The sequence below is a fragment of the Pantoea sp. EEL5 genome (assembly GCF_049892805.1).
GTDB classification, from domain to species: Bacteria; Pseudomonadota; Gammaproteobacteria; order Enterobacterales; family Enterobacteriaceae; genus Pantoea; species Pantoea ananatis.
Genome location: NZ_JBNDNJ010000002.1, coordinates 513,572 through 569,700, shown reverse-complemented (window position 1 = coordinate 569,700; position 56,129 = coordinate 513,572). Strand labels below are relative to the sequence as shown.

At 53.8% G+C, this 56,129-nt stretch carries 57 protein-coding genes, 5 tRNA genes and 1 pseudogene (2 of these 63 running past the window's edge); 20 read left to right on the top strand and 43 right to left on the bottom strand.

Annotated features, from left to right (window positions below; genetic code table 11):
- On the bottom strand, positions 1 to 1,059 hold the 5' portion of the coding sequence (locus tag ACPXSQ_RS14275; RefSeq protein ID WP_014605181.1) for a 3-deoxy-7-phosphoheptulonate synthase. Its footprint begins 21 nt before the window's first position; only the first 1,059 of its 1,080 coding nucleotides appear in the window; its start codon is at positions 1,057 to 1,059; its stop codon lies off the left edge, out of view.
- A 285-nt stretch (positions 1,060 to 1,344) separates the two neighbouring features.
- On the opposite strand from ACPXSQ_RS14275, the gene ACPXSQ_RS14270 reads away from it, so the two are divergent.
- Positions 1,345 to 1,875: a GNAT family N-acetyltransferase gene (locus tag ACPXSQ_RS14270; protein ID WP_013026890.1), complete on the top strand. Its 531-nt coding sequence runs from the start codon at positions 1,345 to 1,347 to the stop codon at positions 1,873 to 1,875.
- 18 nt (positions 1,876 to 1,893) lie between these two features.
- Here the strand turns inward: ACPXSQ_RS14270 and ACPXSQ_RS14265 are convergent, their stop codons facing one another.
- The 6 genes from ACPXSQ_RS14265 to ffh all read right to left on the bottom strand — a co-directional run bounded on the left by ACPXSQ_RS14265 (position 1,894) and on the right by ffh (position 6,250).
- Positions 1,894 to 2,448: a hypothetical protein gene (locus ACPXSQ_RS14265; protein ID WP_019104712.1), complete on the bottom strand. Its 555-nt coding sequence runs from the start codon at positions 2,446 to 2,448 to the stop codon at positions 1,894 to 1,896.
- Positions 2,449 to 2,743: 295 nt separating this feature from the next.
- The gene (gene rplS / locus ACPXSQ_RS14260; RefSeq protein WP_013026892.1) at positions 2,744 to 3,091 is read right to left on the bottom strand and encodes a 50S ribosomal protein L19; all 348 of its coding nucleotides are present in this window, start codon (positions 3,089 to 3,091) and stop codon (positions 2,744 to 2,746) included.
- A gap of 42 nt (positions 3,092 to 3,133) precedes the next feature.
- Complete coding sequence (gene trmD, locus ACPXSQ_RS14255; protein WP_019104713.1) at positions 3,134 to 3,895, bottom strand: tRNA (guanosine(37)-N1)-methyltransferase TrmD; 762 nt, start codon at positions 3,893 to 3,895, stop codon at positions 3,134 to 3,136.
- A gap of 35 nt (positions 3,896 to 3,930) precedes the next feature.
- A complete protein-coding gene (gene rimM, locus ACPXSQ_RS14250) occupies positions 3,931 to 4,479 on the bottom strand; it encodes a ribosome maturation factor RimM (RefSeq protein WP_014594416.1) in 549 nt (182 codons plus the stop codon).
- 18 nt (positions 4,480 to 4,497) lie between these two features.
- Entirely contained in the window at positions 4,498 to 4,746 is a 249-nt protein-coding gene (gene rpsP / locus ACPXSQ_RS14245; protein ID WP_007893313.1) for a 30S ribosomal protein S16, read from the bottom strand.
- Between the two features lie 142 nt (positions 4,747 to 4,888).
- Entirely contained in the window at positions 4,889 to 6,250 is a 1,362-nt protein-coding gene (ffh, locus tag ACPXSQ_RS14240) for a signal recognition particle protein (RefSeq protein ID WP_013026896.1), read from the bottom strand.
- A 189-nt stretch (positions 6,251 to 6,439) separates the two neighbouring features.
- On the opposite strand from ffh, the gene ACPXSQ_RS14235 reads away from it, so the two are divergent.
- Both ACPXSQ_RS14235 and ACPXSQ_RS14230 read left to right on the top strand, forming a co-directional pair.
- A complete protein-coding gene (locus ACPXSQ_RS14235; protein ID WP_013026897.1) occupies positions 6,440 to 7,237 on the top strand; it encodes a cytochrome C assembly family protein in 798 nt (265 codons plus the stop codon).
- 17 nt (positions 7,238 to 7,254) lie between these two features.
- A complete protein-coding gene (locus ACPXSQ_RS14230; protein ID WP_013026898.1) occupies positions 7,255 to 8,541 on the top strand; it encodes an HlyC/CorC family transporter in 1,287 nt (428 codons plus the stop codon).
- Between the two features lie 182 nt (positions 8,542 to 8,723).
- On the opposite strand, the gene luxS is transcribed toward ACPXSQ_RS14230, so the two are convergent.
- The 17 genes from luxS to mltB all read right to left on the bottom strand — a co-directional run bounded on the left by luxS (position 8,724) and on the right by mltB (position 21,872).
- Entirely contained in the window at positions 8,724 to 9,239 is a 516-nt protein-coding gene (gene luxS, locus ACPXSQ_RS14225) for an S-ribosylhomocysteine lyase (protein ID WP_013026899.1), read from the bottom strand.
- 151 nt (positions 9,240 to 9,390) lie between these two features.
- The gene (gshA, locus tag ACPXSQ_RS14220; protein ID WP_014594418.1) at positions 9,391 to 10,995 is read right to left on the bottom strand and encodes a glutamate--cysteine ligase; all 1,605 of its coding nucleotides are present in this window, start codon (positions 10,993 to 10,995) and stop codon (positions 9,391 to 9,393) included.
- 31 nt (positions 10,996 to 11,026) lie between these two features.
- Entirely contained in the window at positions 11,027 to 11,455 is a 429-nt protein-coding gene (locus ACPXSQ_RS14215; RefSeq protein ID WP_013026901.1) for a YqaA family protein, read from the bottom strand.
- Entirely contained in the window at positions 11,452 to 12,018 is a 567-nt protein-coding gene (gene yqaB / locus ACPXSQ_RS14210; protein ID WP_024471530.1) for a fructose-1-phosphate/6-phosphogluconate phosphatase, read from the bottom strand. The genes ACPXSQ_RS14215 and yqaB overlap by 4 nt, the downstream gene beginning before the upstream one ends.
- Before the next feature lie 616 nt (positions 12,019 to 12,634).
- Positions 12,635 to 12,711: transfer RNA gene (locus ACPXSQ_RS14205), tRNA-Arg, on the bottom strand.
- A gap of 187 nt (positions 12,712 to 12,898) precedes the next feature.
- Positions 12,899 to 12,975, bottom strand: a tRNA-Arg gene (locus ACPXSQ_RS14200).
- Positions 12,976 to 13,164: 189 nt separating this feature from the next.
- Positions 13,165 to 13,241, bottom strand: a tRNA-Arg gene (locus ACPXSQ_RS14195).
- A gap of 134 nt (positions 13,242 to 13,375) precedes the next feature.
- Positions 13,376 to 13,452 (bottom strand) — tRNA-Arg (locus tag ACPXSQ_RS14190).
- Between the two features lie 8 nt (positions 13,453 to 13,460).
- Positions 13,461 to 13,553, bottom strand: a tRNA-Ser gene (locus ACPXSQ_RS14185).
- Positions 13,554 to 13,836: 283 nt separating this feature from the next.
- Positions 13,837 to 14,022, bottom strand: coding sequence for a carbon storage regulator CsrA (csrA, locus tag ACPXSQ_RS14180; protein WP_006120718.1), 186 nt, complete (start codon positions 14,020 to 14,022; stop codon positions 13,837 to 13,839).
- Between the two features lie 250 nt (positions 14,023 to 14,272).
- Complete coding sequence (gene alaS / locus ACPXSQ_RS14175) at positions 14,273 to 16,900, bottom strand: alanine--tRNA ligase (protein WP_022623092.1); 2,628 nt, start codon at positions 16,898 to 16,900, stop codon at positions 14,273 to 14,275.
- A 131-nt stretch (positions 16,901 to 17,031) separates the two neighbouring features.
- A complete protein-coding gene (locus tag ACPXSQ_RS14170) occupies positions 17,032 to 17,544 on the bottom strand; it encodes a regulatory protein RecX (protein ID WP_014594422.1) in 513 nt (170 codons plus the stop codon).
- Positions 17,545 to 17,657: 113 nt separating this feature from the next.
- On the bottom strand, positions 17,658 to 18,728 hold the full coding sequence (gene recA, locus ACPXSQ_RS14165) for a recombinase RecA (protein ID WP_013026905.1): 1,071 nt from the start codon (positions 18,726 to 18,728) through the stop codon (positions 17,658 to 17,660).
- Positions 18,729 to 18,823: 95 nt separating this feature from the next.
- Positions 18,824 to 19,318, bottom strand: a complete 495-nt coding sequence (pncC, locus tag ACPXSQ_RS14160; RefSeq protein ID WP_013026906.1) for a nicotinamide-nucleotide amidase — start codon at positions 19,316 to 19,318, stop codon at positions 18,824 to 18,826.
- Positions 19,319 to 19,418: 100 nt separating this feature from the next.
- Positions 19,419 to 20,195, bottom strand: a complete 777-nt coding sequence (gene tam / locus ACPXSQ_RS14155; RefSeq protein ID WP_014594424.1) for a trans-aconitate 2-methyltransferase — start codon at positions 20,193 to 20,195, stop codon at positions 19,419 to 19,421.
- 183 nt (positions 20,196 to 20,378) lie between these two features.
- Positions 20,379 to 20,714: a zinc ribbon domain-containing protein YjdM gene (locus tag ACPXSQ_RS14150; RefSeq protein WP_014605175.1), complete on the bottom strand. Its 336-nt coding sequence runs from the start codon at positions 20,712 to 20,714 to the stop codon at positions 20,379 to 20,381.
- 75 nt (positions 20,715 to 20,789) lie between these two features.
- Positions 20,790 to 21,872: a lytic murein transglycosylase B gene (gene mltB, locus ACPXSQ_RS14145; RefSeq protein ID WP_014594425.1), complete on the bottom strand. Its 1,083-nt coding sequence runs from the start codon at positions 21,870 to 21,872 to the stop codon at positions 20,790 to 20,792.
- 342 nt (positions 21,873 to 22,214) lie between these two features.
- Between mltB and mutS the strand changes: the two genes are divergently transcribed.
- The 3 genes and pseudogenes from mutS (at position 22,215) to ACPXSQ_RS14130 (ending at position 26,265) form a co-directional block, all read left to right on the top strand.
- Entirely contained in the window at positions 22,215 to 24,776 is a 2,562-nt protein-coding gene (mutS, locus tag ACPXSQ_RS14140; protein WP_029570596.1) for a DNA mismatch repair protein MutS, read from the top strand.
- A 225-nt stretch (positions 24,777 to 25,001) separates the two neighbouring features.
- Positions 25,002 to 25,479, top strand: a pseudogene (locus ACPXSQ_RS14135) (helix-turn-helix domain-containing protein).
- Between the two features lie 48 nt (positions 25,480 to 25,527).
- Positions 25,528 to 26,265, top strand: a complete 738-nt coding sequence (locus tag ACPXSQ_RS14130; protein WP_014594428.1) for a 2-phosphosulfolactate phosphatase — start codon at positions 25,528 to 25,530, stop codon at positions 26,263 to 26,265.
- Positions 26,266 to 26,328: 63 nt separating this feature from the next.
- Here ACPXSQ_RS14130 and rpoS read toward each other — a convergent pair whose 3' ends face one another.
- The 13 genes from rpoS to cysG all read right to left on the bottom strand — a co-directional run bounded on the left by rpoS (position 26,329) and on the right by cysG (position 37,798).
- Positions 26,329 to 27,321, bottom strand: a complete 993-nt coding sequence (gene rpoS, locus ACPXSQ_RS14125; protein WP_013026913.1) for an RNA polymerase sigma factor RpoS — start codon at positions 27,319 to 27,321, stop codon at positions 26,329 to 26,331.
- A 51-nt stretch (positions 27,322 to 27,372) separates the two neighbouring features.
- On the bottom strand, positions 27,373 to 28,488 hold the full coding sequence (gene nlpD, locus ACPXSQ_RS14120; RefSeq protein WP_015699635.1) for a murein hydrolase activator NlpD: 1,116 nt from the start codon (positions 28,486 to 28,488) through the stop codon (positions 27,373 to 27,375).
- 165 nt (positions 28,489 to 28,653) lie between these two features.
- Entirely contained in the window at positions 28,654 to 29,280 is a 627-nt protein-coding gene (locus ACPXSQ_RS14115) for a protein-L-isoaspartate(D-aspartate) O-methyltransferase (protein ID WP_014605172.1), read from the bottom strand.
- Positions 29,274 to 30,035 (bottom strand): 5'/3'-nucleotidase SurE, encoded by a 762-nt coding sequence (gene surE, locus ACPXSQ_RS14110; RefSeq protein WP_014594429.1) that lies wholly within the window; start codon positions 30,033 to 30,035, stop codon positions 29,274 to 29,276. Before surE ends, ACPXSQ_RS14115 begins: the two co-directional genes overlap by 7 nt.
- 282 nt (positions 30,036 to 30,317) lie before the next feature.
- Positions 30,318 to 31,358: a tRNA pseudouridine(13) synthase TruD gene (truD, locus tag ACPXSQ_RS14105; RefSeq protein ID WP_013026917.1), complete on the bottom strand. Its 1,041-nt coding sequence runs from the start codon at positions 31,356 to 31,358 to the stop codon at positions 30,318 to 30,320.
- The gene (gene ispF / locus ACPXSQ_RS14100; protein WP_013026918.1) at positions 31,355 to 31,837 is read right to left on the bottom strand and encodes a 2-C-methyl-D-erythritol 2,4-cyclodiphosphate synthase; all 483 of its coding nucleotides are present in this window, start codon (positions 31,835 to 31,837) and stop codon (positions 31,355 to 31,357) included. The genes truD and ispF overlap by 4 nt, the downstream gene beginning before the upstream one ends.
- A complete protein-coding gene (gene ispD / locus ACPXSQ_RS14095) occupies positions 31,837 to 32,553 on the bottom strand; it encodes a 2-C-methyl-D-erythritol 4-phosphate cytidylyltransferase (protein WP_042677884.1) in 717 nt (238 codons plus the stop codon). The genes ispF and ispD overlap by 1 nt, the downstream gene beginning before the upstream one ends.
- Positions 32,554 to 32,556: 3 nt before the next feature.
- Positions 32,557 to 32,874, bottom strand: a complete 318-nt coding sequence (gene ftsB / locus ACPXSQ_RS14090; RefSeq protein WP_024471451.1) for a cell division protein FtsB — start codon at positions 32,872 to 32,874, stop codon at positions 32,557 to 32,559.
- A 168-nt stretch (positions 32,875 to 33,042) separates the two neighbouring features.
- A complete protein-coding gene (locus tag ACPXSQ_RS14085) occupies positions 33,043 to 33,363 on the bottom strand; it encodes a DUF3561 family protein (RefSeq protein ID WP_013026921.1) in 321 nt (106 codons plus the stop codon).
- A gap of 55 nt (positions 33,364 to 33,418) precedes the next feature.
- On the bottom strand, positions 33,419 to 34,024 hold the full coding sequence (cysC, locus tag ACPXSQ_RS14080) for an adenylyl-sulfate kinase (RefSeq protein WP_013026922.1): 606 nt from the start codon (positions 34,022 to 34,024) through the stop codon (positions 33,419 to 33,421).
- Entirely contained in the window at positions 34,024 to 35,451 is a 1,428-nt protein-coding gene (gene cysN, locus ACPXSQ_RS14075) for a sulfate adenylyltransferase subunit CysN (RefSeq protein ID WP_013026923.1), read from the bottom strand. Before cysN ends, cysC begins: the two co-directional genes overlap by 1 nt.
- 11 nt (positions 35,452 to 35,462) lie before the next feature.
- Positions 35,463 to 36,371, bottom strand: coding sequence for a sulfate adenylyltransferase subunit CysD (gene cysD, locus ACPXSQ_RS14070; RefSeq protein WP_006120739.1), 909 nt, complete (start codon positions 36,369 to 36,371; stop codon positions 35,463 to 35,465).
- 11 nt (positions 36,372 to 36,382) lie between these two features.
- On the bottom strand, positions 36,383 to 37,798 hold the full coding sequence (cysG, locus tag ACPXSQ_RS14065; protein WP_013026925.1) for a siroheme synthase CysG: 1,416 nt from the start codon (positions 37,796 to 37,798) through the stop codon (positions 36,383 to 36,385).
- 252 nt (positions 37,799 to 38,050) lie between these two features.
- Between cysG and ACPXSQ_RS14060 the strand changes: the two genes are divergently transcribed.
- Positions 38,051 to 39,061: an aminopeptidase gene (locus ACPXSQ_RS14060; protein ID WP_014605170.1), complete on the top strand. Its 1,011-nt coding sequence runs from the start codon at positions 38,051 to 38,053 to the stop codon at positions 39,059 to 39,061.
- 9 nt (positions 39,062 to 39,070) lie between these two features.
- The gene (locus ACPXSQ_RS14055) at positions 39,071 to 39,355 is read left to right on the top strand and encodes a YciI family protein (protein WP_013026927.1); all 285 of its coding nucleotides are present in this window, start codon (positions 39,071 to 39,073) and stop codon (positions 39,353 to 39,355) included.
- Positions 39,356 to 39,422: 67 nt separating this feature from the next.
- Here ACPXSQ_RS14055 and ACPXSQ_RS14050 read toward each other — a convergent pair whose 3' ends face one another.
- Entirely contained in the window at positions 39,423 to 40,175 is a 753-nt protein-coding gene (locus tag ACPXSQ_RS14050; RefSeq protein WP_013026928.1) for an IclR family transcriptional regulator, read from the bottom strand.
- 362 nt (positions 40,176 to 40,537) lie between these two features.
- Here ACPXSQ_RS14050 and ACPXSQ_RS14045 point away from each other — a divergent pair, with 362 nt between their 5' ends.
- The 6 genes from ACPXSQ_RS14045 to ACPXSQ_RS14020 all read left to right on the top strand — a co-directional run bounded on the left by ACPXSQ_RS14045 (position 40,538) and on the right by ACPXSQ_RS14020 (position 45,338).
- Entirely contained in the window at positions 40,538 to 40,930 is a 393-nt protein-coding gene (locus ACPXSQ_RS14045; protein WP_013026929.1) for a RidA family protein, read from the top strand.
- 124 nt (positions 40,931 to 41,054) lie between these two features.
- Entirely contained in the window at positions 41,055 to 41,897 is an 843-nt protein-coding gene (locus tag ACPXSQ_RS14040) for a transporter substrate-binding domain-containing protein (RefSeq protein WP_426144113.1), read from the top strand.
- A 47-nt stretch (positions 41,898 to 41,944) separates the two neighbouring features.
- Positions 41,945 to 42,682, top strand: coding sequence for an amino acid ABC transporter permease (locus ACPXSQ_RS14035; RefSeq protein WP_426144111.1), 738 nt, complete (start codon positions 41,945 to 41,947; stop codon positions 42,680 to 42,682).
- Complete coding sequence (locus ACPXSQ_RS14030) at positions 42,679 to 43,323, top strand: amino acid ABC transporter permease (RefSeq protein ID WP_013026932.1); 645 nt, start codon at positions 42,679 to 42,681, stop codon at positions 43,321 to 43,323. Before ACPXSQ_RS14035 ends, ACPXSQ_RS14030 begins: the two co-directional genes overlap by 4 nt.
- Entirely contained in the window at positions 43,320 to 44,057 is a 738-nt protein-coding gene (locus ACPXSQ_RS14025; protein WP_013026933.1) for an amino acid ABC transporter ATP-binding protein, read from the top strand. The genes ACPXSQ_RS14030 and ACPXSQ_RS14025 overlap by 4 nt, the downstream gene beginning before the upstream one ends.
- A gap of 9 nt (positions 44,058 to 44,066) precedes the next feature.
- Complete coding sequence (locus tag ACPXSQ_RS14020) at positions 44,067 to 45,338, top strand: alanine racemase (RefSeq protein ID WP_426144108.1); 1,272 nt, start codon at positions 44,067 to 44,069, stop codon at positions 45,336 to 45,338.
- A gap of 95 nt (positions 45,339 to 45,433) precedes the next feature.
- Here ACPXSQ_RS14020 and ACPXSQ_RS14015 read toward each other — a convergent pair whose 3' ends face one another.
- From ACPXSQ_RS14015 to cysJ, 3 genes are read right to left on the bottom strand one after another with little or no spacing between them, the layout of a single operon-like run.
- Entirely contained in the window at positions 45,434 to 46,165 is a 732-nt protein-coding gene (locus ACPXSQ_RS14015; protein ID WP_014594441.1) for a phosphoadenylyl-sulfate reductase, read from the bottom strand.
- Positions 46,162 to 47,883: an assimilatory sulfite reductase (NADPH) hemoprotein subunit gene (gene cysI / locus ACPXSQ_RS14010; RefSeq protein WP_014594442.1), complete on the bottom strand. Its 1,722-nt coding sequence runs from the start codon at positions 47,881 to 47,883 to the stop codon at positions 46,162 to 46,164. The genes ACPXSQ_RS14015 and cysI overlap by 4 nt, the downstream gene beginning before the upstream one ends.
- Positions 47,883 to 49,685 (bottom strand): NADPH-dependent assimilatory sulfite reductase flavoprotein subunit, encoded by a 1,803-nt coding sequence (gene cysJ / locus ACPXSQ_RS14005; protein ID WP_013026937.1) that lies wholly within the window; start codon positions 49,683 to 49,685, stop codon positions 47,883 to 47,885. The genes cysI and cysJ overlap by 1 nt, the downstream gene beginning before the upstream one ends.
- A 273-nt stretch (positions 49,686 to 49,958) precedes the next feature.
- Between cysJ and ACPXSQ_RS14000 the strand changes: the two genes are divergently transcribed.
- The 3 genes from ACPXSQ_RS14000 to ACPXSQ_RS13990 all read left to right on the top strand — a co-directional run bounded on the left by ACPXSQ_RS14000 (position 49,959) and on the right by ACPXSQ_RS13990 (position 52,051).
- Positions 49,959 to 50,786, top strand: a complete 828-nt coding sequence (locus tag ACPXSQ_RS14000) for an arylamine N-acetyltransferase family protein (RefSeq protein WP_013026938.1) — start codon at positions 49,959 to 49,961, stop codon at positions 50,784 to 50,786.
- Positions 50,787 to 50,915: 129 nt separating this feature from the next.
- Positions 50,916 to 51,275 (top strand): 6-carboxytetrahydropterin synthase QueD, encoded by a 360-nt coding sequence (gene queD, locus ACPXSQ_RS13995; protein WP_013026939.1) that lies wholly within the window; start codon positions 50,916 to 50,918, stop codon positions 51,273 to 51,275.
- Between the two features lie 176 nt (positions 51,276 to 51,451).
- Positions 51,452 to 52,051: an inorganic diphosphatase gene (locus tag ACPXSQ_RS13990; protein WP_426144105.1), complete on the top strand. Its 600-nt coding sequence runs from the start codon at positions 51,452 to 51,454 to the stop codon at positions 52,049 to 52,051.
- Positions 52,052 to 52,083: 32 nt separating this feature from the next.
- Here the strand turns inward: ACPXSQ_RS13990 and queE are convergent, their stop codons facing one another.
- Positions 52,084 to 52,755, bottom strand: coding sequence for a 7-carboxy-7-deazaguanine synthase QueE (gene queE / locus ACPXSQ_RS13985; RefSeq protein WP_019104727.1), 672 nt, complete (start codon positions 52,753 to 52,755; stop codon positions 52,084 to 52,086).
- A 267-nt stretch (positions 52,756 to 53,022) separates the two neighbouring features.
- Here queE and ACPXSQ_RS13980 point away from each other — a divergent pair, with 267 nt between their 5' ends.
- From ACPXSQ_RS13980 to ACPXSQ_RS13970, 3 genes are read left to right on the top strand one after another with little or no spacing between them, the layout of a single operon-like run.
- Entirely contained in the window at positions 53,023 to 53,736 is a 714-nt protein-coding gene (locus tag ACPXSQ_RS13980) for a nucleoside recognition domain-containing protein (RefSeq protein WP_105078925.1), read from the top strand.
- Positions 53,729 to 54,196: a YjiG family protein gene (locus tag ACPXSQ_RS13975; RefSeq protein WP_072137125.1), complete on the top strand. Its 468-nt coding sequence runs from the start codon at positions 53,729 to 53,731 to the stop codon at positions 54,194 to 54,196. Before ACPXSQ_RS13980 ends, ACPXSQ_RS13975 begins: the two co-directional genes overlap by 8 nt.
- Before the next feature lie 3 nt (positions 54,197 to 54,199).
- Positions 54,200 to 55,312, top strand: coding sequence for a M20 family metallopeptidase (locus tag ACPXSQ_RS13970; protein WP_064374236.1), 1,113 nt, complete (start codon positions 54,200 to 54,202; stop codon positions 55,310 to 55,312).
- Positions 55,313 to 55,369: 57 nt separating this feature from the next.
- Here the strand turns inward: ACPXSQ_RS13970 and ACPXSQ_RS13965 are convergent, their stop codons facing one another.
- Positions 55,370 to 56,129: the 3' portion of an endonuclease/exonuclease/phosphatase family protein gene (locus tag ACPXSQ_RS13965; RefSeq protein WP_022623104.1), read on the bottom strand. The gene runs 356 nt beyond the window's last position; the window shows 760 of its 1,116 coding nt (coding positions 357-1,116); its start codon lies beyond the right edge, outside the window; its stop codon occupies positions 55,370 to 55,372.

The window sequence follows — 56,129 nt, the reverse complement described above, 5'->3', positions numbered from 1 at the left end:
CGCCGACAGAACCTCGTTTAGCTCATCATGCATTTCGCGCAGTAACGCCTCGGTGACGTTCCAGTTGATGCAGGCATCGGTAACAGAGACGCCGTACTTCATCTCACTGCGCGGCTGCTCGGAAGACTGATTGCCTTCACTAATGTGGCTTTCCAGCATCAGGCCAATAATCGAACGGTTGCCTTTCTTGATCTGATCGATGGCCGATTGCGCGACGCCAGGCTGACGGCGGTAGTCTTTATCAGAGTTACCGTGGCTGCAATCTATCATTAAGGCCGGGCGGAGTCCCGCTTTAAGCATGGCCGTTTCACATTGTGCCACGTCTTCCGGACTGTAGTTTGGTGCTTTGCCGCCGCGTAAAATAACGTGTCCGTCAGGATTTCCCTGTGTTTGCAACAGGCAAACCTGGCCTGACTGATTGATACCCACAAACCGATGAGGCATTGCCGCCGCGCGCATGGCATTTATCGCCGTACCCAGGCTGCCGTCGGTACCGTTTTTAAAGCCCACCGGCATTGACAGGCCTGAAGCCATTTCACGGTGGGTTTGTGATTCCGTCGTGCGTGCGCCAATCGCCGACCAGCTAAACAGATCGCCCAAATATTGCGGGCTGTTTGGATCCAGCGCTTCCGTCGCTAACGGCAAGCCCATATCGACAAGATTCACCAGCAACTCACGGGCAATGTGCAAACCCGCTTCCATATCAAATGAGTTATCCATGTAAGGATCGTTAATTAACCCCTTCCAGCCAACGGTCGTGCGGGGTTTCTCAAAGTAGACGCGCATAACAAGGTACAGGCGATCTTTCACCTGCTCAGAGAGGCTTTGCAGACGACGCGCATAATCCAGAGCCGCTTCTGTATCGTGAATTGAGCATGGGCCACAAACCACTAACAGGCGGGAATCACGGCCTGCAATGATATCCGCAATTGTCTGGCGCGAGGCGGCGATTTGCGCCTGCTGCGCATTGCTCAACGGGAATTTCGTTTTAAGCTCTTCGGGAGTAATCAACACCTGCTCATTGGCGATATGAACATTGTTTAACGCGTCTTTTTGCATCGTCCTGTCCTTTACACTCATTTATGCGGTCACGGGATCCTCATGGAGGAGAGATGAAACTGTATCATAATGAGTACACTCGACAATCCCTTATGTACACTTTATTTACCATCAAAAATAAAAAACCTGAAAAAATCAACAAAATACATTTAATATCAATGAATTAAAAAAATAAAAACACAATCAGTCAGGCTGCCATTGTGTAAATATAAATATACACAACATCTGTTCCACCACCGAAATCCCCCTGTTAATATTGATACGTTAACTGACAAGGACGAAAACATGATCCAGACCACCGCAGCCATTCGCCTGCGTCCTTTTGATCTAAGCGATATTGAGGCCTTCACCGTAGCCGTTAATGACTCTTTGGATACGTTATTGCCCTGGATGAGTTGGGCGCATCCGGATTATCAGCCGGATGAAGCCGAAAGCTGGATTCGCTTTACACACTTACAACGCGCACTTAAAGAAGCGGAAGAATTTGCCATCGTGGATGCCCAGAACCGCCTGTTAGGTGGTGCAGGCTTTCGCTTTGCTAAAAAACCGGGAGAGTTTTGCGCTTTGGGGTACTGGGTTCGCAGTGACGCGCAATGTCAGGGTGTTGCCACGCAAGCGGTAAAGCTGTTACTGGAATTTGGCTTTGCGCGCCCGGATGTACAGACAATAGAACTGCTGGCGGTGGAGAATAACTTCGCCAGCAGACGTGTAGCGGAAAAGAGTGGCGGGCGCTTTATCGATTACCGTTATGGTTTAATTGTTTTAGACAGCGGGCCGGTCAACGCGGCGATCTATCATTTCCAGCGCCCCTCATGAAAAGGCATGAGATCGTACTCAGCGGTCGTAGGCCTCAACATAAGCGACAAGCCAGCTGTTAACGTCTATGGTTTTCCCGGTATTACGCAGAATGATAATGCCGGATTCGATCCGGACCAGTTCGAATGCGCGCATCTCTCTGTGGAAATGACAATAGCCTTTGATAAACATCCCATCGCAGGACTCCACATCCACGCGCCGGTAAGCCACCTTACCCTCGTAGTCAAAATAGCTGAAGCCGATCTCTTTTAGACTCAGCCAGGGCATATCAACCTCGACCAGGGGCACATGCGCCGTCACCGCCGTGGACGTTTTGTTCTTACGTGCCAGTTCCTTTTTGTGTTCGCGGCCTGCCCAAACAAGGATCACGTTAGCCGCCACAAAGATAAGGGCCGGACCATACAACCCCAGCGCAAGAAAAAGGGGAAACAACACGAATCCCATGCTTACCCAGACTGCGGTCAGGCAGCGGCAAAGCCACTTATGCTTGTTGCCTTCAAGTGCATATCGGGCTGAATAGAATGAGGCGAGCGAAAATATAAAGCCGGAAACTAAAAAAACGACGTCTTTCAAAACCTGTCCTTAGGGCAATGAGATTGAATAAGAGAATAATCGGTTGTGTCCGATGACGAGCAGATTGCGTTACGCAGCATCCCGGCGGTTGGCATGCACAGCATCGCAAAGATACCTGTTCTGTTCCGACAGGTTTTCCTTTATGTGAGACAGCGCTTTGGTCTGGCACACTTTGCCTGCAGATGACGGCAAACATTCGGCGTAGGCATTTTGTAGGCACTGGCATAAAAAAGGGGCTGGCACATTGCCAACCCCTTGTTTGCTATTAACTTTTAGATGTCGCGTTAGCGATACCTTAGTTAAGACGCTCTTTGATACGAGCAGACTTACCAGTACGCTCACGCAGGTAGTACAGTTTGGCTTTACGCACAGCGCCACGACGTTTAACAGCGATGCTGTCAATTACCGGAGAGTGAGTCTGGAAGACACGCTCAACGCCTTCGCCGTTAGAAATTTTGCGAACAGTGAATGCAGAGTGCAGACCGCGGTTACGAATAGCGATAACCACGCCCTCGAATGCCTGCAGACGTTTTTTAGAACCTTCAACGACCCATACTTTCACTTCCACGGTATCACCCGGACGGAAGGAAGGTACGTCCTGTTTCATCTGCTCTTGTTCAATTTGCTTAATAATGTTGCTCATAATTAAATCTCTTATCCTGGGTAAACTGATAGTCAGGGAAGATCACTCTTCCGCATCATCGTTTTGTTGCTGGTGTTCCTGTTGGAACGCCTTAAGCAACCTTGCTTGCTCTTCAGTCAGAGCCAGGTTTTCCAGAAGTTCAGGTCTTCTTAGCCAGGTACGGCCTAGCGACTGTTTCAGGCGCCACTGGCGAATATCGGCATGGTTGCCCGACAGCAAAACTGGCGGAACGTCCATCCCTTCTAACACTTCAGGTCGGGTATAGTGCGGACAATCCAGCAATCCGTCAGAGAACGAATCCTCATCGGCTGACGCCTGTTTGCCGAGTACTCCCGGAATGAACCGGGCAACCGCGTCAATCATCGTCATTGCTGGCAGTTCCCCGCCGCTGAGAACGTAATCACCGATTGACCATTCTTCATCAATTTCGGTCTGGATTACGCGCTCATCAATCCCTTCATAGCGACCACAGACAAGGATGAGCTTGTCTCGTGATGCCAGTTCGCAAACGCCCTGTTGGTCAAGTTTGCGGCCCTGAGGTGAAAGATATATCACCCTGGCACCCTCTCCCGCCGCTGCTTTCGCTGCGGAGATGGCATCCCGTAAAGGTTGTACCATCATCAGCATTCCCGGTCCGCCACCATAAGGACGATCGTCCACAGTACGGTGCCGGTCGTGCGTGAAGTCACGTGGACTCCAGCTTTGAACGCTGAGCAGGCCATTTTTTACTGCCCGGCCAGTTACCCCGTAATCGGTAATAGCGCGAAACATTTCTGGAAACAGGCTAATTACACCAATCCACATTGTCTTCGCCGTTACGTTACCGTTTGATTCGGAGATCAAAAACCAGGATCCCAATCTACTTCAATAAGGCCAGTAGAGAGATCGACTTTCTTGATAACCTGTTCATCAAGAAACGGAATTAACCGCTCCTGTACACCAAACGCATCTTTCAGGTTTGCCTTCACGACGAGAACGTCGTTCGAACCGGTTTCCATCATATCGACGACTTTACCCAGTTCGTAGCCTTCAACGTTGACTACCTTGCAACCCATCAGGTCTTTCCAGTAGTACTCACCGTTATCCAGCGCAGGCAGCTGCGTCGAGTCGACCTGAATTTCGCAATTGGTCAACTGTGCCGCCGCATCCCGATCGTCAATGCCTTTGACTTTGATGATCAGGTCCTGATTGTGGTGCTTCCAACCATCCAGTTCCACCTGCTGCCATTTACCGGCGCGCTGGATAAACCAGGGTTGGTAGTCAAAGATACTTTCAGCGTCTTCAGTGGAGGAAAACACTTTGAGCCAGCCGCGAATGCCGTATGCCGCACCCATTTTCCCCAAAACAATCGGGTTAACAGGTGCCTGTGCGGCAAGTTGTCTGCTCATGCTCACCACCGTGACAGATTAAGCTGCTTTCTTTGCTTCTTTGATCAGCGCGTTAACGCGATCAGAAAGCGTTGCGCCCTGGCCAACCCAGTGCTCGATACGATCCAGATCCAGACGCAGACCTTCTGCCTGACCAGATGCGATCGGGTTGAAGAAACCTACGCGCTCGATGAAGCGACCGTTGCGTGCATTGCGGCTGTCAGTGACGACGACCTGATAGAACGGACGCTTTTTAGCGCCGTGACGTGCCAAACGAATTGTTACCATAACATCCTCTTCAGTTAATAAAACACCCGGCCCCCATCGAGGAACGGGGTCCGGGTGCTGTATAAAAAGCCCGAAAATTTTACTCATTTTGGCGCAAAAAGCAACCTAAACCGAGTAATCCCAGGCTTTTTTGTGGAACCCCTTAGCGTCCTGGGAAACCTGGCGGCATCATACCTTTCATGCCGCGCATCATTTTCGCCATTCCGCCCTTCTTCATTTTCTTCATCATCCGCTGCATGTCGTCGAACTGCTTTAATAAGCGGTTAACGTCCTGCACCTGCATGCCCGAGCCGGTAGCGATGCGGCGCTTGCGCGAACCTTTGATAATTTCTGGTTTTTCACGCTCTTTGCGTGTCATCGAATTGATGATGGCTTCCATGCGCACCAGCACTTTGTCATCCATCTGCGATTTCACGTTGTCTGGCAGTTGCCCCATGCCCGGCAGCTTGCCCATCAGGCTCGCCATACCGCCCATGTTACGCATCTGCTTTAACTGCTCAAGGAAGTCATTGAGATCAAAACCGTCGCCGGTTTTCAGTTTCTTCGCCAGTTTTTCCGCTTGCGCGCGGTCAACTTTACTTTCGATATCTTCAATAAGCGACAGCACGTCGCCCATGCCAAGAATACGCGAGGCAATGCGGTCAGGATAAAAAGCTTCCAGCGCATCGGTCTTCTCGCCCATCCCCATAAATTTGATCGGCTTGCCGGTGATATGGCGAATAGACAGGGCAGCACCACCACGTGCATCGCCATCCACCTTCGTCAGAATAACCCCTGTCAGCGGCAGCGCTTCATTAAAGGCTTTGGCGGTATTCGCCGCATCCTGACCGGTCATGGCATCCACGACAAACAGGGTTTCTACCGGATTAATTGCGGCGTGAACCTGTTTAATCTCGTCCATCATCGCTTCGTCTACGTGCAGACGACCCGCGGTATCGACCAGCAATACGTCATAAAACTTGAGTTTGGCTTCACGCAGCGCGTTGTTGACGATATCAACGGGCTTCTGGCTCAGATCCGAGGGGCAAAAATCCACACCGACCTGCTGTGCCAGTGTCTCAAGCTGTTTGATCGCCGCCGGGCGATAAACGTCAGCAGATACCACCAGCACTTTTTTCTTGTGCTTTTCACGCAGAAATTTACCCAGCTTACCGACACTGGTGGTTTTACCCGCACCCTGCAGACCGGCCATCAGCACAACGGCCGGCGGCTGTGCGGCAAGATCCAGCGCGTTGTTTTCTGCGCCCATCGCCGTAACCAGTTCGTTACGGACAATTTTGATAAATTCCTGGCCCGGCGTCAGGCTTTTGTTGACGTCGTGGCCTACCGCGCTCTCTTTGACGCGATTAATGAAGTCACGCACCACCGGCAGCGCAACGTCAGCTTCCAGCAGCGCCATGCGCACTTCGCGCAGCGTATCTTTAATGTTGTCTTCAGTCAGCCTTCCGCGGCCGCTGATATTGCGCAGAGTTTGCGACAAACGATCGGTTAAATTGTCAAACATTGTCTCTCACTTAAAAAAAATCGCGAGGCACCATACCGGCAGAATGCGGCGGATTATAACACGAAGCCGAGGCGATCTCTTCACTTCCACCTCAGTTCCTCATCAATTCCACCTTAGATCGTTTGGAGCCTGCTGCGGCTGGCGCTATACTGCCCTTTTCCTTTATCTGACTGATGCCTGAAAGGAACTATGTCCGTTTTCGCGATTGTGGCGCTGTTCGCCTACTCCCTGAGCCTTGCACTCATCATCCCCAGCCTGTTGAAGCGTCAAAGCGGCTGGCGCAGGTTAGCTGTGCTGTCGGCCTGTGTGGCGTTAGTCACGCACGCTGTCGCCCTGCAGCAGCGTATCTTTGCCGTTGATGGCGGGCAAAATCTCAGCCTGTTGAATATCGGCTCTCTGGTCAGCCTGCTGATTTGTGCAATCATGACCATTGTTGCCTCCCGAAATCGTGGCTGGCTACTGCTGCCAATTGTTTACAGCTTTGCATTAATTAACCTGGCCTTTGCCACTTTTGTCCCGAATGCGTTTATTACGCACCTTGAAACCACGCCCGGCATTATGATTCATATCGGGCTGTCGCTGTTTGCCTATGCAACGCTCATCATCGCGGCGTTGTACGCGTTGCAGCTTGCGTGGATTGATTACCAGCTTAAGAACAAAAAACTGGCTTTCACTCAGGACATGCCACCGCTGCTGACCATTGAACGTAAAATGTTTCACATCACCCAGGTTGGCGTTGTGTTACTGACGCTGGTGCTGTGTACCGGCCTGTTTTATATGCATGACCTGTTCAGCGCCGAAAACGTAGATAAGGCCGTGCTGTCGATTATTGCCTGGTTTGTCTACATCGTTCTGCTCTGGGGCCACTATCATGAAGGCTGGCGTGGTCGCCGCGTAGTGTGGTTTAACTGCGGCGGCGCAGCGCTGCTCACGATGGCGTACTTTGGCAGTCGCGTACTGCAACACCTGCTCATTCACAGTTCTTAATAAAAGGAAGTTTTGCGGTGGAACATGTTTCGACCACGACGTTGATTGTCACACTCATCATTATGGTGTTGGTTTCAGCCTATTTTTCAGGCTCTGAAACCGGCATGATGACGCTCAATCGTTATAAACTGCGCCATCAGGCTAAACATGGCCATCGCGCAGCCCGCCGCGTCGAAAAATTGTTAAAGCGCCCGGATCGCCTCATCAGCCTGGTCCTTATCGGTAATAACCTGGTCAATATTCTGGCGTCCGCCATTGGTACTATCGTAGGGATGCGTTTGTATGGCGATGCCGGTGTCGCGATCGCGACCGGTATCCTGACATTTGTTGTACTGGTGTTTGCAGAAGTGCTGCCCAAAACGGTTGCTGCACTTTATCCAGAAAAAGTCGCTTACCCCAGTAGCTTTCTGCTCGGTCCGCTGCAATACATCATGCTGCCCCTGGTGTGGTTGCTTAACACCATTACCCGACTGCTGATGCGACTGGTGGGCATCCGGGCGGATGGTGCGATCAGTTCAGCACTCAGTAAAGAAGAGTTGCGTACCATCGTTTACGAATCGCGTACGCACATGTCGCGCCGCAATCAGGATATGTTGTTATCTGTACTGGACCTTGAAAAGGTCAGTGTGGACGACATTATGGTGCCGCGTAACGAGATTGTTGGTATTAACATCAACGATGACTGGAAATCAGTCATCCGTCAGTTAAGCCATTCACCGCACGGTCGCATTGTCCTGTTCCGTGATTCGCTGGATGATTGTGTAGGGATGCTGCGGGTGCGCGAAGCCTGGCGCATGATGACCGAGAAAAAAGAGTTTACGAAAGAGATGCTGCTGCGTGCCGCCGATGAGATCTACTACATTCCCGAAGGCACGCCGCTCAACGTTCAGTTGGTGAAATTTCAGCGCAACAAGAAAAAGACCGGTCTGGTCGTGGATGAGTACGGCGATATCAAAGGCCTGATTTCGATAGAGGACATTCTGGAGGAGATTGTGGGTGATTTCACGACCTCAATGTCTCCGTCGCTGGCTGAAGAAGTGATGCCGCAAAATGATGGCTCCGTGCTGATTGAAGGTAGCGCGAATATTCGTGAGATCAATAAAGCCTTCAACTGGCAACTGCCTGAGCAGGAAGCGCGTACCATCAACGGTATGTTACTGGAAGCACTGGAAGAGATTCCAACAGTGAACACGCGCGTTCAGGTGAATCACTATGATGTTGATATTCTGGATGTGCAGGACAATATGATTAAGCAGGTTCGCATCACACCACAGACACCGCTCAAGCAATCCGTAGGATCCTGATGCTCATAAAAAACTGCACCTTACTCAGTTGGGTGTCCAACTTTTTGGGTGCAGTTCATTGCAAGGCGGTTTTTTTCGCCTGACCCGCAGGTTTTTGAAAAGCCCGCCGTCGTCATGCAGGCGCTGTTATAAAAAAACGCCGCTAATGTGCGGCGTTTTACTGTCCGGACTAACCTAACTGACTAGATGTGCAGCTCTTTCAGTTTTTCGGCAGGCAGTTTCAGATCGTCATTGTGGTTAACACCGATCTCCTGCGCCAGCACGTTGCGGGCAATTTGCTGAGCTTCATCCAGAGAATGCAGTTTATAGCTGCCACACTGATATTCGTTGAGCTCTGGAATCTGGTTCTGATCTTTCACCTTCAGCACGTCTTCCATCGCGCCTTTCCAGGCTTGTGCCACACGTTGCTCGTCTGGTGTACCAATCAGGCTCATGTAGAAGCCTGTGCGGCAACCCATAGGTGAAATATCAACAATCTCTACGCCGTTACCGTTGAGATGGTTACGCATAAAGCCCGCGAACAAATGCTCAAGCGTGTGGATCCCACGTTCAGTCAGAATGTCGATATTGGGGCGACAAAAACGCAGGTCAAAAACAGTAATCGTATCGCCATGGGGAGTCTTCATGGTTTTTGCTACACGCACTGCGGGCGCGGCCATGATGGTGTGATCAACAGTAAAACTATCCAGTAATGGCATACGTCACCTCTTGGTCTGAAAAATTTTTTGAGAACGATGAAACTTTTCCGATCGCCCAGCGTCTGAATATATGAAAGACGCGCATTTGTTATCATCCATCCCTGACAACAGAGATGTTAATTTGGCCACATTGATGTGGCCTTTTTCTTTTCTACCCTTCCCGGCCAGCCAGATAGGTTTCAAAATCTAACGTATCATTCGCTTCAAGCTGCTGCTGCGCGGCAACGGACGCCTGTGCCTGACGCGCAAAGTCTTCCGGCTTGAGCACTTCCAGTGGCTCGTTAACCAGCAACTGCTGATACTGCTCTGCCAGAGCGATGCCCGTTCCCGTCACGCCGCTTTCTTTCATGGCTTTAAGAATACGCGCCGAATAGGTTAGCTCAGGATCGTCGAAGGATGCTACCAGTTCGTCACAGACTTGCTGATATTCTGTTGTGCCTTGATTGCTGTCCAGCGCTTCCGCAACGCGGCGCAAATCAGCAAACAGTGTCTTGCCGACCTCGACCAGTGAATACTCTGCTTCACCGCAGCCGACTGCAATTTTCAGATCGGGTTTGCGCCCTTCCAGCACCACGCGATTCCAGTTCTGCCGACTGCACTGCAATTCATCAGAGCTCATCTCTGGCGCATCTGCCAGCGTGCACCAAATCAGGAACAGATCCAGGAACCGCACCTGGTTTTCATCCACCCCGATGGGCGAGAAAGGGTTAATGTCCATTGAGCGCACTTCGATGTACTCGATGCCGCCACGTTGCAGGGCATCGGAAGGCGCTTCACCGGATCGGGTAACGCGCTTGGGACGAATCGGCGCATAGAGCTCATTCTCAATCTGCAGGACGTTAGTGTTCAGCTGCAACCAGTTTCCGTCTGCATCCCGCGTGCCCATCTTCACGAAGTCTTCAGAAGGCGTTTTAATCGCTTTTTTCAGGGCGCTGACATAACCCTCAAGAGAGTTAAAGGTAATACCCAGCGAGCTCTGCGACTTATTGGTATAGCCCAGGTCACTCAGACGCAGCGAAGTGGCATAGGGGAGCCAGAGCGTACCTTTATTATCGGTGTCAAACGGCAGTGCGCTCTCGCTGCCCTGCAGGAAACTGGAACAAATTGCAGGCGATGCGCCAAACAGATAAGGGATGATCCAGCCAAAACGATAGTAGTTGCGGATCAGCCGCAGATAACCGGCAGATATGGTTTCTTTACCGCTTTCATAATCTTTTACGTCCGCCCAGGCCTGCCAGAAGGACAGCGGCAGCGAGAAGTTGTAATGGATACCGGAGATGGTTTGCATCAACGCACCATAGCGGTTCTTTAATCCCTGACGGTAAAGGGTTTTCATACGACCGATATTGGATTTGCCGTATTGTGCCAGCGTAATTTTATCCGCATCTTCAATCAGGCAAGGCATGCTGAAAGGCCACATGCGCTCTTCACCGAGTTCGCGGGCAACATGACGATGAACGTCACGCAAAAACGCCAGCATGTGATCGATGCTGTGATCAACCGGGGTAATAAACTCCAGCAGCGTTTCAGCAAAGTCGGTGGTGATCCAGTCATGCTTAAGCGCCGACCCCAGTGACTCTGGATGCGCGGTCGTCGCAAGATGACCATCTGGCTGCACACGCAGCGTTTCACGTTCAATGCCACGGCCAATGCCTTTAAGTGCATCAGGATGCGCTTCCAGCCAGGATAACGCTTTTGATACGTCGGGGATCACATTAACCTCCCGCTGTGTGAATAATTTATTTTTGTTCAGCATAGTGTTAACCCTAGCCCCGAATCAGTACGAATCAATGCCACCATTCCATGCCCTGTAATGTGGCGGTCGCAATAACGATATAACGCAGCGTTTTACCGATAGCCAGAAACAGTATCGAGGGCAACCAGCCAAAGCGTAACCAACCTGCAAGAACGCAGAGCAGATCGCCTACAACCGGTAGCCAACTTAACAACAGTGCTGCCGGCCCCAGCCGTTGCAACCACGTCATCGCTGTCTCATGCCATCGCCCCTGACGTTTTAACGGCAATAAGCGACCCAAAATTATGTTGGTCAAGCCACCCAGGGTATTCCCTAACGATGCGACTAAAATCAACCCATAAACTGATGCGCTTTTCGCGATCAGTAGTGCAACTAACAGCGCCTCTGAGCTACCCGGAAGTAACGTCGCACTGAGAAAGCTGCTACTCAATAAAGACACATAAGCCAGTGTTTCGCTCACAGCAGGCGAACATCAACCACGGCCATCCCTGCGGCCTTCGCTGCCTGCACGCCAAAATCAGCGTCTTCGAACACCACACAGCGCTCTGGCGCGATGCCCATCAGCGCAGCACAGCGTAGAAAGGTATCGGGCTCAGGCTTGTGACGCTGCACGTCGTCGGCCCCCACCACAGCAGAAAAGAGATCTCTGACACCCAACTGGCTGAGCAGCGCATCAGCCATAGCGTGCTCACTACCTGTACCCACAGCCAAAGGGCGGCGACCATAGTACGCCTTGACGACCTCCATGAGCGGAAGCGGCTGCACGTTATCCAGCAGCATCGCTTTTACCGCTGCCGTTTTTTCAGCGGCGAGCAAATAAGGATCGCGATCTGAATTATTGGTTTCAATAATGAACTTCGCCAGTTGCCATGAGGGCGCACCGTTGAACGCCGTTACGCGCGCTTCATCGAACGCCAGGCCATAGCGTGACAGCACCTGACGCCACGCTTTTCGATGTGTCGGTTCAGTATCAAGAATAGTACCGTCCATATCGAAAATCAGGGCGTCGTATTGATCGTAGATTGTCACTGAGGACCTCCAACAAATGAGCCATTACTTTAGCTGAATGTGCGTAGGTTGTCGCCAGGCGGGATGAACAGCAAATGCTTTGAAAGCATTAGCTATTTTAGTTTTCAGATAAAGGTGATCGGGTTGGAAAGCCTGTAAGGTCGCGAATTCCCTGTGATTTTAGCAGCGATGCAGAAGGTAAGCGCTATGCCAGGAATGTTATCAAGGATTAACAATGTTCAGCAGAAAATGTATCACCACAATCAATGTGATTCTGGCACAAGATCGCGACTACGCTCACGCCTTAAAGCCCGAACGCGTTCAGGCCGCATAAACCGAAGCTTGCGCGACACAGGTGTGGTTTGAGGGCATTCAGGTGAGGCGTTCTCAGATCGTCTGAGTAAACAGAGAGAACGAACAGTGTTGTCCTGCGCCTGATAACACGATGGCTTCACAGGTCATATGCGGGGGATTTCGGCCAGAAGATTCGCAAGACAGTGCCTGCGTAAGGATGACTCGGCTGACGCCTTGCCCTTCGGGCCGTTGCTGAAGCAACGTTATCCTCCCTGGCTCTGCCTGACAAATCGACTATGTCTTACAGACCAGGAATACACGTCCATACCGAAAAATATGGTGCATCCGGGAGGATTCGAACCTCCGACCGCTCGGTTCGTAGCCGAGTACTCTATCCAGCTGAGCTACGGATGCACAGGAAAGCTTTTATGGACTGGCAGAAATCAACCTGAGGGTAATACGAAGAATGGTGCATCCGGGAGGATGACTCGGCTGACGCCTCGCCCTTCGGGCCGTTGCTGAAGCAACGTTATCCTCCCTGGTGTTCGCTGTGATGACACCGGACCATGACAGAGAGGTTTCGCTTTAGCACTACAGAATATGGTGCATCCGGGAGGATTCGAACCTCCGACCGCTCGGTTCGTAGCCGAGTACTCTATCCAGCTGAGCTACGGATGCATAGGTAATCTTTTATGGACTGGCAGAAATCAACCTGGGGATAATACGAAGAATGGTGCATCCGGGAGGATTATTCGGCTGACGCCTCGCCCTTCGGGCCGTTGCTGAAGCAACGTTATCCTCCCTGGCTCTGCCTGACAAATCGACTATGTCTTACAGACCAGGAATACACGTCCATACCGAAAAGTATGGTGCATCCGGGAGGATTCGAACCTCCGACCGCTCGGTTCGTAGCCGAGTACTCTATCCAGCTGAGCTACGGATGCATTATGAAATTCTTGTACAACGCAGGGTGCTAACGACTCACCATGAAGGAATTGCTAATTCACTTTACAACTCTGTTCCGACAATGTTTTCTGCGGCGCTTCGCCTGACATCAACATATCCATATTCAACGATATGGTGCATCCGGGAGGATTCGAACCTCCGACCGCTCGGTTCGTAGCCGAGTACTCTATCCAGCTGAGCTACGGATGCATCGGAAATGGCGGTGAGGGAGGGATTCGAACCCTCGATACAGCTTTTGACCGTATACTCCCTTAGCAGGGGAGCGCCTTCAGCCTCTCGGCCACCTCACCTTACGCGTTCTTCCGAACTGCGCTTCTGAACTTGTTTCTGCTCATCGGCACTGCGTGGCGCACATATTACTTTCCCGCACTTATAAGTCAAACAATTTTTCGGAAGGTTTTTTCCGTTTGCACAAATGACAGGCAATTGGGACAAAATGACCGCAAAAAGAGTGAATAATCAACAATCAAAGATGATGAAGTTAACAAAAAGGGTAGATAACGAGGAAAAAGAAAAAGCGAGACGGTGGGAACAAAGGGTAGCGTCTCGCACAGGTGCGAGACGCTGAATCTGTCAAACGTTGGTTTGTTGCGTTTTTTCGGCCTGGATGCGCTGATAAATCTCTTCGCGATGCACAGACACTTCTTTTGGTGCGTTAACACCAATGCGGACCTGGTTACCTTTGACGCCCAGTACCGTTACAGTCACCTCATCACCGATCATGAGGGTTTCACCAACTCGACGAGTTAGAATAAGCATTCTTTGCTCCTTGAAAGATTAAAAGAGTCGGGCTTGATAAAGCTTCCCGGCGTTATCCATCACTTAACGCTGTACACAGGCTATGAGAAATACACCATTGCACATCAACGCGCCAATACATTCTGCTGATAAATAGTTTAGCCGAAATACGCTACATCAACCCGACTTTGTCACTAGCAAATTTAACATCGTATTAAAAAGCGCCGGAACATCAGTTCTGGCGCTTGCTACGATGAATTATTTTATTTCATTACAGACGGCTCGAAACCCATCCTTCAACACCTGCCAGCGCACCTTTCAGTGCAGTAGCATCACTGCCACCTGCCTGCGCCATGTCAGGTCTGCCACCGCCCTTACCACCCACTTTAGGCGCAAGTTCGGCGATGAGTTCCCCAGCCTTAACACGGTCGGTTAAATCTTTCGTTACGCCAGCAATCAGTGACACTTTGCCATCTGCTACCGTAGCCAGCACGATAATCGCCGAGCCCAGCTGGTTTTTCAGATCATCCACCATGGTCCTCAGCATTTTCGGATCGGTGTTGCTGAGCTCAGTCACCAGCAGCTTAACGCCTTTGACGTCGACCGCATGATTGCCCAGCTGCGCACTTTCCTGCGCCGCCTGCTGATCGCGTAACTGCTGTAACTCTTTCTCCAGCGAACGCAGATGATCAACCAGCCCGCGCACTTTTTCATTCAGGTTACTGCTGTTGGCTTTCACCAGTTGGGCAATATCCTGTAGCTGGCTACTCTGCGCATAAACCTGTGCCAGAGCCGCCTCGCCTGTGATCGCCTCAATACGGCGAATCCCTGCGGCAGTACCGGACTCGGCCTGAATGCGGAACAGGCCGATATCACCGGTTCGCGCAGCGTGCGTTCCGCCACACAGCTCAACCGAGAAATCCCCCATGGTCAGAACGCGAACCTGCTGATCGTATTTTTCACCGAACAGGGCCATCGCGCCTTTGGCTTTCGCCGCCTCAAGATCCATGACACGGGTTTCAACAGGCAAATTGCGACGGATCTGTGCGTTAACAATATCTTCGACCTGACGAATCTCCTGAGGTTTCATGGCCTCAAAATGTGAGAAGTCAAAACGCAAATATTTGTCGTTAACCAACGAGCCCTTCTGAGCAACATGTTCACCTAAAACCTGACGCAATGCAGCATGCAACAGATGCGTTGCGGAGTGATTCAGACGAATACGAGCCCTGCGCGCCTCATCAACCACCGCCTCAAGACGATCGCCAACGCGTAATTGTCCGCTGCTGAGTTTGCCAATATGACCAATCGCCTGCCCATATTTTTGCGTATCCTGTACGCTAAACAGCGCGTTATTGCCTTTCAGCTCGCCTGTGTCGCCCACCTGACCGCCAGACTCGCCATAAAATGGCGTTTCATCCAGCACAATCACCGCGTCCTGACCGGCAGACAGGGCGTCAACGGCTTCACCGTTCACGAACAGCCCCTTGACGGTCGCCGTCAGATCCAACTGCTCATAGCCTTTAAACGACGAAGCCGCGTCGATACGAATCACATTGCTGTAGTCTGCGCCGAAGCCGCTGGCTTCACGTGCGCGCTGACGCTGCTGTTCCATCGCCTTTTCAAAACCGGCTTCATCGATTTTTAGGTTACGTTCACGGCAAACGTCAGCCGTTAAATCGGCAGGGAATCCGAAGGTATCGTATAAGCGGAAGACGGTTTCGCCATCCAGTGTATCACCTTGCAGTTTTGCCAGTTCCTCGTCCAGAAGTGCCAGGCCACGTTCAAGCGTTTTAGCAAACTGCTCTTCTTCACTTTTCAGAACGTTCTCAACCTGTGCCTGCTGACGCTGTAACTCTTCGCCTGCCGCGCCCATGACCTGAATCAGTGGTGCAACCAGCTTGTAGAAGAATGCGTCTTTAGCACCCAGCATATTGCCGTGACGTACGGCGCGGCGAATGATACGACGCAGGACATAGCCACGGTTTTCATTCGACGGAATGACGCCATCGGCAATCAGGAAGGCGCAGGAACGAATGTGATCGGCAATAACGCGCAGGGATTTATTATTCAGATCGGTCGCGCCGGTGACCTTCGCAACCGCTTCAATCAACGTCTGGAACAGGTCGATTTCATAGTTTGAATTAACATGCTGCAGAACCGCAGTAATACGTTCCAGCCCCATCCCGGTATCCACAGAGGGCTTAGGTAATGGCAACATCGTGCCATCCGCCTGACGGTTAAACTGCATAAAGACGATGTTCCAGATCTCAATATAGCGATCGCCATCCTCTTCAGGGCTGCCCGGTGGTCCACCCCAGATATGGTCGCCGTGATCGTAGAAAATTTCGCTGCAGGGACCGCAAGGCCCGGTATCACCCATCTGCCAGAAGTTATCTGACGCGTAGGCGCTGCCCTTGTTATCACCGATACGGATAATACGCTCACGGGGAACGCCAATATCGTTGGCCCAGATATCGTAAGCTTCGTCATCGGTTTCATACACGGTGACCCACAGGCGCTCTTTAGGCAGCTTAAACCACTGCTCGCCGGTCAGCAGTTCCCAGGCAAACGCAATAGCTTCTTTTTTGAAGTAGTCGCCAAAGCTGAAGTTGCCCAGCATTTCAAAAAAGGTGTGGTGACGCGCGGTATAACCGACGTTTTCAAGATCGTTGTGTTTCCCGCCGGCACGTACGCAGCGTTGTGACGTCGTTGCTCGCGTGTAGTCACGCTTTTCCTGACCCAGAAACACATCTTTGAACTGGTTCATTCCGGCGTTGGTAAACAGCAACGTCGGATCGTTGTTTGGTACCAGGGAGCTGCTTGCTACAACCTGATGTCCCTTACTATTGAAAAAGTCGAGAAACGCTTGACGGATCTCAGCAGTGCTCTTGCTCATATATATCCTGGAATCACGCTAACGAAAGGTCCTTCTTTATCAGGCGTACCGCATCGTTACGGCAGCAAGCATAAGGAACCAAAAGGGGTAAGATAAATATTCTTCGGAGGGAAGTAAAATCACATCGACTTTTAGTCATCAAAATTTCTGAAAACCTGCTGAATATCCTCGCTCAGAAAGCCTTTGGCATGCAAAAAGCGCTGCACTTTGGCTTTTTCTTTCCATTCTGTCGGCAATGGGTGACCAAATTTTTTCTCGGCGAGTTCAGCCGCACAGGCCGACCAGTCAATATCGGTTTCTTCCATGGCGAGATCGATCGCATCACGGCTGATGCCCTTTTGTGCCAGCTCCAGCCTGATACGCTGTGAACCAAATCCCTTGCGGCTTCGGCTCTGAATAAATCGTGCGGTAAAGCGCTCGTCATTTAACCAGCCGTTTTCACCACACCAGTTCAGCACCTTTTCCATTAGCTCGGGCGTAATGATTTCAGGATCTTTTTGTTTCATCCACGCGCTACGCTGAGCGGACAGCTGGAGCTTTTGTTTAAGCTCTTCGCGGCTGTGGTCACGCTGGCCCAGCAGGCGCATCGCACGATCCAGCAGGCGTGAAAATGAGATGACTTGTGGCTGAGATTGTTCAGACATACTGCGCACCTTTTACGAACGGAGAGAGAGTATGGCGGGAGACAGGAACAGAGGAAAGGCACGTGAGGCGTTAATGTAAAACAGGAGCGGAAAATCCGCTCCTGCTTCAGGCTTTAATAATCTTCGTTGGCTTCGCTCGCCGCCTTCTCAACGTCGTTGCCTGCAACGTCCGCCGCGATGTTTTGATCGCCACCGTTAAGCAGCATTTCACGCAGTTTGATATCAAGCTCCTCGGCCACCGCGGCATTTTCTTTGAGGAAGTTGCCCGCGTTTGCCTTGCCCTGACCGATCTTATCGCCTTTATAGCTGTACCATGCACCGGCTTTTTCAATCAGCTTGTGCTTCACGCCAAGATCCACCAGCTCACCGAAGGTGTTAATGCCTTCGCCGTACATGATCTGGAACTCAGCCTGTTTAAATGGCGCTGCAATTTTGTTCTTAACGACTTTAACGCGCGTTTCACTACCCACCACGTTGTCACCCTCTTTAATCGCACCGATACGGCGAATATCAAGGCGAACAGAAGCGTAGAACTTAAGCGCGTTACCACCGGTAGTGGTTTCCGGGTTACCGAACATCACACCAATCTTCATACGAATCTGGTTGATGAAGATCAGCAGCGTATTAGACTGCTTCAGGTTACCCGCCAGCTTACGCATTGCCTGGCTCATCATACGTGCCGCCAGGCCCATGTGTGAGTCACCGATTTCACCTTCGATTTCGGCTTTTGGCGTCAGTGCAGCTACGGAGTCAACGATAATGACGTCAACGGCACCAGAGCGGGCCAGCGCATCACAAATTTCCAGGGCCTGCTCACCGGTATCCGGCTGTGAACACAGCAGATTGTCGATATCTACGCCCAGTTTCTTAGCATAGATGGGATCCAGTGCGTGCTCGGCATCGATAAAGGCACAGGTTTTGCCCTTACGCTGCGCGGCGGCAATAACCTGAAGTGTCAGTGTCGTTTTACCTGAGGCCTCTGGGCCGTAGATCTCAACGATACGTCCCATCGGTAAACCACCCGCACCTAATGCGATATCCAGTGACAGAGAACCCGTTGAAATGGTTTCCACATCCATTGAGCGGTCTTCACCCAAGCGCATGATGGAGCCTTTACCAAATTGCTTCTCAATCTGGCCGAGCGCGGCAGCTAAAGCCTTCTGTTTGTTTTCATCAATTGCCATTTCTACTCCTAATCATGCCGGGTAAACACGCACGCATGGTGCCTGTGCACTTTCTGTTGCGGGTAATTATACTGTATAGTCATACAGTATCAAGTTTAATTTTGCAGAAATTGACGGGATAACGTCTGGAGTGCCCAGCCAACTGACTGACGGCGCACGGCATCGCGATCACCATCAAACTGCTGACGAAAAGCCATGACCACGCCACCCGGCGCCGCAAAGCCAAACCAGACCGTGCCTACCGGTTTGTCTTCACTGCCACCATCCGGGCCGGCAATACCGCTAACGGAAATAGCGTAATCGGCGCGCGCCCGCTGCTGTGCCCCAAGGGCCATTTCACGCACTACCGCCTCGCTGACGGCGCCGTATTGCGCCAGTGACGCCGCGCTGACACCGACCAGTTCTTGTTTGGCATCGTTACTGTAGGTGACAAAGCCCCGTTCGAACCAGGCAGAGCTTCCGCTCACGTCAGTAAACACTTTTGCTATCCAGCCGCCCGTGCAGGATTCTGCACAAGTTACGGTAGCGTTACGCTGTTTAAGCGCCTCACCTGTCTGCGCACTCAGTGCGTGCAACTGCTGGTCATTCATTTTTCGCTCCCTGTCGCCGTTGAGTGAACATGGTGCATGCTCTGCGCTTTTTCAAGCACTCAGGGGCGCTTAGTCAACAAATTGCGCGTTACGCTCCAGTTTAGCCGTTGCGTGTCGCCACCATGAAAAGCCGGGGGAAAGCTAAGAGTACCTTGCCATCCTGACGGGCGGGATAGCCGGTAATAAGACACTGATGATAAGCAGCCAGAAACTGTTCCTGCTCAGAGACGTCCAGCGGCGCAAGGAAAGGACGCAGCCCGGTGGCCTTTAACCAGTGGATGATAGCCTGCGCATCGTCCATAACGTGATAGTAGGTGGTTCGCCAGATATCAACCGCGCAGCCTGCCTTTGTCAGCACGTCATAATAGTGTTCAGTTGAGGGTAATTTTTTGCGTTCCGCCGCCTGCGCGCTGATCTTGTCGCGCCAGGGGCCGGATGCCGCGACCTCACGCATTAACTGATGCGAAGGTTCTTCCAGGTTATCGGGCATTTGAACCGCCAGCGCACCGGCAGGTGCCAGTTGACTGACTAACCGTGGTAACAGGGTGGGATGATCGCCAAGCCATTGCAGCGACGCGTTGGCATAAATGACCTGCTGCGGGATATCGGTTGTCCAGTTGCCGATATCCGCCTGAATAAACTGGCACTGAGGCAAACGTTCCCGCGCCTGCGCGAGCATGGCGGCGGAACTGTCAAGCCCGATCACCTGCGCCTGCGGCCAGGCATCGTAAAGCAGTTCGGTGCTGTTCCCGGGGCCACAGCCCAGATCGGTAACGAACCGGACATCTTCAACCTCAATTCGTGCCAGTAATTCATGCGCAGGCCGCGTTCTTTCTGCCTCAAATTTACGATACAGCGCGGGATCCCAGTCTTGCATATTGCGTCTCCTCTCAGGGGTTAAAGATTCACAGAAGATGAGACGTATAAATAAACATAAAGTGCCCGACCAACAGCAAAATATGTCAGCGGCACGCAAACGGGCAGGAGGTCTTTATAAGGGAAAAGCCCGGTCGGGCTGACAGGAATAAGATCGGGCGCAGCGAGCAGGCGCCCGGCAGAATCAGTTCTTTTTCACAAACTCAGATTTGAGCTTCATCGGACCAAATCCGTCGATCTTGCAATCAATATTGTGATCGCCTTCAACCAGCCGGATGCTCTTAACCCGGGTGCCTATTTTCAGCACAGACGAACTGCCTTTGACCTTCAGATCTTTAACGACCGTGACGCTGTCGCCATCGGCGAGTAAATTGCCGTTTGCATCACGAACGATCAAATCCTGACCGCTGTCATCCCCTTCAGCCTGAGTCCAGATATGACCACAGGACGGACAGTTAAGATTTTCAGCATCTTGCCAGGTGTAATCGGCATGGCAAACAGGGCAAGCAGGTAAAGACATAACGGCTCCAGAAAATGAGGACGGCACAGAATAAAGGGCCGTCATCATATATCCTTACAGTTGCTAAGGGTAGTTTTAAAACAGCGATCCCTGACGCGCCTTGCTGACCGCCTCTCCCAGTTGCCACACGGTCATCGCGTAATGCGTGCTGTTGTTGTAGCGGGTAATGGCATAGAAGTTAGGCAAGCCGTACCAGTACTGGTAGCTGGTGCCGAGATCCAGACGGAGCAGGCTGACCTCGTCATGGCCATCCAGCGAACCCTGTGGAGAAAGCCCCGATGCTGCCAGCGTGCTGACGTTGTAACGGGTTTTGAAACCGTTTTCGAGCATGGGTGCCTGACCACTGGCTGGCACGGCAACATTTTCACCCGGACGCCAGCCGTTCTGCTGGAAATAGTGCGCAACACTGCCTATCGCATCGACGGGATCCCACAAATTGATATGGCCGTCACCGTTAAAATCTACCGCATAAGCTTTGTAGGACGATGGCATGAACTGACCGTAGCCCATCGCGCCCGCAAAGGAGCCTTTAAGATCGAGCGGATCGTCCTTCTCATCACGCGCCATGAGCAGGAAGGTCTCCAGCTCACCGCTAAAGTAAGCAGCACGGCGCGGGTAATCAAATGAGAGCGTTGCCAGCGCGTCCAGAATGCGGGTTTTCCCCATGATGCGGCCCCAGCGCGTTTCCACGCCGATAATGCCAACAATAATCTCAGGCGGAACGCCGTAGACCTGCTGCGCACGCTGCAGTGCATCCTGATATTGATTCCAGAACGCGACGCCATTTTGCACGTTATCCGGTGTGATAAATTTATTGCGATAGCGAATCCAGGCACCGTTAGGCCCACTCGGCGGTGTATAGGACGGTGCCTGACGATCCATTAAACGCAGGACGTAGTCCAGCCGCTTAGCCTGGCCAATAATGGCGTGCAGTTGCTCACGGTCGAAGCCGTGTTTCGCCACCATTTTGTCGATGAACTGTTCCGCAACAGGATTGCTGGCGAAGTCACCAAACATCGGCTGAACAGCATGAGACGGCTCCAGCAAAAAGCCGCCTTTAGGCGCAACCCGTTCGGCGGGCGGCTGCGAAGAGTGTGGCTTACTGCTACAGGCGGCAAGCAGGGCAAAAAGCGGAAGGTAAGCAAGCTTAAAACGCATCAGATATCCATATAACAGGCCAGACCAGGGATTTTAATGTTAATCGTTCAACGCGGATACATACAAACGAGATCGTAAAAAAAAACACTTTTTTTAACAATCAAACCGGCTGTTTTGTGAAATGCCTCTACTGCTTTCTTTCTCATCAAAAAAATCATTCAGTTGGCGACCCGGCTTTGCTAACTTCGTTACCCGCTGCGGTAAGCCGGATGATGCAGGAGCCGTAAAATGGTACTATTTCCGCGCGGCATATGCAGCATGATGGTCGCTGCCTATCACCCTTGTTTAACCCAGCGAAAACCGTGACGGGAAAAGGAAGAGTCAACCTTGAGTAAGAATGAGATGAACAAAACAGCGCACATGGACTTGAGTACGCACACGCCAATGATGCAGCAATATTTACGCCTCAAGGCTGAGCATCCGGATATCCTGCTGTTTTATCGCATGGGCGATTTCTACGAGCTGTTTTATGACGATGCCAAACGTGCCTCTCAGCTGTTAGACATTTCCTTAACGAAACGCGGTGCCTCGGCAGGCGAGCCGATTCCCATGGCCGGTGTGCCCCATCACGCCGTCGAAAACTATTTAGCCCGGCTGGTGCAACTCGGTGAATCAGTCGCCATCTGTGAGCAAATTGGCGACCCTGCGCTGAGTAAAGGCCCGGTGGAACGCAAAGTCGTGCGTATAGTTACCCCGGGCACCATCAGCGATGAAGCCCTGTTACAGGAACGCCAGGATAACCTGCTGGCGGCAATTGTTCAGGGGGCGCGCGGCTATGGTTATGCCACGCTGGATATCAGCTCAGGCCGTTTTCGCCTGAGTGAACCTGCCGATCAGGAAACGATGGCGGCAGAACTGCAGCGAACGAATCCTGCCGAGCTACTTTATCCGGAAGATTTTGCTGCGATGGCGCTTATCGATCAGCGTCGCGGTTTACGTCGCCGTCCGCTTTGGGAGTTTGAAATCGACACGGCGCGTCAGCAGCTCAACATGCAGTTTGGCACACGGGACTTAAACGGTTTTGGTGTTGAGCAGGCGCACCTGGGTCTGCGCGCCGCCGGCTGTCTGCTGCAGTATGTGAAAGATACTCAACGAACCAGCCTGCCCCATATCCGCTCTCTTAGCATGGAGCGTCAGCAGGACAGCATCATTATGGATGCGGCCACGCGCCGTAACCTTGAAATTACGCAAAATCTTGCGGGCGGAACAGAGAACACGCTGGCCGCCGTGCTGGATAAAACCGTCACGCCAATGGGAAGCCGGATGCTAAAGCGCTGGCTGCATATGCCGCTGCGTGACAGTAGTATTATCGCGAAACGACAGGCATCAATTGCAGAGCTGCAACCGCTCAGCGATGTGTTGCAACCCGTTCTGCGCCAGGTCGGTGATTTAGAGCGTATTCTGGCCCGACTGGCGCTGCGAACGGCGCGCCCGCGTGATCTGGCGCGCATGCGCCATGCCTTTCAGCAGTTGCCGGAACTCAACGATTTGCTGGCAAACGCCGAATCCGCCCAGTTGAAAACGCTGCGTGCACAGATGGGCGAGTTTAGCGAACTGCGCACTCTGCTTGAGCAGGCCGTTGTCGAATCCCCCCCGGTATTAATCAGGGATGGTGGCGTTATTGCGCCCGGTTATAACGCCGAGCTTGATGAGTGGCGAGCACTCGCCGATGGCGCAACAGATTATCTGGATCGACTGGAAGTTCGCGAACGCGAAAAGCTCGGTCTGGACAGCCTGAAAGTGGGCTTTAACGGCGTTCACGGCTACTACATTCAGGTCAGCCGTGGCCAGAGCCATCAGGTGCCTATCCACTATGTTCGCCGTCAGACGTTGAAGAACGCAGAGCGCTACATCATTCCAGAGCTGAAAGAGTACGAAGATAAAGTCCTTACCTCTAAGGGCAAAGCGCTGGCGCTGGAGAAAAGCCTGTATGAAGGTCTGTTTGACCAGCTGTTGCCGCATCTTGAAGCGCTGCAGCTCAGTGCGGCGGCGCTGGCCGAACTGGATGTCCTGAGTAACCTCGCGGAACGTGCCTGGACACTTAACTACTGCCGTCCCACGCTGCACGACAAGCCCGGGATTAAAATTACCGCCGGCCGCCATCCGGTAGTGGAGCAGGTCCTGAAAGAACCTTTTATCGCGAACCCGCTCTCTCTGGCCCCACAACGCCGCATGTTGATCATCACCGGTCCGAATATGGGCGGTAAAAGTACCTACATGCGCCAGGCGGCATTAATCGCCCTGATGGCCTGGATTGGCAGCTTCGTTCCTGCCGAAGAGGTGGTCATTGGTCCACTGGATCGTATCTTCACCCGTGTGGGCGCGGCAGATGATCTGGCCTCCGGGCGTTCGACCTTTATGGTTGAAATGACCGAGACGGCCAATATTCTGCACAACGCGACAGAAAACAGCCTTGTCCTGATGGATGAAATCGGCCGCGGCACTTCGACGTATGACGGTTTATCGCTGGCCTGGGCCTGTGCGGAAAATCTGGCTAACCGTATTAAAGCGATGACCCTGTTTGCAACGCACTACTTTGAACTGACAACCCTGCCTGAAAAACTGGAAGGCGTGGTTAACGTTCACCTGGACGCAGTTGAACACGGCGATACGATTGCGTTCATGCATAGCGTGCAAGACGGGGCTGCCAGTAAAAGCTACGGACTGGCCGTAGCTGCGCTCGCGGGCGTGCCCAAAGAGGTCATTAAACGGGCGCGCAATAAGCTGAAAGAGCTCGAAACGGTTTCCAGTCAGTCCGCGACGTCAAACATTGACGGCTCGCAGTTGCCGCTGTTGGTGGAAGAAACCTCCCCTGCCGTGGAAGCACTTGAGGCACTGGATCCCGATACGCTGACACCGCGACAGGCGCTGGACTGGATCTATCGACTTAAATCGCTGGTCTGATCACTGCCGCCCTTGACTGGGCGGCAACTGACTGCGCGTCAACCTTCTCTTGCGCCCGCGTTTCCCATTCTGCTGGCGCATTTTTCTGTTACTGCTTTACGCTATGACCAGCCGTTAAAGCGGTGTCATACTGCTGTCGTGTGCCTGTCGTGCTGCGATCGTGTTCCTGACGACGCTAACCGGGGATGCTGCTTACCGATTGTTTACTCTTTCGGAGACTGCACTATGCGTAACCTGAATAAAGTCAGAGAATATCGCCTTGCCCGCGCCTGGTCACAGGAGCAACTGGCCGAAATGGCCGGACTCAGCACCCGAACCGTACAACGCATTGAAAAACGGTGATCCACCCAGTCTGGAAACGTTAAGCGCGCTGGCGGCCGTCTTTGCGTGTAAAATCACCGACCTGACCAGCGAGGCATCAGCGGAGAACGGCGAAGCGTTGGACAGCTACATTTCAGATGCCCGCCTGCAGCTTGCTGCCGAGAGTCGGTTTTACCGTTCTCTGTTTAGCGCCGTGGTAGTGTGCACACTGCTGTTCGTCCTCAACCACTTTACCTCGCCGAATGAGCGCTGGTCACTTTGGGTCGCTGCTATTTGGGGAGCCTTACTCGTGGTCAGAGCATTACGCCTGTTTATTTTCAAGGAAGCGATCCGCCGTTGGCAGCAAAGACGGCTGCAAAAGTTATTGCGCAGGCAGGGGTAACTTAGCGGGTTGCGCCTTCCTGTTATCCTCACACTTCAGGAACAGCTTATGCACTGGTACAGTCAGGACGCGTTTGCAATTCGTCTCGAATGGGGCATCGCCGCACTGGATCATCTTGCCGGCAATGTGGATGCCATTGTGATAGTGGATGTGATGTCCTTTTCCACCTGCGTCAGTCTTGCCGTGGAGAACGGGGCACGCGTGTATCCCTATCCCTGGAAAGATCAGACTGTCGTCCATTATGCGCAGTCCGTCGGTGCTGTCGCGGCGAACAGCGACAGGCGATTCGGTGGCGAAGGCTACAGCCTGTCGCCCCGAACGTTGCTCAGCGTTCGCCCTGGTGAAAGGTTGGTACTGCCCTCCCCTAATGGCTCCGCGACCTGCTTCCGGGCACGAGAGTGGGGCGTGCCCGTGCTGACAGGCTGTCTGAGAAACCTCACTGCCACCGCCGAGGCCTGCCGCCCCTTTAAACGTCTTTTGATTGTCCCCTGCGGCGAACGTTGGCCGGACGGGAGCCTTCGCCCCTGTATTGAGGACTATGTGGTTGCCGGGGGGATCATTGCCGCACTTGAGCGAAACTCGCTGTCACCGGAAGCACAGACCGCTGTCGCAGCCTGGCACGCTCATCAGTTGCAGGATTTCACGGCGCTGTTTCACTGTTCGTCAGCAACAGAACTGATACAGCGCGGTTTTCCGGAGGATGTAACACTGTGCCTGACAAAAGATGCGGCCCGTCGGCCCTGTTTTTTGTCAGGCGAGTATTTTGCCCTGCGGGCAGAGGCATAAAACGCAGATAAAAAAAAGCGATGGGGTTAACCATCGCTTTTTGTTGATGTGCTCTGTGACGGCTTATTCGCGGAACAGTGCTTCAATGCTGAGGCCCTGACCCTGCAGGATTTCACGCAGACGGCGCAAACCTTCAACCTGAATCTGACGCACACGCTCACGGGTTAAACCGATTTCACGGCCAACATCTTCGAGCGTTGCCGCTTCATAGCCCAACAGGCCGAAACGACGAGCCAACACTTCGCGCTGCTTAGCGTTCAGTTCGAACAACCATTTAACGATACTTTGTTTCATATCGTCATCTTGCGTAGTGTCTTCTGGGCCGTTGTCTTTTTCATCGGCCAGAATATCCAGCAGCGCTTTCTCAGAATCCCCTCCCAGTGGAGTATCAACTGAGGTAATGCGTTCGTTGAGACGCAACATGCGACTAACGTCATCAACCGGTTTATCCAGTTGTTCTGCAATTTCTTCCGCACTCGGCTCATGGTCAAGCTTGTGAGAAAGTTCACGCGCAGTACGCAGATAAACGTTCAGTTCTTTAACAATATGGATTGGCAAACGAATTGTACGGGTCTGGTTCATGATTGCCCGTTCAATGGTCTGACGAATCCACCAGGTGGCATACGTTGAGAAGCGGAATCCACGTTCTGGATCAAACTTTTCAACGGCGCGGATCAGGCCGAGGTTACCTTCTTCAATCAGGTCCAGCAGAGCCAGACCGCGATTGCTGTAACGTCGGGCAATCTTAACCACCAGGCGTAAGTTACTTTCGATCATGCGGCGACGAGAAGGAATATCACCTCGTAATGCGCGGCGAGCAAAGAGAACTTCTTCCTCTGCCGTCAGCAATGGAGAATAGCCAATCTCCCCAAGATAGAGTTGAGTAGCATCAAGTACACGTTGCGTCGCACCCTGCGCCAGCAACTCCTCTTCTGCTACATCATTGTCGCCAGATTCATTTTCAACGAGTGCCTTCTCATCAAAAATCTCTGCTCCATTCTCTTCGAATTCCGCGTTCTCATGTAACTCGTTTACTTTCAGCGTATTCTGGCTCATAAGTGGCTCCTACCCGTGATTCCAGGGCAGATTCCTGAGGACTCTGCCGGATTATCGCTGCGGCAAATAACGCAACGGGTTTACGGATTTCCCCTTGTAACGAATTTCAAAGTGTAATCTAACTGAACTGGTTCCGGTGCTACCCATGGTAGCGATCTTTTGCCCAGCCTTAACTTCCTGTTGTTCCCGGACCAGCATTGTATCGTTATGGGCGTAGGCACTCAGGTAATCATCATTGTGTTTAATGATGATTAAATTACCGTAACCACGAAGCGCATTGCCTGCGTAAACCACCCTTCCTGAAGCAGTGGCTACAATTGGCTGTCCGCGCGAACCTGCGATATCGATGCCTTTATTGCCACCCTCGGCGGCAGAGAAGTTATCGATGATCTTACCTTCAGTTGGCCAACGCCAGCTTCCCACAGGGGTTGAACTGTTAGTTGTACTGCTAACCGTAGGCGGTGCGGTAACGGCTGGAGCTGTTGTCGTTGCAACATTTGCTCCCTTCGAAGGCAACAATTTGCTGCCACTCGATTCACCCGAATCATCAGAATACGTAATAACAGGCTGCTGTGCAACAGGGGCCTGTTTTATTTGTGGTGCACTCACAACGCCGCTTTGCGTTGCATCTGCAGCGGTGATGGCGTTGCCACCGGTAATGGGCTGACCCGAGCCGTTGTCAACCTGTAGCGTCTGTCCCACATTCAGGCTGTAAGGGGCCTGAACATTGTTGCGCTGCGCTAAATCGCGGAAGTCATTGCCCGTAATCCAGGCGATATAGAACAAGGTATCCCCACGTTTTACGGTGTAGGTCTGGCCAGAATAGCTACCTTTAGGAATATTCTGATAACTTCTGTTGTACACAATCCGGCCATTTTCAGTTTGCACATTATTATTATTGGCACTAATGATTCCCGGATTGTTCTGCGGTAAAGGTGTACTACGGCTTAACATTCCGCCCTGCGGTGGCACAGAGGGCACGCCGCCGGTGGCTGGCGCAGTACCAGAGCCAGCCATATTACTGTTGTCATTAACGCTGTTGCTGTCGCCGATATTGCTTATCGGCGCCTGAGTATTATCGCCTGAACTACAGCCTGCCAGCCAAAAACTCACCAGTGAAAGCGCCGCCAGACGGCGTAACTGAAAAATTGTGCTTCCCGTGCTCATTAATCCCCCGTGGTGGCAACCTTTAAAAAACTGACTTACTCGTCTCACCAGCACAATACACTGTGCGGCACGTTAAACGCTGGATTTTCGTTGAATGAACTGGATAGTAGCAATATCAACTACCTGATTCCATGAAACAGTTATGAAGAAATGCTAACAAGGCAGTCAGGCCAGATCGCCCTGAACTAAGGGAACGAAACGGACCGGCTCAATGGTTTCTTCTGTAATCTCATTGCCGCGGCGGCGCAGACGCTTTAACACCTGCTGCTCCTCACCTACGGGCAGCACCATAATGCCGCCTTCCGCCAGTTGCGCTATCAGCGCAATCGGAATTTCAGGCGGTGCCGCGGTAACGATAATGGCATCAAAAGGGCCACGAGACGGCCAACCCTGCCAGCCATCGCCGTGTCGGGTTGAAACATTGTGTAAATCAAGCTGTTTCAGGCGCCGTTTGGCCTGCCACTGCAGGCCTTTAATGCGCTCGACCGAGTAAACGTGTTCAACCAGGTGGGCGAGGATGGCGGTCTGGTAGCCGGAACCGGTGCCAATCTCCAGCACGCGCGCGTGCTCTGTCAGCGCCAGCAACGCGGTCATGCGTGCCACCATATAGGGCTGCGAGATGGTTTGACCGGACCCGATGGGCAGCGCCATGTTGTCCCAGGCTTTGTGCTCGAAGGCTTCATCAATAAAGCGTTCGCGCGGGACATCGGCAATGGCTTTTAACAGGTGCTCATCTTTAATGCCCTGTTGACGCAGCTGTGACAGCAATGTCTCAATACGCCGACTTACCATGCCAGGTGTACCTCAGCGTTGGCCAGCCAGGTGCTGAGAACAGCCTGCGCATTGTGCGCAGTCAGATCGACGTGCAATGCAGTCACTGACACATAACCCTCATCCACGGCGGCAAAGTCAGTCTCAGGGCCCGCATCCAGTTTTTCACCGGGCGGTCCAATCCAGTACAGCGGATTACCACGAGGGTCGGTTTGCGCAATCACCCGATCGGCCGGATGACGGCTACCGCAGCGCGTGACGCGAATGCCCTTTATTTCAGCCAGAGGCAAATCGGGCACGTTGATATTTAAGATGCGTCCGGTGCGCAGCGGTTGTTGCGTCAGCGCTTTAAGAATGGCACAGGTCACTGCCGCGGCAGTGTCATAGTGCAGCTGGCCATTTAGCGATACCGCCACGGCGGGCAATCCCAGATGGCGGCCCTCCATTGCGGCCGCTACCGTACCGGAATAGATCACATCATCCCCCAAATTGGGGCCGGCATTAATGCCTGACACCACGATGTCTGGCCGGGGCTGCATAAGCGCATTCACGCCCAAATAAACGCAATCGGTGGGCGTACCCATTTGCACGGCAATATCCCCATTGTCATGGGTAAAGGTGCGCAACGGGGTTTCCAGCGTCAATGAGTTAGAGGCACCACTGCGATTACGATCCGGTGCCACAACCTGCACCTCGGCAAATTGACGCAAAGCCTTTGCCAGCGTCTGAATACCAGGCGCGTGGATGCCATCATCGTTGCTGAGCAATATCCGCATTTAATTCTGACCTTTTCTGTTCAACCGGGCCGCCGTTATATGGACCTGTTTTGAGGCATGGCAACAAGTTAAGAGTGGACAGCGACTTTTGCATTCTAGCGGTGAGCGAGAGGAAGTGGTAGGCGAAAATCAAACGAACGGGCAGGAAAAGAGCAAGGTCGCTACGATGTTAAAGCATCTGGAACAGTGAAATACGCACACTGCCATGCCAACGGGCCGCCTACGCGGCTCGTTGGCAGCCTGACGACGAGGCCGGTTCTGATACACAGGCGACGTCGTGGCTTATTCGTCAGGCATATCAAGTAACTCGGTGCTGTTGAGCAACTCCCGGACAACGCTGGTGGCAAAGCTGCCTGCGGGCAGCCAGAATTGCATCTCCAGCGTGGCCTCATCCTGCCAGCGCCAGCGCAGGTCGCGCGGAACCACAAGCATCGCCCGGCGCCCGGCATCCACGCGCTCACGCTCAAGCAGACCGCGCAGCTCACCGGCATCGGCCAGGCACTGCTGTTCAAAAGCCAGCGCATCCGCCTGAGGGCCGGGCTCGCCCTGCCCCGGTAACGGTGCCGTAATGCGAAGCGCATGCTGATTAACACGCGTCTGCAGCTCGGCCAGCTCTTCCGGCTGGGCAACGAACCAGCTGCCGCGACCGGTAAGCTGCAGTGCATCCCCGTTCATAACCTGGGTTAATCCGCCCTGCTGCGCTAAACGCATGCTGGTGACCTGATTAAACAGCGCACTGCGCGCCGCCGAGAGCATCAGTCCGCGCTTGCTGCGATCGCGTATCTGAATCTCGTTCCGCGCTAACTTTGCTGCCGTCACCAGGTTATTGCCGTTGCGGCCAAAGCGTTGTTCGCCAAAATAGTTGGGCACGCCGTTATCACGGATGCTAACCAGCCGCGCCTCTGTTTCCTCACGATGGCTGACCTGCCGGATCACCAGCCGGAATGCATTTCCCGCCAGGGCGCCGATGCGCAGCTTGCGCTTATGGCGCACCACCTCAAGTATGTCAACGCCATCCAGCGCAAACCCCGCCAGAACGGGCATGGAATTGCCGGGGACGCGAAAGCAAAGCGTCTGTTCCGTAACCGCGTGGCGATCTTTCATGCCCGCATAGCTCAGGTCGCGTACGCTGACCTTCATAAACTTCGCCAGGGCTTCGGCAACAAAACGGGTATTGGCGCCGCTTTTGCGAATGCGCACCAGCACGTGCTCACCCTCGCCATCCGGCTGATAACCCAAATCTTCCACGACCACGAAATCTTCCGGTGTCGCTTTAATCACGCCTGTCGCCTTTGGCGTACCCTGCAGGTAGTGCAGCGTCATGCCGGTTCCACTTTCAACAGTAAGGCCACCGCTTCACAGGCAATACCTTCACCCCGACCGGTAAAACCGAGTTTCTCGGTGGTGGTGGCTTTAACGTTAACCTGGTCCATGTGGCAGCCCAGATCTTCGGCAATGTTAATGCGCATTTGCGGCACGTGCGGCAGCATTTTAGGTGCCTGGGCAATCAGCGTGACATCGACGTTGCCAATGCAGTAGCCTTTAGCCTCAATGCGACGCCATGCTTCACGCAACAGCCCGCGGCTGTCCGCGCCTTTGAACGCCGGATCGGTGTCCGGGAACAGCTTGCCAATATCGCCCATGGCCACCGCGCCCAACAGCGCATCGGTGAGCGCATGCAGCGCCACATCACCATCGGAATGGGCAATAAAGCCATACTCAAATGGGATTCGCACACCGCCAATCACCAGCGGACCTTCTCCACCGAAGGCGTGAACGTCAAAACCGTGACCGATACGCATTATGTGCTCTCCTTTGACTGAATCTGACTGAGATAAAAAGCCGCCAGGGCTAAGTCTTCCGGGCGGGTAACTTTGATGTTGTCGCTACGGCCTGTTACCAGCTCAGGATGATAACCGCAGTACTCCAGCGCCGAGGCTTCGTCGGTAATGGTCGCCCCTTCGTTCAAGGCTCGCATCAGGCTGGCCGTCAGTAAGGCACGGGGGAAAAATTGCGGGGTTAAAGCGTGCCACAGGTTGTCGCGATCGACAGTGTGCGCAATCGCCGCCTGACCAGGCTCGCCGCGTTTCATGGTGTCACACACGGGTGCCGCCAGAATGCCGCCCGTTTTGCTGGTTTCCCGCAACTGCAGCAGACGATCCAGGTCGTCAGGATGCAGGCAAGGCCGTGCAGCATCGTGAACCAGCACCCAGCTGGCACCCTGAGCTGCCTGCAGGCCGGCCAGAACCGACTCCGCGCGCGTATCGCCCCCGATGACGCAAATCACCCGCGGATCGTCTGCCAGGGGCAAAGCAGCAAAGTGCCGATCGTCTGGGCTTAACGCGACGATAACCTGCGAGACGGCTGGATGGGAAAACAGACGGGCAATGCTGTGTTCCAGAAGGGTGTGCTGACCAATCGTCAGATACTGTTTAGGGCAGGTTGCCTGCATGCGGCTGCCGATACCGGCAGCGGGCACAACGGCAATCACATCCGCAGAGTGGGACCGATTGTTCATGTTTTATCGTTGTTGGTTTTGCGCGGCTTGTTGCGCGTTGCGTTTGTTCTGGTCAGGGACCAGACGATAGAAGGTTTCACCAGGCTTAATCATGCCTAATTCGCTGCGTGCGCGTTCCTCAATCGCTTCAGAGCCGCCATTGAGATCGTCAATTTCAGCAAAGAGTTGATCGTTGCGCATTTTCAATTTGGCGTTATTCGCCTTTTGTACCGCAACGTCATCGTTGACGCGCGTAAAGTCATGGATGCCGTTCTTACCCAGCCACAATGAATATTGCAGCCAACCCAACAGCACCAACAGCAGTAACGTCAGTTTTCCCATCCCGCCCCCTAAAAACGGCCCAATCATCCCATAACTTTACCCAGGACTCCACACTGGCAGTAAAAATGGCGTGCAATGCCGTTTATGCAGACAAAAAAGGGAGGAAAAGATCGGACGCAAAGCAGGAAAACTTTTGTAACCTGCTGCTGCGTTTGGACATCAGTGTCCTTACCAGCGGGACAGAAACAGGAACAGTAACCAGAACTGACAGGCCACCGCAGCAACGCAGATCAGAACGGTCCAGAGCAGTTGCCCACGGAGCCAGGTATTCAATACCATCCCTGTGAGAACGGAAACGGGAAACAGGGCCAGGAAAAAGGGCCACGTGTAGAGGAAGAAAAACAGCGTGCTGGAGCCGTACAACAGGAAAGGTATGGCAAGCGCGCACCAGTAACAGATAAAGCCAATGACGCCTCCAGGAAGGACGGAACGAGGCTCATCCGGTGTACGGTGGTCTTTGCGTGCCAGCATGGGAGTAATGTTCTGCATAAATATCCTGTCAACGCGAAGGCGGCAAAACGAAAGGCGCTTTGCCGCTGTCTGTTCAGGAACTGATAATATCGCGCTGACGCAGCAGATCTAACAATTGGGCCGTCAGTTTTGTAACCAATTGTTCCCCGTTAAGCCAGATTTCTGGCTGGTCCGGCGCTTCATAAACGCTGTCTATTCCGGTGAAATTCTGTAACTCGCCTGCACGGGCTTTTTTATACAACCCTTTAGGATCGCGCGCTTCACACACTGCCAGCGGCGTATCGACAAAAACCTCGATAAACCGGTCGCTGTCCAGCAGATCGCGCACCATCTGGCGCTCGGCACGGTGCGGTGAGATAAAGGCGGTAAGGACGACCAAACCGGCATCCACCATCAGTTTGGCCACCTCGCCTACACGGCGGATATTCTCTTTACGATGTTCATCGCTAAAGCCCAGATCGCGACACAACCCGTGACGGACATTATCGCCGTCCAGCAGATAGGTGCTGACACCGATGCGGTGTAGCGCCTGCTCCAGCGCCCCCGCAACGGTGGATTTACCGGACCCCGAAAGGCCGGTAAACCACAGTACCACGCCCTGATGGCCATGTTGCTGTTCGCGTGCCTGCCGCGTAACCGGATGGTCATGCCATACTACGTTTTCATCGTGTTGGGCCATTACTGACCGCCCAGCAGATCGCGCGCATTCCAGTGCGGGAAGTGGCGACGGACCAGTGCATTAAGCTCGAGTTCGAACGCGCTGAACTCGCCGTTGTGCTGCGGCCGATCGTTCAGTGGCTCATGAATCAGCCCCGCGCCTACGGTGACGTTACTCAGACGGTCAATAATGATCATGCCGCCGGTTACGGGATTTTGCTGATAGCTGTCAAGCACCAGCGGCTCATCAAACGTAAACTCAGCAAGGCCAATCCCGTTCAGCGGCAGATTGTCCACCTGCCGTTTCTCCAGTGAATTAATCTCAACCTGGTGAATGACCTTTTCCACTCGCCCACGGGCTTTCTTACCGGCGATTTTTACATCGTAGCTCTGTCCGGCCTGAAGCGGCTGCTCAGCCATCCACACCACATCGACGGTGGCGGACTGAACGGCGCGCAGCTCGGCGCTGGCGTCCACTAACAGATCGCCACGGCTGATATCGATTTCGTCGTTCAGGACCAGCGTAATGGCCTCGCCCGCTCCCGCTTCCTGCAGATCGCCGTCAAAGGTCACAATGCGGGCAATGGTGGACTCCACGCCTGAAGGCAGGACTTTAACGCGCTGTCCCACTTTCACCACGCCAGAGGCCAGCGTACCGGCATAACCGCGGAAGTCGAGATTGGGACGATTAACATACTGCACCGGGAAACGCATCGGCTGGTGATCCACCACCGCGTTTAACTCCACGGTTTCCAGAACGTCGAGTAACGTCGGGCCGCTGTACCACGGCATGCTCTGGCTCTGTGAGGCGACGTTTTCGCCTTCCAGCGCCGACATCGGCACAAAGCGAATATCCAGGTCTTCGGGCAACTGGCCGGCAAAATCGAGGTAATCCTGCTTGATCTGCTCAAACACAGACTGCTGGTAATCCACCAGATCCATTTTGTTTATCGCCACAACCAGATGCTTGATGCCCAGCAGCGTCGAAATAAAACTGTGGCGACGCGTCTGATCCAGTACGCCTTTGCGGGCGTCGATCAGCAGGATCGCCAGGTCACAGGTTGATGCGCCCGTTGCCATATTGCGGGTGTACTGCTCATGGCCTGGCGTGTCGGCGATGATGAACTTACGTTTTTCGGTGGAGAAATAGCGATAGGCGACATCAATGGTAATCCCCTGCTCGCGCTCGGCCTGTAAGCCATCGACCAGCAGCGCCAGATCCAGTTTCTCGCCCTGGGTGCCGTGACGTTTGCTGTCGCTTTGTAATGAAGACAGCTGATCTTCATAGATCTGACGCGTGTCATGCAGCAAGCGGCCAATCAGCGTACTTTTGCCGTCATCGACGCTGCCGCAGGTCAGAAAACGCAGCAGGCTTTTATGTTGTTGTGCGGTCAGCCAGGCTTCAACGCCGCCCTGTTCGGCAATCTGTTGTGCAATTACGGTATTCATCTGGCGTCTCCTTAGAAATAACCCTGACGTTTTTTCAGTTCCATCGAACCGGACTGATCGCGGTCAATCACACGGCCCTGACGCTCGCTGGTGGTGGAAACCAGCATCTCTTCAATAATCTCAGGCAAGGTTTGCGCTTCAGATTCCACCGCACCGGTCAACGGCCAGCACCCAAGGGTACGGAAACGAACCATGCGCTGTTTGATCACTTCACCTGGCTGGAGGTTAATACGATCGTCATCGATCATCATCAACATGCCATCACGTTCCAGTACGGGACGCGGCGCGGCCAGATAAAGCGGCACGATCTCAATGTTTTCCAGGAAGATGTATTGCCAGATATCCAGCTCGGTCCAGTTAGACAGCGGGAAAACACGGATGCTCTCGCCTTTGTTAATCTGGCCGTTGTAGTTGTGCCACAGTTCCGGGCGCTGATTTTTTGGGTCCCAGCGGTGAAAACGGTCACGGAACGAGTAAATGCGCTCTTTGGCACGTGACTTCTCTTCATCCCGACGGGCGCCGCCGAAGGCCGCATCAAAGCCGTACTTATTCAGCGCCTGCTTCAGGCCTTCGGTTTTCATAATGTCGGTGTGCTTGGCACTGCCGTGCACAAAGGGGTTGATCCCCATCGCCACCCCTTCGGGATTGCGATGTACCAACAGCTCCGCGCCCATCGCTTTGACGGTGCGGTCGCGGAATTCATACATCTCGCGAAATTTCCAGCCGGTGTCCACGTGCAGCAACGGGAACGGCAACGTGCCTGGGTAGAAGGCCTTACGCGCCAGATGCAGCATGACAGAGGAATCCTTGCCGATGGAATACATCATGACCGGATTGCCGAATTCGGCTGCCACTTCGCGGATAATATGGATGCTCTCCGCCTCCAGTTGGCGCAGATGAGTGAGTCGTTTTTGGTCCATCGTTTTTCCTCTCAAGCCAGATTGACAACGGCGGACTCGCGAGCCCCCTGCTGTGCCGAATGCTGAAACCAGGCCAGTTGCCCGTGTAAATTAACCACTTCCCCAATCACCAGCAGGGCCGGGGAAGGCGCTGACGCTGCCAGCGTCTCCAGATGTTCGAGTGTGCCGGTCAATACCTGTTGATCCGGCCGGGTACCGCGCCCAATCACCGCAACCGGTGTTGAGGCGGCGCGCCCATGAAGAATAAGCTGCTGGCTGATGTGAGCCGCCTTGACAGCGCCCATGTAAATCGCCAGCGTCTGACGGGCACGCGCGAGGGATGGCCAGTCAATATCATCGCCATCCGGACGGCAGTGTCCGGTGATAAACAGCACGCTTTGTGCGTAATCACGGTGCGTCAGCGGAATGCCAGCATAAGCGGTAGCCCCTGCGGCGGCCGTTACGCCAGGCACGACCTGGAATGGAATGCCCGCTTGCTGCGCCGCCTGCAACTCTTCGCCGCCGCGGCCAAAAATAAAGGGATCGCCGCCTTTAAGGCGCACCACACGTTTGCCTTTCTGCGCCAGCTGCACCATCAACTGGTTAATTTCGTCCTGTGGCAGGAGATGGGCGCTGGCACGCTTGCCTACGCAGATACGATCGGCATCACGCCGGACCAGATCGAGCACCTCATCGCTGACGAGATGATCGTAGAGCACCACGTCCGCCAACTGCATCACCTGCAGTCCGCGCAGGGTTAACAGGCCGCTGTCGCCGGGTCCCGCGCCAACCAGAATAATTTCGCCCTGTCGGGGCGGCTGATCGCCCAGTTCGCTATCCAGCGTCTGTTTAGCGGCCGTAACGTCGCCCGTCGCCATCTGACTGGCAAAACGGCCATTAAATATTCTTTCCCAGTAACGACGGCGATCGGACATACGGCTGAAGCGAGCTTTGACTTTGTCACGCCACTGACCCGCCAACTCGGCCATTTGGCCCAGATGGGATGGCAGCAGCGTTTCGAGTTTCTCGCGCAGCATGCGGGCCAGCACCGGCGCGGTGCCACTGGAGGAGATCGCCACGACCAGTGGCGATCGATCAACAATAGAGGGGAAAATAAAGCTGCATTTAGGCTGATCGTCTACCACGTTTACCAGCTTGTGGCGGGCATTCGCTTCGTCATAGACCTGCGCATTCAGCGCATTGTCATCGGTAGCGGCAATGACCAGAAAGACCTTGTCGAGCTGAGCGGGTTCAAAGGACGTGGCCAGCCATTCAAGCTGCTGTTCATCCAGCAAAGCCTGTAACTCGGGGCAGAGTTCGCGTGAGGCGATTTGAATGCGCGCCCCGGCCCGACGCAGCAGCTCAATCTTGCGCGCCGCGATATCTCCGCCGCCGACGACCAGTACGGGTCGACCTGCGAGATCGGCAAAAAGAGGCAAATAATCCACGTTAACCCTAGTGTTGTTACGAAGCGTTATCGCGACTATACGTTCACAGGTTTATTGAGATGAAATTACGAATTGGAATGAGATGTTACCGAATGGAATAACGCCCGGCAAAAGCTCAGAACAAAATGTGCTTAGCGAATGATCTTATGAGGCTTTCCGGACGATTCAAATTGTGTAATCACCGTCACAGTTTCATACTAGGCACAAAAAAATATGGCCCTTTTTTACGGAATGATCCACAAGGAACCCGACATGTCTGCCTTTCTCCGCCTGGCCGTACTGCTTGGCGGCTGCATTATTTTCAGCGCTCAGGCCGTGACCGACCTGACCGGGCACTTTGCTGAGCAACAGGTTCGTCATATTGCCACCTATTTTCCCGGCCGCATGAGCGGAAGCCCGGCTGAACTGATGGCGGCCGACTATCTGCAGCAGCAGTTTACCCAACTCGGTTTTGAAACTAATACCCGGCAGTTTAATACCGGCTACAGCTGGCATGAAAATGACGGCACCTCGCGCTGGCATAAGCTTACTGCTACATCGGTTATTGCCGCGCGTGAAGGCAGTGCGCCCCAGGAAATCCTGGTTGTCGCCAGCCTGGATACCTGGATTCCGCTTACCCGCAGTGAAACCGCGCGCAGCGTAGGCGGATTGCGTTTGCAAGGCGTTGATGACAATGCATCCGGGCTTGGCGTGATGCTGGAACTGGCCCGGCAGATGAGTCATAAACCGCTCCATTATGGCGTGCGCTTTGTCGCGCTCAGCGCCAGCGAATCACAGTTGCACGGCATGGAAGACTATGTGGCACGCATGAGTGAGAAAGAGAAAAAAAATACGCTGCTGGTGATCGATCTCAACAGCCTGATTACGGGCGACCACCTTTATTTCAACAGCGGCATCAACACGCCGCGCGCCGTGCGTAAACAGACCAGCGAACGCGCCTTACTGCTGGCTCGCCGCTATGGCATTTCTGCCGTCAGTCGTCAGATGAAGAGCACTGATTTTCAGGGCATCAATCCTTTCGACGCGGCAGGATTCCCTTTGCTTGATGTCACTGCGCGAAACTGGAACCTGGGCAGCAAGGATGGTGAACAGCAACGCACCCGTTCCCGGCATTTCCCGGATGGCACGACCTGGCATCAGACCGATCGCGATAATCTGGATTTTTTAGATCACTGGCTACCCGGCCGGATTGGTCTTCGTACCCATGACAGCGTTAAAGTGCTGCTGCCATTGCTGAGCGAGTTAACCAACCCCAAAGTGTGAGGACAGACGATGTATGTCATTTACCTGAGTTATTTTCGACCCATCGAGGAAGTGGAAGCCCTGCTGGCACCCCATATAACGTGGCTGGATCGCTATTTTGACAACGGTGAGTTTATTGCTGCCGGCCGCAAAGATCCCCGCACGGGCGGCATGATCATGGTAAGAGACATGGATCGCGCCCGGCTGGATACGATTCTGGCGGAAGATCCCTTTGTCGCCGTGGCCCATTATGAGGTCACAAAGGTCAACGTGACGCGCACAGCCGATGCGTTTGCGGGGCTGAAAGACCTGTAGCCCCTGAGCCAACAGCGTCGGGCGCCCCGTTTCCCCACGCGGCGCTGCTTTCAACTTGCCCGTCGGCTCAGGTAAAGTCAGACAGCTTCTGACCCGCGTTAATTAAGGTTTTCAGCAGCATCTGACGCCGCGCTTCTGGTGTATCCCGGCTGACCATAAAACAGATGGCCGCCACCGCCAGATCGTTGCGGGCGCGAATAGGCGCAGCCATACAGCAGGTAAAGCTCTCTGACAGCCCTTCCGTCATGGAGTAGCCAAGATGCCCAGCCCGGTGAATGTCAGCCAGAAAGTCCTGCTTATCCAGCACCTTCCCGTTCGCCAGCTGGTAATCCTCTTCCGGGATCAGCGCCAAAATCGCCTCATCGCTCCAGTTACTCAGCAGCAAGCGGCCGGTGGCTGTCCAGGGAATCGGGATTTTAACGCCGATATCGGAGGTTATCTTGAACGGATGGGCATTGCTCTCTGACAGCACCACCGTGTATTTATTGCCTTCCAGCATACACAGCTGCACGGTTTCACCATGCTCAGCAACCATCTCGATCATTAACTGATGGGCACGACGGATCAGGGGATTGTGCGCCATATAATCTGCACCGTAATAGTGCATTTCACGGCCAAAATAGATACTGCCTTCCGAATCAATTTCGACCAGCCCCGCCTCACTCAACAGATTAACCAGTTCATACACGCTTGAGCGGGGCGCGCCCGTCGCCTCGATCAGTTCACGCATCGCCATGGGCTGGCGGGCAACGTGTAACTGACGAAAAATCGCGATCACACGGTCCACGCCACGTGCTCTGGCGGGTTTATCTTCCTGCATACCCTTATTCTCCTGCCGGGATCGTCACGTTAAGGTTGATGTAATACATCATACACAGCCCACTTTGTTTTACCTACGGTCGCGCACGCTATCCCGGCTTTTCTTTTTTTCGCGACATGCTATTTATCAGGGCACCAAAAGAGCGCACTCAATAATGATAAAAAGAGATCTTCATCACCATTTATTTAAAAAACTTATCATTAATGACAAATATTCGTGAAGCCAGTTGTAAAGCATCAAAATAATCCCTGATCAGGCTATTGCAAAAGAAATAACATTGTGCAAATCTCGATCTATCCGGTATTGCAGATTTAATTCCGGTATATCAGACAAGCTACAGGAATGATTCTAAGGGCACAAGCATGACAATCAAGCGCTATGGCACAGAGGGCGGTGTCGGTACCGGAGGACAAAAGCTGCCTTTTGCCCGTGCGGTAGAAGCCGACGGCTGGCTGTATATCTCCGGGCAGACGCCAATGAAAGGCGGCGAGGTCGTTGAAGGCGGCATCATTGAGCAGACGCGCCTGGCCTTCGACAACTGTCTGACCATTATGCAGGAAGCAGGATATCGGATTCAGGATGTGGTGCATGTGACGGCGGTCCTGACGGATGCACGTTACTTCAGCTCATTTAATAAAGTGTTTAGTGAGCTTTTTCATGATAACCCGCCCGCCCGTATTTGCAGCGTGCAGGACCTGGTTGTGGATTGCAAAGTCGAAGTCGATATGACGTGTTTTAATGCCGAACGGAAATAAAAGCTGATTCTTATCTCCCCGGCCAGAAATAAACGCATTCGGTATAAAAGTGATAATTAAAAAACGTCTCTCCACATTATTTAATAATGTTGGTGATATCCCTCTTTTATTTGAGAGCAGAAATATGAATACCACTTTCCAGCAAAATGTATTCACCCGGTTCCTGCCTGCCCTGTTCACCGTGGTGGCACTGGCCGGTTGTACGCCAACGGACAATAAAAATGAAACCGCAGGTGCCGCACCGGCATCCACGCTGCAAACCGTGCTTCAGCGTGGCACGTTGCGGGTGGGTGACTGCCTGAGCTTTGCGCCCTTCGGTTTTTACGATAAAGCCGGTAATCCCGACGGTTACGATGTGGATCTGGCCAAAGCCCTGGCAAAAGCGATGGGGGTAAAGCTCGAAATGGTGAACACCACCAGCGCTAACCGCATTCCTAATCTGCAAACCAATAAAGTGGATGTCGTGTTCTGTAATTTCACCCGCAACCTGGAGCGCGCCAAAGAGATTGGTTTTACTCAGCCTTACGTGGTGGCCAGTGAAGCGATGCTGGTTCGCAAAGTAAGCGGAATCAAATCGGCCCACGACATGGCAGGAAAAACTATCGCGACGGTCAAAGGCTCGACCAACGGCGACGAAGTTCGCAGCATGGGGATCGATGTAAAGATCCAGGAATATGATTCCTCTCAGGCAGCAATTCTGGCTGTGAAGCAGGGTCAGGCAGATGCCATGATTGAAGATAATAACTTCCTCGCCTATCAGGCCAAACTCGACCCAACACTGGAAGTCACTAATGAAGCCCTGGTTCCGCTGGAATACAACGCGTTCGGCGTCAAGCAAGGCGATCAGGTGTGGACAAACTATCTCAACGAATTCCTGTTTGAAATTAACGCATCAGGTGAGAACACTCAGCTCTACCAAAAATGGTTTGGCAGTAAGCCTCGCTATCCGCTGAATCCGCAGTTCTGACAGAAGAGGACACAGGTCACGCCTGTGTCCTCCTGAGGAGGCTTTCTATGCGCTACCAATGGCTGACACTCTGGCAATATGCCGATACCTTTCTCGCCGCGACCTGGTTAACGCTTCAGGTGACGTTGCTGGCTTTTATGCTGGCGCTGGTACTGGGACTGCTGGCCGCGCTGGCGAAATCTGCGACTTTTGCGCCTTTGCGCTGGTTGAGCCACGGCTACGTTGAATTTATTCGTAACACGCCCGTGTTGCTGCAGATTTTTATCGTCTTTTTCGGGCTTCCCTCGCTGGGCATTACCATGAGCGCCTTTACCGCGGGCGTGCTGGCGCTGGGGATTAACGTCGGTGCGTATCTGGCTGAGGTTTTTCGCGCCGGTATTCAGTCCGTCCCCAAAGGTCAGCTGGAAGCCGCCTGGATTCTTGGCATTAGTCGTCGCCAGCGATTTTTAAACGTGGTCATGCCACAGGCCGCGCGCGCCGTCTGGCCCGCGATTATTAACAACCTGATTCAGCTACTGTTGGGCACCTCACTGCTGTCAGCCATTGCGCTACCGGAGTTGACGGGAACTGCAACGGTCATCAATGCGCGTACGCTGCTCTACATTCAGACATTCAGCGTCGTCGCGCTGGTCTATCTGTTTCTCAGTAACCTGTTTTCCTGGCTGGGCAATGTCGCGGGACGCCGACTGTTTATGCCGCCGCTGGTTGGCTCGGTCAAACGGCCCATCTGGACGCAGGCGAAAAGAATGTTTTCCCATACGATTAAACGGGAGCCAGCCCAATGAGCGAATTGATCCTCAGCAGTCTGCCGCTCCTGTGGCGCGGTCTGGTGATTACGTTATTGCTGTCGGTCGCTGCCATTGCGGGCAGCACGTTGCTGGGTTTACTGGCCGCGATTTTGCGTACCAGCCGCATCCCTGTCGCCCGGCAAATTGCCGTGATCTATACCGAGCTGTTTCGCGGCACGCCCGTGCTTATCACGCTGATGTTTATTTACTTTGGCGTGGCCTATTTCGGGTATGACATCAACCTGTTTGCCGCAGGCATTTTGGGCCTGAGCATTTATCAGGGCGCTTACATTGCCGAGATTTTTCGTGGCGGGATTGAAGCCGTGCCGAAAGGACAGTGGGAAGTTTCGTGGATCCTTGGGCTCTCCAGGCGGCAGACTTTCACCAGCGTGATTCTGCCGCAAACTCGCGGCATCGTATTGCCGCCGCTGGTGGGTCAGTATCTGTCGCTGATTAAAGATACCTCTATCGTCAGCATGATAGGCATGTCGGAACTGATGCATCAGGGCCAGGCCATCGTCGATCGCATCGGACAGCCCGTAGTGGTTTATGGTCTGGTTGCCCTGCTCTATTTCGTTATCTGTTTTCCGCTTTCCCGCTGGGTCCAGCATCAGCAAACCAGGAACTCGTTATCATGAAAAATGCAGCCATTACTCTGAGCCGGATTACGAAGTCATTTGGCGCTACGCAAGTTCTGAAAGAGATCAGCCTTGATGTCTCGCCCGGAGAGGTGCTGGTGCTGATCGGCGCATCCGGTTCCGGTAAAAGTACCGTACTACGGATCATGAGTGGTCTGGAAAAGGCCGACGGTGGCGAAATTTGGGTTAACGACGTTCCGCTGCACGACCCAAAACGCAATCGTGATATTTGTGGTCAGGTGGGCATGGTGTTTCAGCAGTTCAACCTGTTTCCTCATAAAACCGCCCTCGGCAATGTCACCCTGGCGCTGATAAAAGCGCAGAAACTGTCAGTGGCCGAGGCGAATTCGCGCGGGATGGCAGCGCTGGAGCGCGTTGGACTGGCTGACCGCGCCGATCACTATCCTTCTCAGCTCTCCGGGGGACAGCAACAACGTGTGGCCATTGCGCGCGCCCTGGCGGTGCAGCCAAAAATCATGTTCTTTGATGAAGCCACGTCCGCTCTCGATCCTGAATTAGTGGGTGAAGTAATGGAAGTGATGCGCGGGCTGGCGCGCGAGGGCATGACAATGGTGGTGGTGACCCACGAAATGGGGTTTGCCCGGAAAACAGCCGATCGCGTTGTTTTTATGGATCAGGGCGTGATTGCTGAGCAGGGTAAGCCGGACGACATTTTTGTTCATCCGCAGAATCCGCGCACGCAACAGTTTCTGTCACGCGTGCTTGAGCACTAAGGAGCCGCCATGTCTTTACATTTTCCGCTGGTCGCAGACGCGAAGCTGGACACTGCGCAGCCGTCGCCCCGCTTTAAATCGGTTGCCGGTGAGGGCGATGCTCCCCTTAAGGTCGGCACCGCCGTGCTGAGTAGTGAAGATGTCTTTTCGCCCGTCATGGTAATGAAACAGTCCGCTCTGGAAAACAACCTGCGGCAGTTAGCGGCGTTTTGCCAGGAGAAAGGCGTCATGCTGGCGGCACATGGCAAAACCTCAATGGCACCGGCAGTCTTACGCCGGGCCGTGACCCAGGGCGGCGCGTGGGGGATCAGCGCAGCAACACCTGCTCAGGTGCGCGCCCTGCGCCATTTCGGTATCCGCAACGTGTTTCTGGCAAACGAATGTGTCGATCCTGGCGGAATTCGCTGGATTGGTGAATGGCAGCGTCGGCATCCTGACCACGGCTTTCTCTGTTACGTTGACTCCCTGGCGGGCGTCACGCTGCTGGAGCAAAACCTGGGCGACACGGCCATTGCGGTCTTGATTGAAGTGTCGATTCCCGGCGGCAGAACAGGATGCAGAACCGAAGAGGAGGTGCTGGCGATTGCTGAGCGCATTGCCCAAAGTCGCCATCTTCATCTTGTGGGTGTCGCAGGCTATGAAGGCGCGCTGGGTGCCGGGCGGGATGCGGCTGGCGTGGCGTTAATTCAGCACTACTGCAACGTTATGCTGGACTGCGCCAGAATGCTGGCTGAACGCCAGCTGTTCCACAGCAAGACGATTCTGCTCAGCGCAGGCGGGGGGGCGTGGTTTGATGTGGTAACAGCCTGTTTTACCCAGGCCGTTTTGCCGCTGCCGGTTCAGCCTTTGATTCGCTCGGGTGCCTACATGGCACACGACAGCGGGCTCTATTCGCGTATTGCGCCTTTTTCCCAGCCCGGCGCTGACCACCATTTTGAAGCGGCCCTGGAAATCTGGGGGCGCGTGCTTTCCCGCCCTGAATCTGGTCTGGCGCTGCTGGATTTTGGCAGACGGGACGTGCCTTTCGATCAGGATTTGCCCGTGCCGTTGTGGATTCGCCAGCCGGATGGCACCGCGCCACGAATCGGCACGCATCTGCACATCAGTGAGGTTAACGATCAGCACGCCTATTTACGCGTGCCTGACGATGAATCGCTGATGCCGGGAGACTGGATCGGATGCGGTATTTCTCATCCGTGCACGGCATTTGATAAATGGCGTTATCTTCCCTTAGTGGATGATGAATACCGGGTGGTGGACAGCGTCGAGACGGCGTTTTGATCGCAGCCGACATCCTTCCCCTGAGGCGATGACGGAGGCCATAGCAAAACGGGCGACCCCAGAGGATCGCCCGTTACCAGAACTCAGCGCGTCAGTTAGCCTTCGTGCAGGCCGCACTCACGTTTCAGGCCAAAGAAACGCGTTTCTTCTTCTGCCATCCCCGGCTCCCACTTGCGCGTGGTGTGCGTATCTCCGACAGACAGATAGCCTTCCTCCCACAGCGGATGGTATTTCAGGTTGTGGGTTTGCAGATACTGATGAATCTGACGGTTATCCCAGTCAATAATCGGCAGCACTTTAAACACGCCGCGCTGCACGCCCAGTACCGGCAATGTGGCGCGGCTGCCTGACTGATCGCGTCGCAGGCCCGCAAACCAGGTTTGGGCGCCCAGGGTTTCCAGCGCCCGATTCATCGGCTCAACTTTGTTGATCTGGTTGTACTGTTCAATGCCCTCTACCCCTTGCTCCCACAGCTTGCCGTAGCGGGCTTCCTGCCACGCTGGCGAGGTTTCCGCCCGGAACACCTGCAGGTTAAGGTTAAGCTGGTCAGCCAGTTCATCAATAAAGCGGTAGGTTTCCGGAAACAGATAACCGGTATCGGTGAGGATGACCGGAATATCCGGTTGTACGCGCGTCACCAGATGCAGCGATACCGCAGCCTGAATGCCAAAGCTGGACGAGAGCACGTAAGCCCCCGGCAGATTTTCCAGTGCCCAGCTTACACGCTCTTCAGCCGTGGCTTTTTCCAGTTGGGCGTTGGTTGCCGCCAACGCCATCGCGCGCTGGACCTTCGACATCTCATTCAGTGCTGCAAGATCGATACTCATTTTGCCTCCTGCCAGAAGTCGCGCGCAGGATCCAACACCGGCGTAACAATGCCAGCCCGAATCACGAAGTCACCAAAGCCTTCTGCGGCCTCGCGCTCTTTCGCCCAGCGACCTACCAGCTCATCAAGTGTGGCGAGAATTTCACTTTCAGTAATATTTTCGCGATACATACGTGGAATGCGCGTTCCGATGCGGTTACCCCCGATATGCAGGTTGTAACGGCCCGGCGCTTTCCCCACCAGGCCCACTTCTGCCAGCATGGCACGGCCACAGCCGTTCGGACAACCGGTAACGCGTAACACTATGTGCTCTTCGCCTACGCCATGGCTGTGCATGATCTCTTCGACTTTCGTCACGAAAGACGGCAGAAAACGTTCAGCCTCCGCCATCGCCAGCGGACAGGTTGGAAACGCCACGCAGGCCATCGAGTTTTCCCGCTGGGCCGTCACGTTTTCCATCAGGCCGTGTTCGCGGGCAATCGCTTCAATCTGCGCTTTTTGGCTTTCCGGCACGCCTGCCACAATCAGGTTCTGATTGGCGGTCAGACGGAAATCGCCCTGATGGATTTTGGCGATTTCCGCCACGCCGCTTTTCAGCGGACGTCCCGGATAATCCAGCAGACGACCGTTTTCGATGAACAGCGTCAGATGCCACTTGTTATCAATGCCCTTGATCCAGCCAATGCGATCGCCACGGGTGGTGAATTCGTAAGGACGTGTCGGTGCAAACGTGACACCGGCGCGCTTCTCGACTTCCGCCTTAAACGTCTCTACGCCTACGCGTTCCAGCGTGTATTTGGTTTTGGCGTTTTTACGATCGGTACGGTTGCCCCAGTCGCGCTGCGTCGTCACTACCGCCGCTGCCACATCCAGGATCTTATCGACCGGGAAGTAGCCAAATTCGCTGGCGGTGCGCGCATAGGTGGCTTTATTACCGTGCTCGATAGACAAGCCGCCGCCCACCAGCAGGTTAAAGCCCACCAGCTTGCCGTTTTCCGCAATCGCGATAAAGTTCAGATCGTTAGCGTGCAGATCAACATCGTTATGCGGCGGAATCACCACCGTGGTTTTAAACTTACGCGGCAGGTAGGTCTGGCCCAGGATCGGCTCTTCGTCGGTGGTCGCCACTTTTTCCTGATCCCACCAGATCTCGGCATAAGCGCGGGTTTGCGGCAGCAGATGCTCTGACAGCTTTTTGGCCCACTCATAGGCTTCCTGATGCAACTCAGACTCCACTGGGTTTGAGGTGCAGAGGACGTTACGGTTAACGTCATTCGCTGTCGCCAGCGCATCCAGCCCCACTTCGTGCAGCATCTGGTGCGTCGGCTTCACGTTCTTCTTCAGAATGCCGTGAAACTGGAAAGTCTGACGGTTGGTCAAACGGATGCTGCCGTAAAGGGTTTTATCGGTAGCAAATTTATCAATCGCCAGCCACTGGGTCGGCGTAATGATCCCGCCCGGCAGACGACAGCGCAGCATCATCGCATGGCGAGGCTCAAGTTTTTGCTCCGCACGTTCAGCACGAATATCGCGGTCATCCTGCTGGTACATGCCGTGAAAACGGATCAGCAGGAAGTTATCGCCGCTGAAACCACCGGTCAGGCCCTCGTCGAGGTCCTCAAGGATGGTACCGCGCAGGTAGTTGCTCTCTTTTTTTAAACGCTCAGCGTCGGTAAGTTTGCCTTCAACCACCAGCGGGCCAGGGTATTTTTCAGTCATTAGTAAACGTCTCGCTGATAACGGCGCTCAATGCGCAGCTCACTTAAAAATTCGTCAGCCGTTTCACGATCCATAGCGCCGTGTTCGACCACCACATCCAGTAATGCCTGCTCAACGTCTTTTGCCATACGATTGGCGTCGCCGCAGACGTAAAGGTGCGCGCCTTCCTGTAACCAGCTCCACACCTCCGCACCCTTGGCGCGGATTTTATCTTGTACGTAAATTTTCTCGGCCTGATCGCGCGACCAGGCCAGATCGATATTCGTTAACAGGCCATCTTTCACGTATTTCTGCCATTCCACCTGATACAGGAAATCGTCAGTAAAGTGTGGATTGCCAAAGAATAGCCAGTTTTTACCGCTGGCGCCGTCGTTCTCGCGCTGCTGCATAAAGGCGCGGAACGGCGCAATACCGGTGCCAGGCCCAATCATAATGACCGGTGCATCCGGGTTGGCGGGCAGGCGAAAATTATCGTTGTGTTCGATAAACACGCGCACCTCACCGTCTTCTTCAATGCGATCCGCCAGCCAGGTGGAAGCGCCGCCGCCGCGCGGGCGCCCTTCAATATCAAAGCGCACGGCCCCCACGGTGATATGTACTTCGGTATCGGTTTCGGCCTGAGACGAAGCGATAGAGTAAAGACGCGGCGTTAACGGACGCAGCAAGCCGGATAACTGTTCTGCGCTCAGTTGGGCTGGTGCCAGACGAACCATATCAACAATCGGATAGCGTTGCGCATACTGCTGCAGTTTGGCTTTATCATCCACCAGCGACAGCAGTTCGTCGTTACGCGCTAAGGCTGCGTACTGCGCGACGATTTGCGCCGTATTGACCGTTAACTCAAAATGCTTCTGCAACGCCTCTGCCAGCGGTAACGTCTGGCCCTGCACCTCAACCGGCTCATCGCCTTTTAGCCACACCAGTTCAAGCAGCTCGTTAACCAGCGCGGCGTCATTCTCATACCAGACGCCCAGCGCATCACCAGGCTGGTAGCGTAACCCTGAATCGCCCAGGTCGATTTCGATATGACGCACATCTTTGTCCGAATCGCGCCCGGTAATTTTCTGGTTCACCGCCAGGCTGGCACTAAGCGGCTGCTCTTTAGTGTAAGGGCTGGTGAAGACTTCGTTCACGCTGCCGGCGACGGTTGCCGCACTCTGGGCCGGTGACGCTGCCGGTACGCGTTCTTTCAGTGCGGCAGTAATTGCCGCGCGCCAGGCGCTGGCCTGCTCGGCATATTCAACATCCGCATCGACCCGATCCAGCAGTCGTTCTGCACCCAGCTCGGCCAGGCGGCTGTCAAAATCTTTGCCCGCTTTGCTGAAGAATTCATAGGAGGTATCGCCCAGACCAAACACGGCAAAGGCCGCGCCGTCCATTTTGGGCGCTTTCTTAGACATCAGGAATTTATGCAGCGCAACGGCCTCTTCCGGTGGTTCGCCTTCGCCCTGCGTCGAGGTCACGACAATCAGAATTTTTTCCTGGCCAATCTGCTTAAATTTAAAGTCGCCCGCGTTGACCAGATTCACGGTCAGTTTTGCCGCCTGCAGGTCATCGCGTAACTGCTCGGCTACCCGGCGGGCATTGCCGGTTTGTGAAGCAGAGAGCAGCGTAATCGCCGGGGTTTCAGCCTGCGCAGGCGCGCTGGCAACCGCCTGGCCTGGCGTTTGATTGACCATGCCCCAGAAATAGCCAGAGAGCCAGGCCATCTGAGTGGTGGAAAAATCTGTCGTTGCTGCCTGTAAACGAGCAAGTTGCTCCGGAGAGAGCGGAAGCATTGTGCCTGGTGCCTGAGTCGTCATCGCGATAAAAATTCCAGTAGCAGAAGTCCGGACCGAATAGTAGCGGAAGAGAAGAAAGGGTACAGGCTGCTATATTAACGATTAAATACGCCTTCGACATATCAAATAACCAAAATGACTAAATGGTTTTTCAGATAAAATTAATCGTTAAAAGTGGTAAGAATATTGAGAGTTAACACACTCAGGTAATCACGGCGCTCACTGGACTTTACGACGGGTGATCGCGGCAAATTGCTGGGTTAACAACAGGAAAACGACCAGGAGCGACGACAGGTGCCAGGCATTATCACCGCGTTACCGCAAGCAATGGCGGAGCAGATTCTGCAAAAACTGGGGTTTAGCGCGCCTCCCGCTCCTGATGAGATCGGACTGAGTGAGATATATCGCGCCTGGTGCCAGTCGGTACCCTTTGATAATCTCCGCCGCCGTCTGATGACTGACCACGACAGCGCCCTCCCCTTGCCCGGCAGCACGGCAACCGACTTTTTCACTCACTGGTTAACCTATGGCACAGGCGGCACCTGCTGGGCGGGCCATGGCGCGCTGCATGCCCTGCTGATACACGTGGGATTTAACGTGCAGTTTGGCCTTTCCACCATGCTGTCCTCACGTCCGACGCCCGCAGGTTCCCCCGGTCATGGCATGCTGTTTGTTAACATGGATGCAGGCACGCGGGTGGTTGACAGCACGCTGCTCCATGGCCATCCGCTCCCGCTGGAAGCCAGGCTGAATCCCCATCCCGTCTGGGGCACACGCGTTTATGAGCGAGACGGCAGTTGGTACATACACTGGAAACCGCTGGGTCGGGCAGGAATCGACTGCAAAATTCTGACTACCGGCCTCCCCGTTGACGCGTTTCAGTCACGTCATCAACAGAGCCGACATAGCAGCCGCTTTGACGGTGCCTTGCTGATTCGCCGCGCCAGCGCAGGGAGCATCACCGGAATCGTGAAGGGAGAACGGGTGATCAGGGACTCTGAGGGAAAGGAAACCTTTACGCCGCTGTCACGTTCAGAGCAGCAACGGCTGCTGATTGAGGATTACGGCATAGCGGAAGCTATCGTGGCGCGGCTTCCGGCTGACGATCCGGGTCATGGCTGAGCGCATTTTGGGAAAGGCGCGCGAATCCTTTTACTATTCTGGCTTAATCGTCGTTTAACGGCGCTTAGCAGATGCGAAAAACTGCTCTTTCAGGTAGAATTCAGCCGTTTTTAATGCCTGAGAGCGATTATGTCTACCACGTTATTTAAAGAGTTCCAGTTCGAAGCCGCACACTATTTACCCAATGTGCCGGCAGGACATAAATGCGGCCGTCTGCACGGCCACTCATTCCTTGTTCGTCTGGAAATTACCGGTGAAGTGGATGCGCATACCGGCTGGGTCATGGATTTTGCTGAGCTGAAAGCGGCGTTTAAACCCCTCTATGACAGGCTCGATCACTACTATCTTAATGAGATCCCCGGACTGGAGAATCCCACCAGCGAAGTCTTGGCAAAATGGATTTGGGATCACATGAAGCCTCGCCTGCCGCTGCTGAGTGCGGTGATGATCAAAGAAACCTGTACTGCAGGCTGCACCTATCGCGGTTAATCTGCTCTGTACGGCAGCGCAGGGCCGGTCACCCGCTTACTGACCTGTTGATCGGCCTGCTGCCGCCTCTCCTGCACGACATCAGCTGAACTCTCCTCCTCTGTGTGACGTCATCCTTCTGTCATCTTTCCCCACCAGGCTGTTCTCTCCTTCATTAAAGATCAAGAGAATCAACAATGAACCCGGTAAAACCGCTTTTTGCTTGTCTCTTCTTTATCACCGCCTCTGCCGCCGTTCAGGCGGAAAACATCCTAAGCTTTCCACAACCCGACTCACTGCCCGACGAATTCTATGCCGTGACGGAAATTCCCGCAGGCGGAATCATCAAATATGAAACCGATGCGAAAACCGGTTTTATCGTTGCCGATCGTTTTCAGTCGATGCCGGTCGCTTATCCGGCAAACTACGGTTCGCTGACGCAATCGCTGGGCGGCGATAACGATCCGCTGGATGTGATCTTCTACACCCGCGCCCCACTTGCGCCCGGGACATTAATTAAACTGCGCCCGATTGGCGTACTGAAAATGATCGACGGTGGCGAAGTGGATGACAAAATCGTGGCGGTTCCGGCCAGCAAAGTCGATCCGACCTATGATGCGATTCAGACGGTCGCCGATCTGCCAAAGCTGGAACAGCAGCGGCTGGAAGCGTTCTTTCGCGTCTATAAAGCGCTGCCGGAAGGGCGTAAAAACGTGGAGCTGAAGGGATTCGAAGACGCCAGCGCGGCCAAAGCGGAGATCAAACAGGCTTTTGAGGCCTGGAAAGCGAAGCAATAACGGTCAGGCGGCGAGAGGCCGCCTGAGTCTTATCAGGCGATGTTCAGATATTTATGTGTCTGCATCGACAGGCGCCAGTTGCGCGCAATACAGGTTTCAATACAAAGTTTTGTCGCCTCATCTTTGCGGCTAATTGGCTGCAGCGCAATGATTCGAGCTTTGCTGTCCTGAATGCCAGCCAGCAGGTCGTCTAACGCCTCCACATCACGTTGCCGGGCAACCGGATGTTTGATTTCATCCGCACGGCTCAGGGCCTGAGCCAGCACGTCGTATCCGCCGCGCATATTTACCTTGGGTGAAACGGTAACCCAGGTTTGTTCGGAACAGTGGATTTCATGGGTTCCGCTGGTCTCAATCTGGCATTGAAATCCTGCCGCCTCCAGCGATGCGGTCAGCGGGCGTAAATCGTAAATGGCCGGTTCGCCGCCAGTGATCACCACATGCCGGGCCGTCCAGCCCTGTTGCGCGATGCTGCTGAGCAGCGCCGCCGTATCGGCGTTGCCCCAGGCATCGCTTTCCACCGTTTTGACCAGAATATCGCCTAATGATGTTTCCCGATCCGCCTGTTTTTCCCAGGTGTGTTTGGTGTCACACCAGCTGCATCCTACCGGACATCCCTGTAAGCGGATGAAAATAGCCGGCACGCCGGTGTAATAACCTTCGCCTTGCAGCGTCTGGAACATTTCGTTAATCGGGTACTGCATAATGGTCTCTGTGGTTTTAGCAAAACGCGATTATCGCAGAACTCCGGGTTAAGATCATGTCAGGTGATGCGGCGTGGCTGACTCTGTCTAAGGCAAGCCGGATTTTTGCGTTTATCCAGAGGCGAATTTCACTGATTATTGTGAGCTGTTTAGCACTATTTGGCCCGTTGCTGGCTCTTTGTCCTGCAAATTGATCGTCATCATTCCTCCGCTTACATCCCACTTTTAGCATCGCCTTTTGTCGCCAAAGATGTAAGGAAATAAACGATGACTGACTCTTCTCAATCCGAACCGCTTAAGGTCGGACCGGGCGCTTACCTGGCCTTGCTGTTTGCCATGGTGTTTTTCTCCGGTCTGCTTGGCGGAAAAGAGTGGTATGGCGTGTTTGACTTCACCACATTAAACGGGGCATTCGGAAAAGTGGTATCCGGTGTCAGTCTTCAAACCGACACCCTGGATGTCGCGCAAAGCGCCTTTCGGGGAAAAGGCGGTTATGGGGCAATGGATGGGTTCCTGTTCGCATTTGGCTTGATCCCTGCTGTTATGTTTGCATTAGGCATGATCAACGTGCTTGAGCACTACGGCGCACTTCGTGCAGCCCGTAAGCTACTTACCCCGCTACTGCGGCCTCTGATGGGGATCCCAGGCTCAACCGGGCTGGCCATGATTGGGAGTCTGCAAAGCACGGATGTTGGCGCATCATTAACCCGCGTACTGGCTGATGAAGGGCAGATCACGGAAAAAGAAAAAACAATTTTTACTATGTTTCAGTTTTCCGCTGGCGCGATGATTACCAACTTTTTCTCCTCCGGTGCGGTGCTGTTTACCCTGGTAGCGCTTGATGGCTCGCATGCCGTTCCAGCCTCAATTGGTCTGTGCGTGGCGGTAATGTTCGTCATGAAAATCGTGGGCGCTAATCTGGTTCGCCTGATCCTGACGATCGGCGAACGCAGACAAGGTACAGAGGTAAAAAATGACTGACTCAACTAAACCGATGATCACCGATGTCTTTGTGGCCGGAGCGCGAAAAGGCTGGACCATCGCGACGACCAGCACACTGCCTAACGTTCTGATGGCCTTCATTATTATTTATGCCCTGGAACTCACCGGCACGCTGGCTGGCATGGCATGGCTGTTCGGCCCCCTGATGCGGCTTTTCGGCCTGCCGGGCGAGGCCGCCGCGGTGCTCATTGGCGGCTGGATGTCCATGGGCGGTGGCGTGGGCGTTGCCATCAGTTTATTTGAGCGAGGGATTCTGACCGGTGCCCATCTGGCTATCCTGGCGCCAGCCATCTACCTGATGGGTTCACAGGTCCAGTATGCTGGACGCATTCTTGGCGTGATCGGCACTCCAGCAAAACGTATCCCTTTGATGATTGCCCTGTCGGTGCTGAATGCCTTCGGCGCCATGATAGTTATGCGACTGATGATTGCGGAGTAACCTATGGAATTAACACAGTATCTTCAGGAACTGGAACAGGTTGTCAATATTGACTGCGGAACGGGCTCGGTGGAAGGCGTGGAACAGGTATACCAGCACTTTCAGCAATGGTATCAACAGGATGGCTGGCACTGTCAGCGTGTTGAGCTGGACGACAAGGTGGGCCCGGGCCTGCTGGTCACCAACAAACCTGATGCAGAGCATTATGATGTTTTACTGGTGGGGCATATGGATACCGTTTTTCCTGTGGGAACGGTGGCTGCACGTCCTTTCTCTCTTGAGGGCGATCGCGCCAGAGGCCCCGGCGTGGCGGACATGAAAGGGGGATTGCTGACCATTCTCTGGGCTTTACGTGGGCTGAATCACGCTGAGCGCGATCGTTTATCTATTGCCGTCGCCATGAATCCCGATGAAGAAACCGGATCGGTGTATTCTCATCACTGGTTGACCGGGCTGGCAAAACGCAGCCGTTGCGTGCTGGTTGGCGAAGCGGCGAGAAGCGATGGCTCACTGGTCAAAGCACGGAAAGGCATGGCGCGGTATCGGCTGAATTTTAGCGGCGTTGCTGCGCATTCGGGCAACGATCCCGATAAAGGCCGTTCAGCCATCAACGCACTGGCGCACAGCGTCATTGCCGTTGCGAACCTGGCCGATCCCGCACAGGGCACAACGGTAAACACCGGCGTGATCTCAGGCGGGGACGCGGCAAATATTGTGCCAGACCACGCAGAGATGATCGTAGACGTGCGCTTTCAGCTTAACGCTGAGTTTGAGCGGGTCAACATGGCGATGAAAGCCCTTGCGCATTCTGAGACGGAGCCCGGCGTAACGACGCAGGTTACCCAGCAGGCTTACACGCCTGCCATGACGCCAGATGCTAAAACAGAAGCGCTAATGCAGATCGTCGAGCAAGCCGGGCAAACAGAAGACATTGAGATTAGCTGGCAGGCTGTAGGCGGGGGCTCAGATGCCAACCATACCGCCGCAGTGGGCACGCCCTCACTGGATGGGTTTGGCCCCATCGGCGCAAATTTTCATAGCCCGTCTGAATATATGGAACTGAACAGCATTGAACCGCGCATTCGTTTACTGAAACGCATCATTCAGTCGCTGTAATGCTGTGGCTGCACAGGCTGCGGTCAGCGCCGCGACCTGTGCCGTCTATACCTCGGACTAGATCTTCAGGTCCACCCAGACTGCCGCATGATCCGAGGCGGCATTCACCTCTTTTTTCAGTTCGGGATAGGTTTCCCATTTTACCGGACGCACGCCGGGCCACATCCCTTTGCGCCACACGCCGCCCTTTTCCACTTTTTTCCACAGCGCGGGGGACAGTAAAATGTAGTCAATTTTATTACTGGCGCTGCAGCCGCCCCAGGTTCCTGGATAGCCGCCGTTATCAAATTTTTCATGGGTGAAGATATCTTTCAGATCGGTTTCTTTCAGCAGAGGTGCCAGCGCCTCGCTGTCCGGCGTATCGTTAAAGTCTCCGGTGATAGCAATCAGCGTTTGTCCCTCTTTAATTCGCTGCTGATAAATTGCCTTCACCCGTTCGGCCTGCAGTTTACGGCGGGCGTCGGAAAGCGTTTTGGCACCGTAGCCTTTGCTTTTAAAATGGTTAACCAGCACGTGCAGGGTTTGTCCATCGGGTAGCGGAATCGCAAATTCGGGACAGTCGCGCGAGAAAATCAGGTCGCCCTGCTTATCCTTATCATCAACGTGGCTGCGAATGGTGTCGATTGCGAAGCCTGCTCCTGTCATCAGGCCAACATCAATGCCCCGCTCATCGTTGCCGTCAATCACCATGACGTGATCAAAAGGCGTTCCCTGGCGCGCAGGCAGCATGGCGTTATTAAATTCCAGTAAAGCGGGCCGGCTTTCTGCCTCAACAACGGTCAAAATATCTGCCTTGAGGTCAATCATGACCTGCGCT

Bases quoted from the DNA above. Each gene is read 5' to 3' on its own strand.
- ACPXSQ_RS14270 (WP_013026890.1), top strand. From the start codon at position 1,345: ATGATCCAGACCACCGCAGCCATTCGCCTGCGTCCTTTTGATCTAAGC.
- rplS (WP_013026892.1), bottom strand. From the start codon at position 3,091: ATGAGCAACATTATTAAGCAAATTGAACAAGAGCAGATGAAACAGGAC.
- trmD (WP_019104713.1), bottom strand. From the start codon at position 3,895: ATGTGGATTGGTGTAATTAGCCTGTTTCCAGAAATGTTTCGCGCTATT.
- rimM (WP_014594416.1), bottom strand. From the start codon at position 4,479: ATGAGCAGACAACTTGCCGCACAGGCACCTGTTAACCCGATTGTTTTG.
- rpsP (WP_007893313.1), bottom strand. From the start codon at position 4,746: ATGGTAACAATTCGTTTGGCACGTCACGGCGCTAAAAAGCGTCCGTTC.
- ffh (WP_013026896.1), bottom strand. From the start codon at position 6,250: ATGTTTGACAATTTAACCGATCGTTTGTCGCAAACTCTGCGCAATATC.
- ACPXSQ_RS14235 (WP_013026897.1), top strand. From the start codon at position 6,440: ATGTCCGTTTTCGCGATTGTGGCGCTGTTCGCCTACTCCCTGAGCCTT.
- luxS (WP_013026899.1), bottom strand. From the start codon at position 9,239: ATGCCATTACTGGATAGTTTTACTGTTGATCACACCATCATGGCCGCG.
- gshA (WP_014594418.1), bottom strand. From the start codon at position 10,995: ATGCTGAACAAAAATAAATTATTCACACAGCGGGAGGTTAATGTGATC.
- csrA (WP_006120718.1), bottom strand. From the start codon at position 14,022: ATGCTTATTCTAACTCGTCGAGTTGGTGAAACCCTCATGATCGGTGAT.
- alaS (WP_022623092.1), bottom strand. From the start codon at position 16,900: ATGAGCAAGAGCACTGCTGAGATCCGTCAAGCGTTTCTCGACTTTTTC.
- ACPXSQ_RS14170 (WP_014594422.1), bottom strand. From the start codon at position 17,544: ATGTCTGAACAATCTCAGCCACAAGTCATCTCATTTTCACGCCTGCTG.
- recA (WP_013026905.1), bottom strand. From the start codon at position 18,728: ATGGCAATTGATGAAAACAAACAGAAGGCTTTAGCTGCCGCGCTCGGC.
- pncC (WP_013026906.1), bottom strand. From the start codon at position 19,318: ATGAATGACCAGCAGTTGCACGCACTGAGTGCGCAGACAGGTGAGGCG.
- tam (WP_014594424.1), bottom strand. From the start codon at position 20,195: ATGCAAGACTGGGATCCCGCGCTGTATCGTAAATTTGAGGCAGAAAGA.
- ACPXSQ_RS14150 (WP_014605175.1), bottom strand. From the start codon at position 20,714: ATGTCTTTACCTGCTTGCCCTGTTTGCCATGCCGATTACACCTGGCAA.
- mltB (WP_014594425.1), bottom strand. From the start codon at position 21,872: ATGCGTTTTAAGCTTGCTTACCTTCCGCTTTTTGCCCTGCTTGCCGCC.
- mutS (WP_029570596.1), top strand. From the start codon at position 22,215: ATGAACAAAACAGCGCACATGGACTTGAGTACGCACACGCCAATGATG.
- ACPXSQ_RS14130 (WP_014594428.1), top strand. From the start codon at position 25,528: ATGCACTGGTACAGTCAGGACGCGTTTGCAATTCGTCTCGAATGGGGC.
- rpoS (WP_013026913.1), bottom strand. From the start codon at position 27,321: ATGAGCCAGAATACGCTGAAAGTAAACGAGTTACATGAGAACGCGGAA.
- nlpD (WP_015699635.1), bottom strand. From the start codon at position 28,488: ATGAGCACGGGAAGCACAATTTTTCAGTTACGCCGTCTGGCGGCGCTT.
- ACPXSQ_RS14115 (WP_014605172.1), bottom strand. From the start codon at position 29,280: ATGGTAAGTCGGCGTATTGAGACATTGCTGTCACAGCTGCGTCAACAG.
- surE (WP_014594429.1), bottom strand. From the start codon at position 30,035: ATGCGGATATTGCTCAGCAACGATGATGGCATCCACGCGCCTGGTATT.
- truD (WP_013026917.1), bottom strand. From the start codon at position 31,358: ATGACGCTGCACTACCTGCAGGGTACGCCAAAGGCGACAGGCGTGATT.
- ispF (WP_013026918.1), bottom strand. From the start codon at position 31,837: ATGCGTATCGGTCACGGTTTTGACGTTCACGCCTTCGGTGGAGAAGGT.
- ispD (WP_042677884.1), bottom strand. From the start codon at position 32,553: ATGAACAATCGGTCCCACTCTGCGGATGTGATTGCCGTTGTGCCCGCT.
- ftsB (WP_024471451.1), bottom strand. From the start codon at position 32,874: ATGGGAAAACTGACGTTACTGCTGTTGGTGCTGTTGGGTTGGCTGCAA.
- ACPXSQ_RS14085 (WP_013026921.1), bottom strand. From the start codon at position 33,363: ATGCAGAACATTACTCCCATGCTGGCACGCAAAGACCACCGTACACCG.
- cysC (WP_013026922.1), bottom strand. From the start codon at position 34,024: ATGGCCCAACACGATGAAAACGTAGTATGGCATGACCATCCGGTTACG.
- cysN (WP_013026923.1), bottom strand. From the start codon at position 35,451: ATGAATACCGTAATTGCACAACAGATTGCCGAACAGGGCGGCGTTGAA.
- cysD (WP_006120739.1), bottom strand. From the start codon at position 36,371: ATGGACCAAAAACGACTCACTCATCTGCGCCAACTGGAGGCGGAGAGC.
- ACPXSQ_RS14060 (WP_014605170.1), top strand. From the start codon at position 38,051: ATGTCTGCCTTTCTCCGCCTGGCCGTACTGCTTGGCGGCTGCATTATT.
- ACPXSQ_RS14055 (WP_013026927.1), top strand. From the start codon at position 39,071: ATGTATGTCATTTACCTGAGTTATTTTCGACCCATCGAGGAAGTGGAA.
- ACPXSQ_RS14050 (WP_013026928.1), bottom strand. From the start codon at position 40,175: ATGCAGGAAGATAAACCCGCCAGAGCACGTGGCGTGGACCGTGTGATC.
- ACPXSQ_RS14045 (WP_013026929.1), top strand. From the start codon at position 40,538: ATGACAATCAAGCGCTATGGCACAGAGGGCGGTGTCGGTACCGGAGGA.
- ACPXSQ_RS14040 (WP_426144113.1), top strand. From the start codon at position 41,055: ATGAATACCACTTTCCAGCAAAATGTATTCACCCGGTTCCTGCCTGCC.
- ACPXSQ_RS14035 (WP_426144111.1), top strand. From the start codon at position 41,945: ATGCGCTACCAATGGCTGACACTCTGGCAATATGCCGATACCTTTCTC.
- ACPXSQ_RS14030 (WP_013026932.1), top strand. From the start codon at position 42,679: ATGAGCGAATTGATCCTCAGCAGTCTGCCGCTCCTGTGGCGCGGTCTG.
- ACPXSQ_RS14025 (WP_013026933.1), top strand. From the start codon at position 43,320: ATGAAAAATGCAGCCATTACTCTGAGCCGGATTACGAAGTCATTTGGC.
- ACPXSQ_RS14020 (WP_426144108.1), top strand. From the start codon at position 44,067: ATGTCTTTACATTTTCCGCTGGTCGCAGACGCGAAGCTGGACACTGCG.
- ACPXSQ_RS14015 (WP_014594441.1), bottom strand. From the start codon at position 46,165: ATGAGTATCGATCTTGCAGCACTGAATGAGATGTCGAAGGTCCAGCGC.
- cysI (WP_014594442.1), bottom strand. From the start codon at position 47,883: ATGACTGAAAAATACCCTGGCCCGCTGGTGGTTGAAGGCAAACTTACC.
- cysJ (WP_013026937.1), bottom strand. From the start codon at position 49,685: ATGACGACTCAGGCACCAGGCACAATGCTTCCGCTCTCTCCGGAGCAA.
- queD (WP_013026939.1), top strand. From the start codon at position 50,916: ATGTCTACCACGTTATTTAAAGAGTTCCAGTTCGAAGCCGCACACTAT.
- ACPXSQ_RS13990 (WP_426144105.1), top strand. From the start codon at position 51,452: ATGAACCCGGTAAAACCGCTTTTTGCTTGTCTCTTCTTTATCACCGCC.
- queE (WP_019104727.1), bottom strand. From the start codon at position 52,755: ATGCAGTACCCGATTAACGAAATGTTCCAGACGCTGCAAGGCGAAGGT.
- ACPXSQ_RS13980 (WP_105078925.1), top strand. From the start codon at position 53,023: ATGACTGACTCTTCTCAATCCGAACCGCTTAAGGTCGGACCGGGCGCT.
- ACPXSQ_RS13975 (WP_072137125.1), top strand. From the start codon at position 53,729: ATGACTGACTCAACTAAACCGATGATCACCGATGTCTTTGTGGCCGGA.
- ACPXSQ_RS13970 (WP_064374236.1), top strand. From the start codon at position 54,200: ATGGAATTAACACAGTATCTTCAGGAACTGGAACAGGTTGTCAATATT.